We start from the raw sequence: 43,088 nt of genomic DNA, 5'->3' as shown, positions 1-43,088 counted from the left end.
GAATAAGAATTTCAAAGTCCCCCAAACTTGGGGGATTTAGGGGGCTAAATAATCATAAACTGATTACTAACTAATTAAAAATCATCATCAAAATCCCGATCTCGCATAGTTTTTGGATCAGGGGCAAAAGCTAACCAGAGAGGGAATTGTAGCAAAGCTAAACTGATTTGTTCCTCAGAATCATCAATCACAATTAAAGGCATTTGATTAGCTTTAACTAATCTATCTGCCTTCTGGGTTAAAGCGGAGGGGGATTCAAATAATACAACGCCTCTATCGGGGCCAAAATCAGGGCGACCAATACCTAAACAATCTTGTAAACCCCGTCGCCATTCACCTAAACGTTCTGGTGTATTGGCTAAAATCAGAGTTCGCACGCGATCGCCATATAATTGATGCAATATCGAAATTCCTGCCGACGCAACTAAAATATTTTGTAAGCGGCTACCCATTGTCCGCAAAGCACCCCTACCACCTTGGGTAAAAAACCAAGTTGAGATTCTTTCTCCATGAATAGGTTCAAAGGTGCGGCGTAACTGCCACGGTGATCCATAATAATCTGGTTCGTTGCGGTATTGGTCAAGCAAGCGGCGGATTTTTTTGGTAGTATCCTGAAACTGCTGCTGGCCAAGTTGGGGCATTTCTGACTGTTCTTTAACAGGGTTAGCTTCTTTTTGGACTGGTGTTTCCTTTTCCTTAGCTGGTTGTACCAGTTGTAACTGTTCTGCGGCTGATGCCAAATCTTGTAAACTGCCGGTGAGATAGTCTTTAAAACCCTGTATGCGAATTGCTAAATCTTGGGATGTACCAGCAAAAGTAGTCCGCATTTCGTTGCGAATTCTTTCTTGACGACGTTCTAGTTGTTCTACAGAAATTTGTAGGGTTTGCTTACGTTGTTCTAGCTGTGATAATGAATCTTGAACAATTTGGGAAAGTGCCGTTTGAGTCGTTGTAACTTGAGTTTGAAGAGTTTTATAGGTAATTTCCAACTCAGCAATTTCCGCTTTTAGTACTGCTTCCTGTTGCTGCAACTGAGTAATTTTTGCCTCTGCTGATGCTAATGATGGTGTTTCTGTAGGTTGTGACTCATCATCTGTAGAATCTGTTCTAGCATCAATAATTGTCACGATTTCTGGCGGTACTTCTGCCACTAATTCTAAATCTGCTGTTGGGGTTTGTGGTAGTTCATCAGGTGGTTGAACTTCTATTTGTTCCAACCACTCATCTATAGGTTCTGGAGTTTGAGATTCTTCAGGGTTCATAAACAACAATATAAATTTTCCATTCTCGAAAAAATATCTTTTACAAAAGATACAATTAACTAACTACAAAATCCTAATCAATACGTGGACAACGTTCTTCTAAACAAGATTTTAAGGTTTTGGGGTCAAATAAAATGGGCAAAAAGTGAATACTGTTAACCTCTTTAAAATAAAACAAAATGGGAACAGGATTCCAAAATATCCGCCAATTTTGCCATTCTTGGTAGGGAAAACGCCGAATTAATTTTTCTCCTCTATAAAGATCAAAAGCTGTAGCAGTAAATTGAAACCGTAATGTTACAGCTTGCAACATCAAAAATAAACCCAATACCGCTAATATACCTCCCACCCAGGGTTGTATTAACAGTATAGGAATAGCCCCAAGCACCAAGAACACAGGAATATTGTAACTTGGCTTCAGTTCTACTGTTGATATCGTATTAGGTGTCAATGAACTATTCAAAATCTTTTTCTCCTACTTCTATAAATTGCTAATTCTTAACTATTTCCTTTTCCCTCCTGCCTCCTGCCTGTAAAATCATAATCCTGGTGTAAATCCAGTACCTGTTCCCTGAAACATTAACCAAGAGAGAAAGAAGTTACTAATAAATATCACCAATAAGGCAGTGACAACGGCAGTTGTAGTTGATTGTCCCACACCTTTAGCACCTCCAGTAGTAGTTAACCCCCAACTACAACCAATAATGGCAATTAAGACCCCAAAACAACAGGCCTTAATCATGGCGCTGCAAATATCCCACATATCCAGGAAGTTCCGCGCTGAATCAAGAAATACTGTATCGGAAAGGTTATAAATATGGGTAGCTATTACCAATCCGCCAGACATTCCTGTGATTAAGGATAGCAAAGTTAAAATCGGCAGCATGATCAGGCAAGCCAAAAGTCGGGGAATAACTAGATAATCAATAGGATCTGTTTTTAACATTAACAGCGCGTCTATTTGTTCTGTAACTCTCATTGTGCCAATTTCGGCGGCAAAAGCTGAACCGACTCTTCCCGCTAAAATTACGGCTGTTAATACAGGAGTAAGTTCTCTTGTTAATGCTACGGCTAAAACTCCACCCACCAGGTTGCCCGCACCAAAGTTAATAAATTCCCTTGCTACCTGAATGGTGAATACTGCACCGACAAATATAGCTGTCAATAAGGCAATAAATAGGGAATCTGGCCCCACTAGTGCCAATTGTTCTACGGTGTTACGGCGGTGAATTTTGCCTTTGAGTAGATGAACTAGGACTTGTCCACCTAACAGTATTGCGGCTAGCAATCGCTGACTCCATGTTCCTAAACTGGATTTGATCATTCGATTTTAGATTTTGGATTTTGGATTTTGCAGATTCATACTATCAACAAATATTCTGACTGTAGGGGCGAACAGATTTTAGATTTTAGATTTTGGATTTTGCAGATTCATACTATCAACAAATATTCTGACTGTAGGGGCGAACGGCCGTTCGCCCCTAGTACTTACCAAAGCCTTGAGATTTAAGACTAGGTTTCTTACCTAATAACCAATCTAAATGTTTTGGTAACAAAGTGTCTAAATCATAATTCTGAATAATTGTTTTGCGGGCTTTGGTACGAATGGGCATCATATCGCCAGGATTATCTAAGGCTGTATCTACTTTTTGGGCTATTTCTTCGGGTGAAAAGAAATCTACTAAAAGTCCATTTTTTCCGTCTTTAATTACCTCTAATACTGGTGAAGTATTAGACGCTATTACCAAACACCCAGTAGACATGGCTTCTAACATTGACCAGGATAAAACAAAGGGACGGGTTAAATAAATGTGTGCTGAAGAAGCTTGTAATACTTGCAGATATTCATCATAAGGTATCCTTCCGGTAAAGTGTAATCTAGATAAATCTAAATCTAATTTTTCTAACATCAACTGTTTATAAGTTTTGCCGTCGGGGAGAGTTTTACCATAGGCGACTCTATCTTCTCCCACTACTACAACATGAGTATGTGGTCGTCGTTGTTGAATTAAAGCAACGGCTTCCATAAATTGGGGAAATCCCCGATAAGGTTCCATCCCTCTACCCACATAAGTTACTAATTCTTCTATGTGGGAAAGGTCAAGATTAATTCTGGATAAAACTAATTTAGCTCCTGGATTGGGTTGAAAAAAGTTAGTATTAATGCCATCATGGCAAACAGTAATTTTACTGCGATATTCTGGCGGAAATTGTTGTAGTTGCCAGTTAGTGGGTGCAAGTCCGCGATCGCAACTGTATAAATCAATCAAAATAGGGGCATTTTTAATCCGAATCCGACATTGATCATCTACAGTCAGGGGTTCACTGGGGTCAAAATCCACATCTGACCCACAAGCATGATAAAACCATTCAAAAAAACACAATATTTCGGCTTTGGGAAAAATTTCTTTAATAAATAATGTTGGACCCCAACCGGAATGACCATAAACTATATCTGGGACAAAACCCTGTGCTTTGAGTTGTTCTGCTATTCTATATACCGCTTGTCCTGTGAGAACTGCTTTTTCCAAATTGCGGACATAATGGTGAGTTTGGGGATTCGCGTCACGGGAAGGTTGATAAACAGCTTTAAATACACCGGGTATTGTTCCTTCCTGGCGATTTGTCCCAAATGCAACCTGATAATTGCTGTTTTGTCCTAAAGCGGTGGCCAGATGGCGAAATTGGGCGGGAAAATTGGGATGTAAAAATAGAATCTTTTGCGGATGGGTGGAATCACTCTTCATATTTTTTAATGTTTTGGCAGGAAACATTAACTTAGTTTACGACTAGTCTTGTGAAAATTAAGCTGGTGTTTTAGAGTATTGTTACTGCGATCAAACTGCATACCGAGAGACAAAGCCCTATGATATCAAGGTTTTAGGTATTTTGAACCTGAAAAATTCCCAATACACTTGGGGTAACTACTACCCGTATAATTTAATAAAAACTTAAGATTTTTGACAAAATGGATATTTAAAGGCGATCGCCAGTATTCTAGAAAGGTGGCAGATAAGTTCTGTTCTATATCTCCATAAACCTCTACTCTGGTCTAATAATGATTATATTTAGTAACTTTCTTCGTTCTCTTGTCTTGACCACCATCTTTAGTTTTTTTGTCCCTGTCTTCCTAGTTGGTGGGATGCTACTTGTTTTATCCCTGTTCAGTTACATTCCTGGACTACAAGGGATGATTAACGATGTCTCCATGCAAATTCTGCATTTTCTCGCCACTTTTGGTACTGGTAGTTGCCTCAATGGACTATTGACCATTGGTTTAACTTGTGGTTTTGTCGGAGCGCTGTTTGATATCTATGTTTATTACCGCTATCAAATTCTGCATACAGACTCTTGAAAGTTAGCAGCCAATCAAACTAGAGTTGATCAGTTAGACGATAGCGAGACAAATAATTAATTCTAATATGAGGAAAATTCACTCAGTGAGATTTGAGTAGTGTAAATCTGGTGTTGTATAGCTTCATGAATTTTCGTAAATTATAAAAGCTCATACTCCCATAACTTGATTGTGCTAATTGTCAAATACAAGTAAATATTTTCATTGTTGCTCAAATTTATTGGCTTTGTGCTAGATGATTCTATTTTTTAATGACTTTAATTCCCCAAATTCTTGTGTATTGATATCTTAGGACACAATGGTTTGGTATGAATGTACCTGAACAGTAGGATATATTTTTTCATAATTCCTTCTTGTTCCTTAACAATAGCAAATAGAATTACACATAAAATATAAAATCTTTGTTAACTTTCGGTAATTGTTTATGGGAAAATTCTCCTTCCTGAACAAATTCCCAATTAGATTTACAGTTAAACCCCGTTAGCTGCACCCTGAGCGTTCTATATTAGGAATATTCAGAATATTAAAAAGTTATTTGATTGCTCATGATTTGGCCTTTTAAGCCCAACTTTCGTAAACAAATTGCACGGATTGAAATTAGCGGTGCGATCGCTGGTTCAACTCGTAAACACGTCTTAGAGGCATTAAAAACCGTAGAAGAAAGCAAATTTCCGGCTTTACTGCTACGTATTGATAGTCCTGGGGGAACAGTGGGAGATTCCCAGGAAATCTATAGCGCCCTGAAAAGATTAGCCCAGAAAATCAAAATTGTCGCCAGTTTTGGCAATATTTCCGCCTCTGGAGGGGTTTATATAGGCATGGGTGCAGAGCATATTATGGCCAACCCAGGAACGATTACAGGCAGTATTGGTGTGATTTTAAGGGGAAATAACCTAGAACGACTGCTAGAAAAAATCGGTGTTTCCTTTAAAGTGATTAAATCAGGTCCCTACAAAGATATATTGGCTTTTGATAGAGAACTGACAGAACCGGAACAAACTATTCTGCAAGAATTGATTGATTATAGCTATCAGCAATTTGTGGAAACTGTAGCACAAGCTCGTTCAATCACCGTGGAGAAGGTGAAAAGTTTTGCTGATGGACGGATTTTTACTGGACAGCAAGCCTTAGAATTAGGTGTTGTAGACAGCTTAGGAACAGAAGAAGATGCACGACGTTGGACAGCGGAATTAGTAGGACTTGATCCGGATAAAACTGTTTGCTATACGCTAGAAGAACATAAACCGTTGTTAAGTCGTCTTCTACCAGGAAGTCGTCAAGCTAAATCAGGTATTGCTGGAGGGATGGATTGGCTAGAATTTGAACTGTCTACCAGTGGTTTACCTTTGTGGTTATATCGTCCATAGTCGGTGGTCGGTGGTCAGTGGTCAGTAGTAAAAACCAAAATTGACAACTGACAACTGACAACTAACAACTAACACATACAAAAGGAGGATTTTGGCAGTGGAATGGCAAATGCGAGCAATTCGTGGTGCAACAACCGTTGCAGAAAACAGTGTGGAAGCAATTCGAGATTCAGTTACAGAATTATTAGATGAATTGGAACAAAGAAATAAACTCCAACCGGACGATATGATTAGTGTGACTTTTTCTGTCACCAAGGATTTAGATGCTATTTTCCCAGCAGCGATCGCCCGCAGTCGTCCTTTATGGGACAGTGTTGCTATGTTAGATGTCCAACAAATGCACGTCGAAGGCAGTTTACCTCGCTGCATTCGTTTTTTAATTCACGCCTATTTACCAAGTTCTACTGCCGTTCACCATATTTATTTACGTCAAGCGGCTAAACTGCGACCAGATTGGAGTTTACCCCAAACTTTGCACACTTCACCCCACGTAGTGGAGACAAAAGTTTAAAATCAGCAGGTCAGTCATCAGGTGTACAAGTTAGTCCCAAATGATCTGTTACAGTGGTGATGCGGCTGCTCAACCTGCTGCTATTGGTGGGGATATTTTCACATGATTCAAGTGAAACTGTATAAATCCTGATTTATTTAGCGAGCTATCAAAAATCAAATAGGAGTGTTATATTGCTGTATTCATATCATTAATTTTACCGCTAATTTTACACCAAATTCCTCCTCAAAAACTATTTTTTTGTAATCTAAACTCCAGATTTCCAATTCACATTCATCATTGATAATGGATGGAAATATCAACATTTTTAACTCTTTAAAATGGGGCAAGTATTCAAATTGAACATGAGAAATTGCTCCGATTTGTCTTCTATCTAAAGCAACAGCTAATCTTAAAATGGCGCTGAGTTGATTTACCATTTGCCTATGTTCTTTGTGGAGTAAATTCCGATAGTTTTCATGCTTTTTCTTAGGAGGAGATTTGCGGTGATAGCGGGCGATATTGGCGATAATTTCGATTTCGGTTTCGTTATAACCGAGTAATTCACTATTTCTAATTAGGTAGTATGAATGTTTGTGGTGTGCGGAATGGCTGACATAGTGACCACAGTTATGTAAAATTGCCGCAGCCCAAAGCAATTGCTGTTGATCCGCGCTCCAATGATGTAGTATGCCTTTGGTTTGGTCAAAGATATTTAGAGCAAAAGCGGCAGCCCGTTTGCTATGTTCTACGTTAACCTGGTATTGTTGAGCAGTTTTTAATACAGTGCGTTGGCGAATGGAACTTTGAAACCTTAGTCGGTTATCTATGAAGCCATGGGTCAGCATCCAGTCTACTATTACGCCTTCTCGCAGCGATCGCTCACAAACTCTCACTGATTCTACCCCTAACAAAGCCATGGCTTCCTGTAGAATCACTGCCCCTGAAAGTATTACTTCTGACCTTTTTTCTGGCATTCCGGGAATCGTAGCCCGTTCTACATTGGTCATTTTGCGGAGGCGGTTCACCCAGGTTCGTAGGTCTTGGAAACTGAATTGATAGCCGTTGAGGGTGGAAGGAACAAGACCTAATTTTTCCCGTGCATGGATGGTAGCGATGGTTTCTATTGTGCCAGATGTGCCGATTAATTTGGGAGAATCGCCTTTGAGGTTGGCCAGAATTTCTTCTACAGAACGTTCTAGCATGGCTTTGGTGTATGCTTGTAAATACTTAAATTCGCTCTCGCTGATGGGGTCAGATTTAACTAATTCGCTGGTGAGGCGGACTGCGCCAACTTTTGTACTGGTAAGACTGCGGGGTTCGTGACTATCGCCTAAAATCAATTCCGTTGAACCACCGCCAATATCAATAATGATGTGGGGTTGGTTATTAAATTCCATCCCGGATAAGACACCCAGATAGATGCGGCGGGCTTCTTCTTGTCCAGAAATTAGGTCTACGGTTAAACCGACTTGGGTTTCGACTTGGTGAATAAAATCTTTACCATTGGGAGATTCCCGGACGGCACTGGTAGCAACAGCGAAAATACTATCTACACCCAAGCTATGGGCAAAGGTTTTGAATCTTCCTAAACAGGCGATCGCTTTATTTATTATTTCTGGTTTTAATTCGCCTGTGACTAAATTGCGATCGCCTAATCTAACCGTTTCTTTATCCCTAGCAATAATACTAAATGATGGTAAAGTAGCTTCAATTTTGACCACCACCATGTGTAAAGAATTTGTCCCAATATCAATGGCGGCAATCATCTGGTTTTCTGGAAGGTTAGCCGAGACTAAATTTATCATTTGCTTGTTGATGGTGAATATAAGAGGTGACAGAGTTGAATAGATTTTGGGGTAAGGTTTTTGAGGTCAATTTTGTATCTTATTCAATTGCATACCGCTATAGGAACTGTAAAACAAATAGCAAATAAGGATATTCTATAAATGTCAAGATATGTTAAGTAGGTGAACATCAGATAACTAAAATATATGAAGAAAAGTAAAATTGCTTAAAACTTCTTGACTTTTGACTTCTGTACGGGCAAACAGCCGTTCGTCCTTCCTGTCACCTAAATCCTAACTACTGTTATTAAATATGTTAGAGACACCAAAAACCAACCAAAAACCATTATGGCTTGTAATTATCCACCTACTACGCTGGCATAAACCAGAAGGTAGGTTAATTTTGATGATACCTGCATTATGGGCTGTATTTTTAGCTGCTGAGGGTAAACCACCTGTACCCCTGGTAGGAGTGATTATTTTGGGTAGTATCGCCACTAGTGCGGCAGGATGTGTAGTTAATGATTTATGGGACAGAGATATTGATCCCCAAGTAGAGAGAACCCGCGATCGCCCACTTGCATCTCGCGCCCTTTCCATACAAGTTGGTATATTTGTCGGTATAGTTGCTCTAGCCTGCGCCGCAGTGATCGCCTTCTATCTTAACCCTTTAAGCTTCTGGTTGTCTGTGGCCGCAGTTCCGGTAATTGCCCTCTATCCCGGTGCAAAACGGGTCTTTCCTGTTCCCCAATTGGTGCTTTCTATTGCTTGGGGTTTTGCGGTGTTAATTAGTTGGAGTGCAGTCACAGCTAATATTACCACGCCAACTTGGTTACTTTGGGGCGCGACCGTACTATGGACCTTAGGATTTGATACTATTTATGCCATGAGCGATCGCCAAGACGATCAACGCATCGGCATTAATTCTAGCGCTTTGTTCTTTGGTAAATATGCCCCTACAGCGATCGCAATTTTCTTTATTGGTACAATTATTCTCCTAGCTGGATTAGGTTTATTAGTTCACTTAAATACACCATTTTGGATTAGTTTGATCCTAGCTACCATTGGTTGGATTTGGCAAATTATCCGCTTACAACAGCCAAGAATACCTCATCCTGCCTACGGAGAAATGTTTCGCCAAAATGTCTGGATTGGTTTTTTAATTTTAGCAGGAATGATAATTGGTTATTTATAAATTGTCATTTATTTAACCAAATAAAAATTTTCTGCCAATGTGACTCAAGCTAGATTCAAAACTATCAGGACTATTGTTTTCCAGGTTGGGATATTAGTCTACAAGCTAGATACAAACCAACCCCATGAAACAAGCTATTTTTGTTAAAATTGCTACAATAATTTTACTTTCCCTTGGTAGTTTGAGTCTAGTTATTGGCGGTTTTTGGATCAGTAAAGCTGCTAGTAATAACAAGCAATTACAGCTAATTACCGACACATCAAAATATCAAGAAATCCGTAATCATCAATGGGGAAATATTCAGCAAATTCAACATTTTCCCACCCAAATTCCTCCAGATGCTGAAATTTTACAAATGGCTTATGCTGCTGGCGTGACTCCGGGAACAAGTTCTTTACAAATTCGCCTCAAACAACCACAAACAAAAATTCAAAACCTACTCACACAATATAAAAAAATCTCTCAACGTCAATATCGAGGTGGTAATACAAATATTCATAGTAATCAACCTAACGGTGTCCCTACAACATTTTTTTATACTAGCGATTCAGAAATAGAAACCTTTCCTAGAAGTTATGAAATATTAGTATTAAAAGCAGAAGATCAAAGTCAACCTGGCTATAAATGGAATCATGGTAATAGTTATGGCGTGGCCATTGATGTTGCATCTTCAGAAATTATCTATTGGGCGGAAAAATGGTAAGGGAAGGAGGCATTGCTGGGAAAGGGAACAGAATTTCAAATTAAGCTTAATTTTTCGGTTAATAGCAATTCACGAAAAACCTAATATGGATTTTGTATAATTGCTGTAAATTGCCTTTTTAAATCAGATAAATTCTATTCAATAATTGACTATTACTACTTCCCTCATTCCTAAAAAAATCAAATTCTTTTCTAAAATCAACCTGTTGCCTATTTCCGGAAATTGATTTTCTAGATGTTTTTGTAAGAAGTCGCTATCACCACCAGTAATGATTATTTTACTTTCAGGAAATAATAACAACCAATGATCAATAAAGTCTTTTATTCCTGCTAATAAAGTGTAAATTATGCCACTTTGAATTGCCCTTGATGTATTCATAGCAAAACGTGGTGGTAAAGAACTTATTAACCCAGTTTCTAATAATGGTAATTGTCCGGTTTTTTGTCCCAAACTGGCAAATTGTAACCCTAAACCTGGCAAAATTGCCCCACCAACTAAGGATTTTTGAGCATTTGCTCCGGTAAATGTTAATGCTGTACCGGCATCAATTACTAATGCGGGAAATCCCCAAGTTATCCCTGCACCCCATACAGCTAAAGCGCGATCAATTCCCAATGTGGGATACATTTCCTGTAATGGTACATCTGCTAAGGTAAGCAAACATAAATGGGGATAATTTTGCCAAAATGCGGTTTGACTAGGAACAACAGAGGCAAGAATCACGGGTATGGGGTGATCTGGTGCTATGGGAAGATCGCTAGGTAGAGAGATTGCTGTTAACCAATTATCCAAGGTGGGATATGCAGCTAATTGGTGTATAACAGATATAGGTAGATGAGATATATCCCCAGTTGTATATAGGTTTTTATCTATGAATAATCCCCAATGGAGACGGGAATTACCGATAATTAAGGCTAAAACAGGAAGTTGTTTATTTGTTGAAGAGAAATAATTGTTCACAGTTTTAATTTTCTTAACTGGGTTATAGGTTTTTTAAGAAAAATTAACATTCAACCCGTGCCACAATATAGAGAAAGGCATAAATACTCAATTTGTTAAGGAGAGGCGTGATGGTATTGCTCACTGAGAAACTAGAAAAACGTCTGACTATAAATACTGTAGAGATTAGTGAAGATACTACTGCAATTCGGTCTTTGGATTGGAACCGCGATCGCTTTGATATTGAGTTTGGCTTACAGAATGGCACTACATATAATTCTTTTATCATTCGTGGTGAGAAAATAGCTTTAGTTGATACCTCCCATGAAAAGTTTCGCCAACTTTATTTTGATACTCTCGCGGGTTTAATTAATCCCCAGGATATTGATTATTTAATTGTTAGTCACACTGAACCAGATCACAGCGGGTTAGTGAAAGATTTACTGCAACTTGCTCCTGATATTACTGTGGTTGCCTCAAAGGTGGCAATTCAGTTTTTGGAAGATATGGTACACCAGCCATTTAAACGCAAAATTGTCAAAAATGGCGATCGCCTAGATTTAGGAAATGGCCATGAATTTGAATTTGTCATTGCCCCTAATTTACACTGGCCTGATACTATTTTCAGCTTTGATCACAAAACCCAAATCCTCTATACCTGTGATGCTTTTGGGTTGCATTACTGCACCGATAGTACCTTTGATGATAATTTACCAGCCATTGAAGCTGATTTTCAATATTACTATGACTGTTTAATGGGTCCAAATGCCCGTTCTGTGCTGTCTGCACTCAAGCGCATGGCAGAGTTAAAAACTATTCGCATGATTGCTACTGGCCACGGTCCCCTACTCTACCATCATGTAGAAGAATTAGTAGGACGTTATCGCACTTGGAGTCAAGGCCAAACCAAGGCAGAAACACCAGTCGGTATATTTTATGTATCTGAGTATGGTCATAGCGATCGCCTCGCCCAAGCCATCGCTAATGGTATCACTAAAACCGGCGTAGCCGTGGAAATGGTAGACTTGGGCGCGAATGTGGATTTACAAGAACTACGGGAACTGGTAGGACGTTGCACTGGTTTAGTTGTGGGAATGCCTCCCGCATCAGGTAATATTAATATCCAAACTGCACTCAGTACAGTGTTAGGTTCTGCCAAAGAAAAACAAGCCATTGGTATTTTTGAAACTGGTGGAGGAGATGATGAACCTACCTATCCCCTATTAAATCAATTCCGTGCAGCGGGGTTAAATGTCGCTTTTCCCGTGATTGAAATTCGAGAAGCACCCACAGCCAACATCTATAAAAGGTGCGAAGAAGCCGGTACAGACTTAGGACAATGGGTAACAAGAGACAAAAGCATCAAAGCGATGAAATCTCTTGCGGCTGACTTAGATAAAGCCTTGGGCAGAATTAGCGGCGGTTTATATATCATCACCGCCAAAAAAGGCGACGTATCCAGCGCCATGTTAGCCTCCTGGGTAAGTCAAGCCAGTTTTAAACCCCTGGGATTTTCCATTGCTGTAGCTAAAGATCGGGCGATAGAATCTCTCATGCAAGTAGGCGATCGCTTTGTTCTCAATGTACTCGAAGAAGGCAACTATCAAAAACTGATGAAACACTTCTTAAAACGGTTTGCTCCTGGTGCTGATCGTTTTGAAGGAGTCAAAACCCAACCAGCAGAAAATGGCGCACCCATTTTAGGCGATGCTTTAGCATACATGGAATGTGAAGTTGTCAGCCGGATGGACTGCGGCGATCATTGGGCAGTATATAGCACAGTTTACGCCGGTAGAGTATCCAAACCTGAAGCCCTCACCGCAGTTCACCATCGCAAAGTCGGAAACCATTATTAAAATCAAACCTTCTTGTCCTCCTCGCTTGGGGGGAGGGGGACAAGAATTATTGAAAGCAAGGAGATTAAACCTATGTCAGAAACTAAACCCCGTGATGTTCAAATATTACCCATTGGTACAGATACCACAATATTGCGATCGCGCAGTTGGGCCAGATTAAGATTTGAAATTGAATATGCTTTAGCTAAAGGTACAACTGCAAATTCTTTTATTATTCAGGGTGATAAAATTGCCTTAATTGATCCTCCTGGAGAAACTTTCACCGAAATTTATCTCGAAGCTTTACAAAAAAGAATTGATATTAAAACCATTGATTATGTAATTCTTGGTCATATCAATCCTAACCGCGCCGCCACATTAAAAGCTTTACTAGAAATTGCTCCCCAAGTTACTTTTGTTTGTTCTAACCCAGGAGCAAAAAATTTAAAAGCCGCATTAGAAAAAGAAGATTTACAAATTTTGATTATGCGGGGGGAAGATACTCTAAATTTAGGAAAAGGTCATCATTTACAATTTATTCCTACACCTAACCCTCGTTATTCCGACGAACTTTGCACCTACGATCCGCAAACAGAAATTTTATTTTCTGATAAGTTATTTGGGGCGCATATTTGTGGTGATCAAGTATTTGATGAAGGTTGGGAAGTCTTTAATGAAGATCGGCGTTATTATTTCGATTGTCTCATGGCTCCCCATGCCAGACAAGTAGAAACAGCCTTAGATAAACTGGCAGATTTGCCCGTGAGGTTATATGCTACTGGTCATGGTCCATTGGTAAGATATGCTTTACAAGAACTTACCCATTCCTATCGAGAATGGATTCAAGAACAAACCAATGCTGATATAAATGTGGCATTGATTTATGCTTCTGCTTATGGCAATACTGCAACTGTAGCTAGTGCGATCGCTCGTGGTATAACTAAAGCTGGTGTGAGTGTTGAATCAATAAATTGTGAATTTGCAGATCCTGAAGAAATCAAAACCGCTATCGAAAAATCCGCAGGTTTTGTTATCGGTTCACCCACATTAGGCGGACACGCACCCACACCAGTGCAAACAGCTTTAGGAATTGTTTTATCCACAGCAACCAACAATAAATTAGCAGGTGTTTTCGGTTCTTTTGGTTGGAGTGGAGAAGCAGTTGATTTAATCGAAAATAAACTCAAAGATGCAGGTTATAGATTCGGTTTTGAACCCATCCGCGTCAAGTTCAAACCTAATGAAGTCACCCTCCAAACCTGCGAAGAAGCCGGAACAGATTTCGCTCAATCATTAAAACGCGCGGCGAAGAAATTAGTCGTTGCTAAACAACCTGCAAGTAATATTGAACAAGCTGTTGGTCGTATTGTTGGTTCTCTGTGTGTTGTCACAGCCACCCAGGGGGAAGTGAAAACAGGGATGTTAGCATCTTGGGTAACACAAGCCAGCTTTAACCCTCCTGGGTTAACCATTGCGGTGGCTAAGGATCGGGCGATGGAAAATTTAACCCACACAAGTAATAAATTTGTCGTCAATATCTTAGCTGAGGGACGGGAAATACGTAAGCATTTTATGAAGGTTTACAGACCTGGACAAGATAGATTTGAGGGTTTGGATATTTCAGAAGCCAATAATGGTGGTGTAATTATCAATGGTGCTTTATCTTACCTAGAATGTACGGTACAAAACCGGATGGAAGTAGGCGATCATTGGTTGGTTTATGCCACTGTGGATGATGGTAAAGTGTTAAATCAAGACGGTGTAACCGCTGTGCATCATCGCAAATCAGCGAGTTATTATTAAATAGTAGGGTGGGCAATGCCCACCTAAATGTACAGCAAACTTTAAACTTAATTACAATGTTAAGAACAAATAATCATTTGTTTTAAAGAGTGTTATATTAGTTACTAATCATTATGATTTGATAGGGGTTACTGGCATTGATTATTTTATGTACTCATAATGATGGTGGTGTAGGCAAAACTACCCTTGCAGTTCATGTTGCTGGTATTCTTATTAACAGATCAGAAAGTACGCTTTTAATAGATTGTGATGATCAGGCAGATTTTTGGCAATTTTATACAGATCGTATTCCAGAAAAATCAAAAGATGTAGAAAAATACGAGAACAGTACATTAATTTATAATGAAAGACGCGAATCAATTACAAAAGATTTACAACAAGGGCAATATGATCATTTGGAATAGAATAATTAAGGAGAGTGATTATGCCTATTGAAAATACAACAAATCATCAAAATAAAGATTTCTTGGTTGAAAATGCTATTAAACATGGAACTCAAAAAATCGAGGAAGAAAATGAAAAAGAACTGTATATAAATTTAAGATATACCAATTCAGAATTAGAAAAAATCAAGGAACTTACCTCTGTTCTGCGATTATCTAAGGAACTATTTATAGAAACTGCAATCAGTTATTTATACTTCCGATTTTCTGAGAATCAAGACAGCATAAAAAAAATAATCAGTGAAGAAACAGAAAAGTATAAATCTGAATTTCAAGAAATTTCTATTGCTGGAAATAAGTCAAGAAGAGAGATAGACAGACTTTACGGTAAAATTAAATTATCACCCGAAATATCTCATAAAGTTGAACAACTAAACATGAAAGATAACATTAATGAGTGTTTATTTACAGGTATAAATTTGCTTTATAAACAACTGATTGGAGATTTTAAAATAGTCAATCAACAAAAATAGAGATGGATTACTTAGAAATTGATGCGCTAATAAATGGAATTATTTATTCTACTGAGGTAGCAAAACAAGATTTAGGAAGGCGTTTTGCTGCTTATCTAGGATTAACTCCTGGAAAAATAGGAAGTGATGGAGGAATAGATGGTTATGCACAATTGAATAATGACATGATATATTTTCAATCTAAATTGTCCCAAAATATATTAGATGCCTCTTATGCAGCAGATTTTATTGGCAATATGATAATTCATGAAGCTAATATTGGCATCATGTTATCTGGTGTTGGTTATACAGATGGATTTTGTTCTCGCTTGAATAAAGCTGCTTAAAGTAAGATAATCAACTTAAAAATCAAGATTCATTTATTAGGTCTTGAAGATATTTTTGGTGAAACTGAAGTATTTTTAAAAGCTACTCATGATTTACCTCCATTGAGAAATCTTAGCAGTGGTAAATGGAATCAGTACAAATAACTATCGTTTGGGTTTTTTCCAGGCAATGAATATCGGAAAACCTGTAGAAATTATCCAACTTCCTGCCGTACTTTCTGGAGAAGATGTTTTACCAGGATTTGAATTACAAATGTAAATCCTGATGTTTCACCTGTCACCTATTTTTAAACCTATGGTTTTTGTACAGGTTTGATATTTTTCGCTTTATAAAAAGTTTCTAAACTATCAGTATCACCCACAAAACGCCAATGCCAAGGTTCATAACTCACACCTTGAAGATTATCTTTAGGAAAAGAAAGTTCAAAACTAAACCGAGCGGCATTAGCTTGTAACCACTCATAAGCTTTAGTATTATCAAAATTGGCTTGGAGATTAGTCGCTGGTACTTCACCATCACCAATATCCACAGCATAACCTGTATGATGTTCACTATGTCCAGGAGGTGCGCTTAAAGCTGCCCTTTCGGCTGGAGTTTGATTGCGCTGGGCCCCAACATCAAAAAATAATTGCTTTTGTTCTTCCATAGAACGAAACCCAGAAATAGCAACTAAATTTACTCCTGCACTTCTAGCTGCTGCTACCATAGCTTGAAACTTAACAGCAGCAGATTTTCGCATTCTGATTTTACCATCAGCCGTAATTGGTGTTAATTCTGACTCGGGTGCTTGTGCATATTCAAAATGTCCCAATACACTATTATTAGGTGGAGTATTACTAACTATAGGTTCGGGTGTAGAACTAAGGGGTTCAACAGGAGAATTAGCAGTTGGTTTAGGTGTGGTGACAGAGAAGAAAAAACCACTGGTAACAGCCAGGAGGATAAATCCTGTTAATCCACCTCCAATTAAAATTGGAGTTGGTATGTTTATCTTACTTCCTGTATCAGAAGTATCACGTACAGCCGTCGGAATATCATCAGCAGATGGAGGATATGAATTGTCCGGTTTTTGAGGAAATCCAGCTTTATTCAAGTTTATGCTCCTGTTTGTATTTAATAGTAAAAAATGCCCTGGGCTAGACAACGTAGTTTGGTTTTAATTTTTAATTTTTAATTATTCTGGGTGTAATCTTGGTCAATCTTTTAGAACTATATATCAAGTTAGTGGGGTTAATTCTACTCGGATTCATCTTAGGACGGAAATCACCGAGTTATGCTTCCACATATCTAGGTCAGTTTCTCTTTTGGATAGGAGTCCCTATAAGTATTATTGGGTTTTTAGTGCAAACAGACTTATCAGGACAGATTTGGATTGCACCGGTAATAGCGTATCTAGCCCTATTTATAGGAGCATTTTTAGCTTGGTTACGAATTCAAACCTTAGCATATTTCACCAATTCAGTCCCCCAACCTGCTACTCAAGGTAGCCTGATTTTAGCAGCGATGGTAGGTAATACAGGTAATTTGGGTTATCCCATAACTTTAGCAATGGTTGGTAAAGAATATTTTGCCTGGGCTTTATTCTACGATATGTTGGGTTCATTATTTGGGGCTTATGGTTTAGGCGTGATTTTAGCCGCCAGGTTTGGTAATAATATCCAAAATTACACCCAATTAGCCAAGGTAATTTTGATTAATCCAGCTTTATGGAGTTTTGGCTTTGGCTTGTGGTTGTATCAGCTTCGACTTCCCTCTGTAGTAGAATTTACTTTAGAGAAATTGGCTTGGGTGGGGGTAGCTTTATCCTTAATGTTAATAGGAATGAGACTTTCACAGCTAAAATCTTGGCATAAACTCCCAGAAGCATGGAGTAGTATCTTAATCAAAATGCTAGTAGTTCCACTGATTTTAGGGAGTATGCTGTCGCTGTTTGGTGTGACAGGTAATGCAGCACAGGTAATGGTTTTACAGATGGGTATGCCCCCAGCTTTAGCTACATTGGTAATAGCGGAAACCTTTAATTTAGATCGTGATTTGGCTGTGACTATTTTAGCGATGGGAATGATAGTCTTGTTATTTACTTTGCCTATTTGGTTATGGTTGTTTTAATTTGATTTCAGAGGATGTTGAAAAAGGTAGAGTTTTTCATAATTTTAGTAAACTAAATTTTGCTTTTCTGCCAACTCCCCAGGAGTAATATGTTCATAATGTTCAAAAGGTTGATGAATCCAAGGATTATTAGGAAGATAATCAGCATAATAATTAGGAACAACGACGGAACAAGCTTTATACCAAATTACAGCAGTGCGAATTTCCTCTATGGAGGATTGAGTATAGGATTGTAACCAAGGAATTGTTTTTTGAATAGTGATACCAGAGTCTACTAAATCATCTACTAGCAAAATCCGTGAACCTAAATTTTCGCTGGTCATGGTTAAATGATGGGAAACAATTAAATTATTTCTGTCTTGTTTACCCGCGCCACTGTAGGATGATGTAGATAGAATTGCTAAAGGTTGATTGTATATACGGGAAAGAATATCCCCTACTCGCAGTCCTCCCCTAGCTAAACAGACAATTTGATTAAATTGCCAGCCTGATTGATGGATATTTACGGCCAATGCTTCAATTTTGTGGTGATAATCTGACCAAGAAATGTAAAGGTCTGACATAAGATACAGAAAAGTATGTTAATTAATACTGAATACCAGTGAGTTTTTTATTTTAATATGAGCGTGATTTATGGTCAAAGATAATTCTGAGAATAACGATTTACACAAATCCCTAACAAACGAAAAATTAGATTTTAAAACTAAACTAGCTTATGGGGCCGGAGATTTAGGCCCGGCGATTACTGCGAATATTGCTGTATTTTACCTCCTGGTTTTCTTTACCAATGTGGCCGGAATTCCGGCGGGTTTAGCAGGTAGTATTTTGATGATTGGCAAAATTTGGGACGGTATCAATGATCCGATGGTGGGAATGTTGACCGATAAAACCCAATCCCGTCGCTGGGGTCGTCGTTTACCTTGGCTATTATATGGGGCGATTCCCTTTGGGTTGTTCTTTTTCTTGCAGTGGACTGTACCTCAATTCAGTGCAGATAAAAGTAGTAATATTTGGTTATTATTTTGGTATTATGTAGTTATTGGAATTGTGTCTCAGGTATTTTATACTGTTGTTAATTTGCCTTATACGGCGATGACTCCTGAATTAACTCAGGATTATGATGAACGGACTAGTTTGAATAGTTTTCGCTTTACATTTTCCATTGGTGGCAGTATTTTATCGTTAATTTTATCAAAAATTGTTTTTTCACAAATTGAGGATCGCCAACAACAATATTTAGTTTTAGCCGCAGTTTGTACGGTGATTTCGGTTTTATCTTTGTATTGGTGTGTTTATGGTGTGCGCGATCGCATTTTGGCTTTTGAAGCTAAACGGATTTCTTTACCACAGGAAGCAGAAATTCCCTTCCTAGAACAGCTAAAAATTGTCTTTAGTAATAAACCTTTTCTCTTTGTCATTGCGATATATCTTTTTTCTTGGTTAGGTGTGCAAATCACCGCCAGTATTATTCCCTATTTTGTGGTTAACTGTATGGGACTTAAAGAAGGAGATGTCCCTACAGTGATGATTGCAGTCCAGGGAACGGCTTTGTTAATGTTATTTGTGTGGAGTAATTTAAGTAAAAAAATTGGTAAAAAACTGGTTTATTTTCTCGGCATGAGTTCATGGATTATTGCTGCTGCTGGATTATTTTTCCTGCAACCAAATCAAGTTGCCCTCATGTATGTCATGGCTATTATGGCAGGTGTGGGAGTTTCCACCGCTTATCTAATTCCTTGGTCAATGATACCTGATGTGATTGAATTAGATGAATTGCAAACAGGACAACGCCGCGAAGGTGTTTTCTATGGTTTCATGGTGTTATTACAAAAATTTGGTTTAGCTTTTGGGCTATTTTTAGTCGGTAATACTTTACAAGCTTATGGTTTTAAAGAAGCTGTGGCTGGACAAAGTTCTTTACCCATACAACCTGAATCAGCGCTTTTAGCCATTCGCATCGCTGTTGGACCTATACCAACTGTTTGTTTAATTGCAGGTTTGGTTTTAGTTTACTTCTATCCTATTACTCGTGAGATTCATGCAGAAATGATGCTAAAACTGCAAGAACAACGAGAGAATAAATAAACATAACCGTTATTTTTTTCAACAATTCTCAGAATTGAGATTGCTTGCTAGGTGGAAATAAATCTTAACTGAAACTCTTGTTATATTGTAGGGGTAATTCATGAATTACCCCTACTTTTGTTCTCTTTTGCGTAAGTCCTATCTCAAAAATAGTTTATATTTCATTTCTGTAATAATTCCTTGTATCAAAAGATTAGGGTAGGCAAGATACTATAGATCGCATTAGAGGTAGTCACCGTATCCTCAAACAATGAAAATAAATCAGGTATCGTAGTTGTGCCTGGAAAACCAAATGATGATATTCTCATAGGTACACTTTCATCAATTTGGAAGTATTGAAAGAAGATGGAAAACCTATACCCAAACCTTCTACAATTGTTGGTAAAGTTGCAGTGAATATAGAAATATAATCATCTAATCATAGATATCACGGGAGATAATAAATTTGTTTTTGTGATACTATTATTTTGAAAAAAATCCTCCACAATTGCTTGAATTACAGGTACTGTTACAGCATTACCAAACTGTTTGTATGCTGCATTATCATTTGGATGAAGAATATAAGAATCTGGGAAACCTTGTAATCTTGCACATTCACGAGGGGTTATTCTTCTAGGTTGCCGATCTTGGACTATACCTAATTTGTTAGCATCTGATGATGTTAGTGTTATAGAAATACTCTCAGGATCGAGAAACTTAAAAACTTCAAAAGACATATTTCCACTCACAGGATTATATTTTCCATTTATTTCTTTAAGATATTTTTTCTTCATCAGTGAATAAATAATATTTTCGATATTCTCATGATCAAAAAACGTTTTAATTTGTTCTATAGTTAAACTTTTACCATCTTGATGATCACCAAATTCTTTATGTCTTCTATGGGATATTAAGGCAGCCATAAAGTCACGTTCATCTTTTGTACACTTGCCCTTAATACCTAAATCCCAAGAATGGAGAGAATTACCACCGCGAAAATCAATTAGACGAAAACCATGAAGTTTTTCAAATTGACCATCAACAGCATCAAATAGTTGTTTTTCAAATTCTTTTGACAGATAATAATTTCTAGAAACTTTCTCTTCTATAATATCTTTAACTTTAACAATTGAATAAGTATTCTCAAAAAGACTTACCTGATATAGCTGTTCTTTAAAAGTATGGGAATCAGTAGCACCTCTATCTGAATTAAGTGTAATTTTTGGTTTTTTTCCAAGTAATCCAATTATGTATATACGAACACGATTTTGTGGTACACCAAAGTTACTACTGTTAAGTAAAAGATAATGAATACCATAGCCAATTTTTTCTAATGAATTAATAATTGTTTTGAATGTTCTTCCCTGATCATGTGTTGTTAAACCACGCACATTTTCCAGTAGAAAAGCTTGTGGTTGATAATTTTTCAGGAGTCTTTCAATTTCCCAAAATAGCGTTCCTCTTGTATCTCCAAAACCTTTTTGTTTACCTGCATAAGAGAAAGATTGGCAGGGAAAGCCAGCCAGCATAAAATCAAATGCAGGTATTGTATCAATTTCTCGGATGTCTCCCGTAGGTTGATCATTAAAGTTTAGTTTATAAGTTTCAATAGCTTTTTTATCAATTTCTGAGCTAAATACACATTGAGATTCTATTCCTAACACATTACACGCTTGCTGAAAACCAAGCCTCATTCCACCAATACCTGCAAAAAGATCAATAAAATGAATCATGATAAACTCTCACACAAAAAATCAACTAAAACATCAAATTCACTATCAGAATAAGCTACTGTACAATCACTATACAGACAAATTTGAGAGATAGCCGCAGAACGTTCAAAATTTCCAGCCCCATCAATTACATAGGCTATTTTGTACCCAGCAGTTTTCATCAAAGCTTGCCTTTCAAATGCCTGTGCTGCTTTTCTTTCTATAGTGCTGTTGGTGGTTACTTGAAAACTAATTTCAATTCCTACCTTTTTACCTGCTTTTATTACAACTACATCAAAAGGCATTCCAGTTGTTTTAGCATAACCTGGTAAAATAATTGTGCTATTGCTGGTAATTTCAAATTCACTTCCTAATTTTTCTTTGAGGTATTCGACAATATAACGTTGTGCTAATTGTCCTAAAGAATTGGCATTTGCACCACCTGTTATGCGACTAACAACTATATACCTTTGTTTGATATGATGCTCTAATGCAAGTTTATCACCAAGTAAAGAACCAAGAATACATACATCTAAACCAGCATAGTCTGAAACTTCAGATGTACTGGCATAAAGCAAAATCATAGTCATATCTCGTTTAAGAGTGTCAAAAGGTTTATCATTTTGCAACCCCTCGCCATCAATATTAAGCTTTTTATTATCTAATAAGCCTTTGACTGGCATAGACTCAAACACATATTGATAATTTTTCCCTCTCCAGACATAATCCATAATTGGTTTACCTGTCTGATCTTTTTTAGTAAAAATATTTGTGAAACTTTTTCCTAGCTTTTTCATGGGTTCACCTCCATAGTCTGAAATAACAACCAAGTGCTTGAGGAATAAGTTTGCTGGAAACTCCGCTGCTTTCACAAGGTCGAATACCTGTGTAGGATTATTTTTGCTCAATTTTAAAATTGAAATGAAATCGTCTTGTGTTTCCAGTAATCTAGGAATAATACTTATTGTTGCATTTTTATCCTTTAAATTTGCAGGCCACCACATTACAGCGTAGGACTGTAAAGTAATGGTATCTCTAGCGTAATTTTGCATATAATATGGTTGAAGTAATTCTTATATTTTATACGATTTAATCTAGATAAATATGAATGAATCAGTTGATTTCATGATTATTTACAACTTTAGACAAAAAAATTATATTACATTGTAGAGACGCTACAGAAAACGCCTCTACATTATTTTTCAAACTCCTATTTCAACGCTGCTAACAAATCATTTTTCGCAGTTTCCAAAGCTTGCGGTAATTTACTTGCATCCCTTCCCCCAGCTTGCGCGAGATTGGGTTTTCCACCACCACCACCACCGCAAATTTTAGCTACATTTCCGACAAATTTTCCGGCTTGGATTCCTTTTTTATTCACTTCAGGACTAACAGCAGCAACAATACTCACTTTCCCTGCTTCGGGAATAGAACCTAAAACCACTGCACCGTTACCGATTTTTTGCAATAATCTTTCTGCTGCATCTTTTAATGATTCTGCGTCTACATCTTCCAGTTGAGCAACAATAATTTTATGTTCTCCTACGGCTTCCGCAGTTTGTAATAAACTGTCAGATTTAACTATTGCAAGTTGTGATTTTAGGGTTTGAATTGTTTTTTCACTGTTGCGGAGTTCGGTTTGTAAAGTTGTGATTCTGTCGGGTATTTCTTCCGGTTTGATTTTAAAGCGGAAACACAAATCTTTGGTTACTTGATCTCGCACATTCAAATAATCTAAAACGGATGCACCAGATACCGCTTCTATTCTTCTAACTCCTGAAGAAACTCCAGCTTCAGAAATGATTTTAAAAACGCCTATTTCCGCAGTATTATTAACGTGAGTTCCCCCACATAATTCCATTGAAACACCAGGGAAGTCAATTACTCGTACTTCTTCACCGTATTTTTCCCCAAACATTGCTACCGCACCTCTAGCTTTTGCTTCTGCTAAAGGTAATACTTCAATTTTGGCAGAATGTGCTTCACAAATCCAAGTATTTACTAATTCTTCAACTTGTTGAACTTCATCCGCAGTTAAAGCACGAGGACAGTTAAAATCAAACCGCAAGCTATCAAAAGAAACTAAAGATCCTGCTTGGGAAATTCCCTCATCAACTACTTTCTTTAATGCAGCTTGTAATAAATGAGTTGCTGTATGGTTAGCTTGAGAGCGACGACGACAAGAAGTATCAATTTGGGCGGTAATTTGATCAGCGACCCTAATTGTACCACGTTCAATTTTACCAAAGTGAACAAAGAAATCAGATTCTTTTTTCACATCTTCAATTCTAATTAAAATTCCATCACCGGAAATATAACCTTTATCTCCGATTTGTCCACCTGATTCTGCATAAAATGGGGTTTTATCCAAAACTATTTGTATCTCTGTTCCTGCTTCTGCTTCTTCTTGGGAAATACCATTAACTAACAATACTTCAATTTTTGCTGTTATTGCTAATTGAGTATATCCTAAAAATTCGGTAGAATGAATATGTTCTGCAAGTTGATCTAAAGAACCTTGTACGGTTAAATCAATGGTTTCGTGTGCAGCTTTAGCACGTTCTACCTGTTTCTGCATTTCTGCATTGAAACCATTAACATCAACAGTAATGTTATTTTCTTCGGCAACTTCTTGAGTTAATTCCAATGGGAAACCGTAGGTATCATATAAGGTAAATGCACTTTCACCACTAATGGAAGTTAAACCTTTTTGTTTTACTTCTTGGATGATATCAGCTAATAGTTTTTCACCTCTATCAAGAGTTTTCAAGAAGTTAGCTTCTTCTCTAGCTAATTCTGCTTTAATTGCTGTTTCCCTTTGTCGTAAATTAGGGTAAATTGATTCAGAAAGAGAAATTGCTGTTTCTGCAACTTGGTTAATAAAGTCCCCAGAAATTCCAATTAATTTTCCATGTCTGACAACACGACGAATTAAACGCCGTAAAACGTAACCTCTTCCCCCATTAGAAGCGCGAATTTCATCAGCGATCATGTGAACAACAGAACGGACATGATCACCAATTACCTTTAAGGAAATTTTGGTATTTTCATCACTTTGGTGATAATCAATGTTGGCAATTTTCGCCGCAGTTTCAATAATCGGGAAAATCAAATCTGTTTCATAATTATTAGGAACTTTTTGGAGAATTTGCGCCATTCTTTCCAAACCCATTCCCGTATCAATATTCTTATTTTGCAACGGCGTTAAATTTCCTGAAGCATCCCGATTATATTGCATGAATACTAAGTTATAAAACTCGATAAATCGGGAATCATCTTCTAAATCAATATGATCATCTCCTAATTCTGGATGAAAATCATAATAAATTTCTGAACAAGGTCCACAGGGGCCAGTAATTCCAGAAACCCAAAAATTATCATCTGCACCCATGCGTTTGATGCGTTTTTCTGTTACACCAATTCTATCGCGCCAAATTGCGAAAGCTTCGTCATCTTCTTCAAATACACTAACGACTAAATTTTGAGGAGAAATACCAAAAACTTGAGTTGATATTTCCCAACCCCAAGCGATCGCTTGTTCTTTAAAATAATCACCAAAGCTAAAATTACCCAACATCTCAAAAAATGTATGATGGCGTTTTGTCCGTCCTACATTTTCGATATCATTGGTACGGATACATTTCTGAGAAGTCGTAGCGCGTTTAAATTCTGGTGCGCGCTGTCCCAGGAATATCGGTTTAAATGGGAGCATCCCCGCGATAGTTAGCAGCACCGTGGGATCTTCTGGTACGAGGGAAGCACTCTTGAGCGGTTGGTGTCCCCTTTGGGTGTAGAAGTCGAGGAATAAAGCGCGAATATCGTTACCGCTAAGAAACTGGGGAGTTGATGACATGAGTGTTTAAGAAATCAAATTTAATTAATTTAGTCAGTTTTGCAAAAAGCATCATCCAAACCTCCGGGAGACCCCCACCAAAACTGTACTCAGTTTGGTGATGGGAGGAATGGAGGGTTAACTGTGAAACGTGCCTTGAGTAATTTTGTGCGTCAGCACAAACAACGAAAGGGAGAGTTCGCTCTTTGGGAAAAACTTTTTGGTTTACTGATTTTACCAAATAAAAGCCTGAAATCTTTACTAGGGAGTATTTTCAGACTTTTATTTCTCTAAATTTTTAAATTTGCTTTAATGTCGAATGTGGATCATAAGATAAATGCAACACAGTTTATTTATCAGTGCAAACAAAAAAACCCCCTTGGGGGGGACTGTAGGTTATTCGAGTAGAGTGAACAACTAAGTAATAAATACCTAGAGTAAATACAGTAATCCGAACAAAATAAGCCAAATTACGTCTACAAAGTGCCAGTAAATTTCCGCCGCTTCAATCCCGAATCTTTTTTCGCTGGAGTAGTGTCCGGGAGTAAGCGATCGCCACAAAACCGCTACAATTGCTAATACACCGATGGTCACGTGCAAGCCGTGAAAACCGGTTAAAACATAGAATGAACTGGCGAATAAATTGGTAGTCAGACCAAACTCTAAATGAGTGTATTCATAAACCTGACCTGCTAAGAAAATAGCCCCCATAACTGCGGTAATTGCTAACCAAATCCGCATTCCCTTCGTATCATTCTTTTTGATCGCAGTATCAGCATTGTGCATGACAAAACTACTAGCGACCAGAATAGAAGTATTGATTGTCGGTAACAACAGTTCTAAATCTGGTGTTCCTGCTGGTGGCCAGACAGGGATAGTAGAACGGTAAGTCAGGTATGCACCAAACAAACCCATAAAAATCATGCCCTCAGCCACCAAAAACATAAATAGACCGAATAAACGATGATCTGGATGTTCTTCGTGATGAGAAACTGCTGTGTGATGGTGATTTAATTCAGTTTTCGCCGTGTCAATAGTTTGACTTTGCATAAATTGGTAATTGGTAATGGCTAATTGGTAATTGGTAATGGGTTAAAGGTTTTTTAATTTCCTTTTCCCCCTTTACCTTTCACCCTTGTCTCCTAAACTGCTGATTCCGCTTGGGGAGTTAATACAGGTTTAGTTTCAGTCCGTTCTTTACTCATGCCGTAATCGTAGGGGCCTGTAGTTAAAACGGGAAGTTGTTCAAAATTCTCAATTGCTGGTGGGGAAGTAGTTGTCCATTCCAAAGTCAATCCTTGCCAAGGATTATTACCCGCTTTTTCCCCATATAACCAAGACCAAATGGCATTAATTAAAAACGGTAATGTAGAAATTGCCAAGATATAAGACCCGTAGGTGCAGATTTCATTCAAACTTGTGAACTTGGGATCATATTGGGCGATACGGCGATTCATCCCCATGAGTCCGAGTTTGTGCATGGGTAAGAAAGTCATATTTAGACCAACGATAGTGAGGGCAAAATGTACCTGACCCCAAAACTCGTTCATTTTCCGTCCCGTCATTTTGGGGAACCAGTGGTAAATAGCGGCAAAAATTCCTAACACACTGCCACCAAATAAAACATAGTGCAGGTGTGCCACCACAAAATAAGTATCGTGAACGTGAACATCAAAAGGAACTGAGGCCAACATTACGCCACTAATACCACCTATCACAAAAGTTGCTAAAAAGCCGATAGCAAATAACATGGGACTATTGAGGCGGATTTTACCCCCCCAGATAGTGGCTAACCAACCAAAGATTTTAATGCCCGTGGGGACAGCAATGATCATGGTGGTGATCATGAAAAACATCCGCAACCAACCGGGGACACCACTGGTAAACATATGATGCGCCCAGACGATTAAACCTAAAAAGCTGATAGCTAGGGATGAAAAAGCGATCGCTTTGTAGCCGAAAATAGGTTTACGGGCATGAACTGGGAGAATTTCTGAAATTGTGCCAAAGAACGGCAAAATCATGATGTAAACAGCCGGATGGGAATAGAACCAGAACATATGCTGGTACACCACCGGATCTCCGCCCCCAGTCGGGTTAAAAAATGTTGTTCCTGCCAACAAGTCAAAACCCAGCAAAATCAAAGCCGCCGCTAATACTGGTGTAGATACCAGCGCCAAGGCCGAAGTTGCCAACATTGACCAGCAAAACAAAGGCATTTCAAACAGCCCCATACTAGGAACACGCATCTTCAAAATGGTGACGAGAAAATTAATCCCCCCCAAAATTGAAGAAGTTCCCAATAGCAAGACACTCATAATCCAAATTCCCTCTCCCACCTGGCCTGTCATCAAACTCAAAGGTGGGTAGGAAGTCCAACCAGCATCGGGTGCATCACCTATCACCAAACTTGCAATCAGTAAGAGACCTGCGGGGGGGATCATCCAAAAAGCCACCGCATTGAGGCGGGGAAATGCCATATCTCTAGCCCCAATCATCAGGGGGATCAAGTAGTTAGCAAATCCAGCGCCGGCAGGAACAATCCACAAAAAAATCATGATTGTGGCATGGAGAGTAAACAAGCTGTTGTAGACTTCAGGAGTGACAAAATCTACATCAGGAGTGCGTAATTCTGTCCGCACCAAATCAGCCATGACACCGCCAATGCAGTAAAAAATAAACGAGGTGACTAGATATTGAATCCCAATCACCTTATGGTCTGTACTAAAACCAAAAAAGTCATACCAACGCCTTTCCCCATGTTCTTCCACAGGTTTGGGGCTATTATCCGTATTTTGTAACTGTACTTGTGTCATATTTTAAAGAAGGAGTCACTGAGTCAGGAGTATGGCTAAGGCCACGCTATGCTATTAGGAGTTCAGGAGGGAAGAAGAAGGAAATTTCTCCCCTGCTCCCCCCTGCCTCTTATTTTGTAACTGCTGCAACTTCTGTAATTAGTCAACTACTTAATTTGATGCAGAATTTCTGAGTTGATCCCCATCTCCTTGGTGTAGGGAGAGAGAAATTCATCGCTAGTTATGTCCAGGGGATTCATTGCTACCGCTTGATTTGGGGTATCTTTACTAGCAACTAGCTGTTCTTGCATCCATTGATCAAAAGCTTCCTGTGTCTCGACCACAACTTGGGTTTTCATTGCTCCATGATAGGGGCCACATAGTTCAGCACAAATTAATTCATAATCACCGGCTTTTCTAGGGGTGAAACGGAGATTTGTCTGTCTACCAGGAATGGCATCCTGTTTTATGCGAAATTCTGGGATCCAAAAGGCGTGGATGACATCATTAGCTGTCATATTGATTTCTACGGTTTTGCCAATGGGAAGATGAAGTTCACCAGTGGTCACGCCTGTTTCGGGATAGGTGAATAACCAAGCATATTGCAGCCCGGTGACATCAACAGTTAATTGTGGTGGAGAGGTTTTCTGTTGCTCTGAGAACTGTACAGGTGTTGCTGTGTTACCAGATCTATGGTCTAGGGTGGCAGCCATGGCTGTACCCGGCATAGTCATGGACTCTTCCATCATGGGAGAACCGTGACCACCATGGGGATCAAAGCCGCCAATGTTGGTATAGACATCAAAACTGTAAATGGAAATACCCAGAACGATAATTGCAGGGATCGCCGTCCAGAGTATTTCTAGAGGCACATTACCTTCAATTGGTAATCCATCTTCATTATCACCAGCCCGGCGACGATATTTGATAACAGAGTAAATTAAAACACATTCAACGATTAAAAATATGCCTGTGGAAACAGTCATCATCGCGTTGAATAGTTCATCTACCAAAGGTGCTTCATCGGAAGCCGCCGTAGGTAAAAGACCATGATTTTGACCATACCAGATACTAACGAGAGTGAGGACAATGCCAATGAGTAATGTCCAGATTGCACTTGGAATTTTCACGGCTTATTTTTTAATGAATTGACTACTTGATCTTAAAGTGACTTCAATTATGAGAGTGACTCTATTTACTAAGGTAGTGCAGCCTATCCGATATATTATCCGTTGGTCTGAAATCTTTATTAATTTTTTCGATTAAGATCACAATTTTGAGTACAAGAGAGATAAGTTGTACAACCTGCAAATAATAGATGACCTTTAGTAAAAAAATTTAAGGAAAATTTTAGAAAATCCCCTGAATTCCCATTGATTAATCATTTCCATCTGCAAAAAGCACAAAATCTTACAGCTAAAACTAGCTAAAGTGATCCAAAGTATAAGGGAAAGCTGATTTCGAGATTCTGACCGCGTGGTTAGGGTGAGTAGAGATTGGTATTAACTCAAAATAGAAAATTTTCAACTTCAAGCACAAGCACCTCAGAAGGTATTGTTAATGAACGAGTTTGTCCTAGAACAACAAAATGAAGAGGCTTCAATTGCAAAACAGCCCCAGGATATGATTCGTCACTTGGTGTGGAAAATATGCGTAGCCACCTTAATTTTGATGGCTATAGGCAGTGCCACCAGAGTGATGAATGCTGGTTTGGCTTGTCCTGACTGGCCTTTGTGCTATGGGGAATTAGTTCCAGCCAAGCAAATGAATCTCCAAGTGTTTTTGGAGTGGTTTCATCGCCTAGATGCAGCTTTAATTGGCTTGAGTGCGATCGCTCTAGGCAGTCTATCCTGGTGGCATCGTACCTCTTTACCCAAGTGGCTACCCTGGGCATCTACATTTGCCCTATTTTTAATTGTCTTCCAAGGCATTTTGGGAGGACTAACTGTAACTGAATTGTTGCGGTTTGATATTGTTACCGCCCATTTAGGAACAGCACTACTATTTTTCACCACTTTGTTAATTATCGGTACAGGTCTGACTCCCTATCAAGGAACGGGAACGGTGGGCAAGTTACCCCTAGTGGGTTTTACTGCTGCTGTTTTTGTCTATTTACAAAGTTTACTGGGTGCGTTAGTTGGTTCTCGCTGGGCTTTGCATCAATGTTTTGCCGGGGATCAGCTTTGTGATGTGATGTACAGCCATATTTTTGGTTTAGTACCACCAACTATCGCTACTTTGGCAGTCGTTTTTATGTCTTGGCGGACTCCCGCATTGCATCCTGTGTTGCGGAAACTGGCAAATATGGCTGGTGGCTTGTTGATTTTACAACTGTTATTGGGTGTGGCCACCTTCAGGTTACATCTACAAGTTGAACCTCTCACTGTTTCTCATCAAGCTATTGGTGCAACTTTACTCGGTACTTTGGTGGTATTTACGGTTTTATCCATCCGGGATTGGTTAACTCATCGGGAAGTACAGGCCGCGCTCACCACAGCAAGTCATGGCGCAAACTAGACCAAGGTTGACCGAAGAATTTTAGATTTTAGATTTTGGATTGGGAATTTTCGATACAAGCCCTTCAGAATCGGTGACTCCTGCCATAGCAGATCAGTTCTTGAAACATAAGGAAAAAGACCTAACATGATTGAGACTAATGTCTCTCGTCGTCACCACGACACATTTCTCCAAGTCGTTCAAAGTTATTACCAACTGACTAAACCCCGAATTATTCCCCTGCTGTTAATTACTACTGCTGGGAGTATGTGGATCGCCGCTAAGGGTGAGGTAGATCCCTGGTTGTTAATTATCACGATGATCGGTGGCACTTTAGCAGCGGCCAGCGCCCAAACCATTAACTGTATCTATGACCGAGATATAGATTACGATATGGAGCGCACCCGCCACCGTCCCATGCCTTCGGGTAAGGTACAACCCCGTGATGCTTTGATTTTTGCGATCGCTCTAGCTGTACTTTCTTTTACTCTCCTCACAGTTTTCGCCAATCTCCTGGCTGCCTTTTTAGCCTTCTCTGGCATCATTTTCTATGTCTTAGTCTATACTCACTGGCTTAAACGCCATAGCACTCAGAATATCGTTATTGGCGGTGCTGCGGGGGCGATTCCCGCTTTAGTGGGTTGGGCGGCGGTGACAGATACTTTAAGCTGGGCAGCTTGGCTAATTTTTGCGATCGTCTTTTTGTGGACACCACCCCATTTCTGGGCTTTGGCTTTAATGATTCGTGATGATTACGCTAAGGTGGGAATACCGATGTTACCTGTGGTAGCGGGTGATAAGGCAACTGTACGGCAAATTTGGTTTTATACGGTAATTACCGTAACTGCTACAATCTTATTGTTTTATCCCTTACACGCTAGTGGCATTGTCTATGCTGTTATTGCCTTAACGTTAGGTGGGGTATTTGTCCATAAGTCTTGGCGCTTGTTACAAAATCCCGAAGATAAAACCATAGCGCGGGAATTGTTTTTGTATTCCATTTCCTACATGATGCTATTGTGTTTGGGAATGGTAGTGGATAGTTTACCTGTGACTCATCATTTACTGAGTACAGCGTTTGATTACTTGCATTTGTCCTAGTCAAAATTCAGTGAAGTCGGGGATCTGGGTGCTATAGCATTGAGGAAATAAGATCCCCGACTTCTTTTATTTTTTGTGTCCATAAATTATAAATTGATGTCATACCATTTCTTTGTAAAGTTGCATATAATTTACCCCCCGGCTTCACCATCCTCCCCTTAGCTACGGTCTACACACAAGTAATCGAATTTAACCAAGCCCTCACCGAACTCACCCTTCTCAGAGACATTCTAGTGGAATTGGTGGTACCATTTGTATGTCAGATGCGATACAATAGAATGCAGAGGAAGTATATGCTGAATAGTATAAGCTTAAGTGTTATTACCAGCAAATTTCTATATATGTATATGAGAGTAAGTGGGAGAGTAAAATGGTCACCATTTTAATTATTGAAGATGAAAATCAAATTAGAGAGAATATCCGTGAAATATTGCATTTATTCGACTTTGATACGCTAGTTGCCGAAAATGGCTTGGTAGGTCTGGAGATAGCTAAAAATCAACATCCTGATTTGGTTCTTTGTGATTTGATGATGCCTGAATTAGATGGGTATGGTGTGTTATATCACCTGCGTCAAGATAGTTATACGGCAACAATTCCTTTAATTTTCTTAACTGCCAAATCAGAGTGGTCAGATTTACGCCGAGGGATGGAACTTGGTGCTGATGATTATCTCACTAAACCTTTCCAACCAGATGAACTACTACAAGCAATTACTACGAGACTGGAAAAACAATCTATAGCTGAAAAACAAACTGAAGAAAAACTGAAGAATTTAAGCACTTCTATTAGTCAATCCCTTCCCCATGAAATTAATACTCCTTTGAATCATATTATCAAATTATCCAAGTTATTGATTGAAGATGGGGGATTATTAGCTAATGAAGAAAATTTAGAAATGTTAAAATCAATTCATGACTCAGGATTAAGACTGCATCAATTAACTCTAAATTTTCTGATGTATGCAGACTTAGAATTATTAGCATCTGACCCTCAAAAAATTGCTGAACTTCGTAATAATGGATGTAAAAGTTATATCAAATCAATTATTGAAAATATAGCAGTAAAAATTTCAGAAAAGGTGAATAGATTAGCAGATTTAAGTATAGATATTCAAGAAGCAATAGTCAATATCTCTTCTGCTAAGTTGAGTAAAATAGTTGAAGAAATAATTGATAATGCTTTTAAGTTTTCTCAGCCAAATACCCCAGTGAAAATTAGAGGCTTTGTTAGTAATAATAAGTTTCATTTATTTATTATTGACTACGGCAGAGGTATGACCCAGGAAGAAATTACAAATCTTGGTGCTTATGTGCAGTTTGAACGTAAAATTCATGAACAACAGGGTTCAGGTTTAGGGCTATCAATTGCTAGGAAGTTGGTAGAACTCCATGGAGGAGAGTTTTCCATTGAAAGTATCCCTGAAAAACAAACAATTATTAGGATTGTTCTTGCTAAATCAAGATAGAAGCAGATGTTCAAACTTTCAAGAAATAAATTATCCAATCTTGTGGGATCGGCTAGAAGCCCATCCAAGTTGAAGATTAGGCCAGATGTCTAACCCACAAGAATTAATTGCAGGACTTACGCAAAATAGAACGAAAGTAGGGGTAATACCCTTCGGGAAGCAAGCTACATGAATTACCCCTACAAAATAATCAGGGTTGCAGTTACATCTTGCGTAAGTCCTAAATTGAATATTTTTTCATTTGCAAATCCCTAATGCTGGGAGAGAGAACCTTGTAAACCCAGATTACCCTGTAACCCACCAGTGTGGATTAATAACAAAGATTGTGATTTTAAAAAGCCTTTTGCAATTAAATCCATGACTCCATAAAACATTTTTCCCGTATAAATATAATCTAAAGGGATATCATATTGGGTCTGAAAATCCTGACAAAATAGTTTTAATTCTTTCGTTACTTTCCCATAACCTCCGAAATGATAATCACATACCAGTTGCCAAGGGGCGGGAGAATTAACTGGTGTCGGTAAGCCAGAATTAAGATAATTTGTTAATAAGTTATTGATATCTTGATTGAGAAAATCTCCATCTTTTAAAACAGGAAACCCAATCACTTTTTGTTCTTGATTTAATGAAAGTGCGATTCCTGCTAAGGTTGTTCCTGTACCGCAAGCTAAACAAATAGTATTAAATCCTTTCACTGTTTGTAATATTTCTATACAACCCCGCATACCATTTAAGTTAGAACCACCTTCAGGAATAATAAATACCTCTCCAAATTGCTGTTTTAACTGATTTTGTAATGCCTGTGTATGGCGTTTTTTATATGTGTGCCGATCAATATAGACTAATTCCATCCCCTGTTCTGTAGCAAATTGTAAAGTAGGATTTAAGGGTGTATTTTCTTCTCCACGAATTAAGCCAATGGTGCGGAAACCAAAAATATTTCCCCCGGCCGCAGTAGCATAAATATGGTTAGAATAAGCACCACCAAAGGTGAGAATTGTAGAAATATTTTTCTCTCTAGCTTCTAAAAGATTATATTTTAGCTTATACCATTTATTACCGTTAATTTTGGGGTGCATGATATCTAAGCGTAAAATATATAACTTAACACCTGCATTAGTCACAATTTCATTATCAATTTGTTGAATAACTGGCGGAAAAAAAATTGACGACATTTCCAAAACAAGTTAAGCTTTTCTAGAATAGTATAAACTATCAAAGTTATAAAAATATACACTGATTATGGGGCTTAGATAGCCGCAGTTTAAAGTTAGAAATTACGGAAAGTGTAGCTATGGAAGATGTGGAAATTGCGATCGCTATGTTGTTACAATCGAGAAGTTTGGCGTTGCTGATTTGATGTATGAAAATGATTTTTGATGATATCCAACGTCACTTTTTCTTTATTGTCCTTTACGGTTGAATACTTTTATGTCTAGTCAACGTCTAATTCAAAGTATATATACAGATGGTGCTTGCACAGGCAACCCTGGCCCTGGTGGTTGGGGTACGGTAGTTTATTTTAATGATGGTTCGGTGCATGAAATGGGTAATTCATCCCAGCACACCACTAATAATAAAATGGAAATGCAAGCAGCGATCGCCGCCTTGGAATTTTTTAAATCTTCTGGACAAAATCAACCTATTAGTCTGCATACCGATAGCGAATATTTGATTAATTGTGTAACCAAATGGGTGAAAGGTTGGAAAAAGAACGGCTGGAAAAAGTCAGATGGTAAACCTGTACAAAACCAAGACCTCTTAGAAACTTTAGATGAACTAAATAGCAAATTAGTCAAATGGGAATACGTTAAGGGACATTCTGGTAATATTGGTAACGAACGCTGTGATGCGATCGCTCGCTCCTTTGCCAATGGCAAAATCCCCAAGTTACAACAGTTAGTATCACAAATGCTTAATGAAACTTTACCAAAAAATAGCGAAATAAGCGTAGTAAAAGTATCTGATTATCCAATAAACTCTACAATAATTAATAAAAATACACTGCAAAGCAGTTCTGCTGCATCAAATATTACCACTATGGAACCATTTACCGGGCCAAATGCGGCTACAGGCAATGAACAACCTACTGAAATCAGGGTTTCACAACTTCGTCACTTGGTAGAAACCTTGCGTATAGCAGACGAAATTGCTGAAAAAGGCTATCTCATCACCAGTTCTGAATTAGCAGACCTCATGGGTGTCCATTCTAGCGCCGTTACCAGCCGGGGAGATGAATGGCGTTGGCGAAATTGGATAGTTTCACGGGTAAGACGTGAAGGTAATCAAATTCTTTGGGAACTTGAACGAGGGGACAAGCTAGAAAAAGAAGTAGAATGAGGCAAAAAGATCCCCGACTCCTATGAGCAATTTATCATTTATGGACACAATCAATAAAAGAAGTCGGGGATCTGGGCATGAACAAGTGCGATAGCGTTTGTCTATTGCTATAAATTGTTAAACCTCCCCTAAATCAAAATTTTTTACGTTCAAATTACAAACTCGCCAAAATCTCCAACTTCTCACGCCAATTTTCATTGTACCGCAGAGTTAAAATTTGATAACTAGCATTATATATGAGATTATCGCGCTGAATTTTATCTTGCTTTTGCTGTTCGGGGCTATCATGAACTGAACCATCACAAAAGAGAGCGATCGCCTCTTCTTTATACACAAAATCCGGTTTACAATTAGCTTCAGGAATTAATAATTGTGCAGCATCCGGTAATTTATACCCCCGTTCATATATTACTTGTAAAACTTCCCTTTCCAGATCAGAGTTGGGATCTGTTTGGGAAAGCAACTTTTGATATTTTTCACTGCGGTCTATATCTGATATTTCTACGGTACTTGTTTGTAGTTCATCTAATAAAGGTTTAATTAGATGACGATTAATTAAGGGATGGTCAAATTGATTTCTGTAGGAAAGTAAACATTCATAGCAAGCTTGTACACAACTATCCTTTGGTGTTTGAAAATGACAGATATCTAAAGCAGCATGGGCAACTTTGATAAAAGCATCCGTTTGTTTTAATAGTTGAGATAAAACCCCTGCACCACCTTCTGATGCTTCCCAAAATAGCAAGTATTTTCCTTCTCCTAATCTTTCCGAGTCCAGTTCATCTGGTTCTAATTTATAAACTGCTTGAATAGCTGTTTCTAGAGTATGTTGGAGTGTGGCAATAAACGCTTCTTTGTTGTCTTGACTCACATCTAAAGATTCAATTACAGGTTCAATTACCAGAATATTGCAAGTGTCACTTACCATTAAATTTACTTCAGTATGTAACGTTTCTAGAGGTAAATTTATTGGTAGTGAGTTGGGTTGTAAATTATTTTTTGCATCTCCCCAAATACCTGTTTTAGTATCTAATTTAAACCCTCTTTCTTCGGTGTTTTTCTTCAGTCCTCTGTTAATGCGCCAAATAGTTGCTGTAGCTCCATAGGTTAATTTGAATAGTGGTGTATTATCTGCTGCTAGAACTGTAGCAGATTCTTGTTTTTGATGTGCATAACGGAAATGGGTAGTAATGTTATAACCATATTTCAATCTTTCTTCTTCATCGCAGGTAATACGTTCTCTTCTGCGAGTAAATACTGTGTCCATTGACAATACACGATTTAATTTAGCTAGGTTTTGCAGACTATCAGGTTTAATTTTTGCCCCGCAGTTTTCACAGTTATCACGGGAATCATCTCGATGGAAATAACCACAATTAAAACAACAGCTTACTTGTTGATATTGACTTTCAATACCACCCACAGGTACTTTAGTTTTTGACACCATGAATTTACTACCTTCATAGTAAATAATGTTGTTGGGTGCAAATTCCCTTAAAGCGACAACACGGGGACGGGAAATAAAGTCACCTCCATCATTAGTGGGGATAAATGCTCTCACAGGTAAACGGGGGAAATTAAACCCTGGTAAAAATCCTTCAGCAGCAAAGTAGCGGTAGGGATAAAATTCAAATTCGCTATTACTTTTACCTTGGTTTTGTCCTACCAGTAAATCTATTTGTCGTTGCGCTTCTCGTGCTTGAGCTTCAGCATTTTTACGTTCTTCATCGGTAACATAACCAGCAGCAGAACGACTAATTATGATGTTAGCCTGATCTCTTTGTTTGACAGCACCATCATAAAGTTCACGCCACCGCTTGCATTTTTTATCAAAGGTATTTAGGGCATTTTCTAAGGTAAATTGTAGCCAATGCACAGAATACCAAGAAGCTTTTTGTAAATCACTTTGACAAAAAGTATCTGCAAGTATTGACTGAGTAGCTTGCAGACATTCAGCTAATTTAGCCGGACTAAGTATTAATTGTTGACGGATACTTTCTTTCAGGGGATAATCAGTAACATATAAATCAAGAATTTTGTTCATAGCGTCATCTAAATAGACTCCTGTATGTGCTAACCAAATTGAATAAACATGGGATTGAACTAAATCTTGATTAGCTAATTCTAACTTGGGTGGAGCAACAGCACCAGCTACCATTTGCTGTTGACGTTGGAAGAAATATTGATCATGTCCACTACCAATAGCTGCATAGGTAATAACTAATGCTTCCTGTCCACTACGTCCCGCGCGTCCACTGCGTTGGGCATAATTTGCAGGACTGGGGGGAACATTCCGCAAATGAACTACACTCAAATCTGAAATATCTATACCTAATTCCATTGTTGGGGAACAGAATAAACTCGCTAATTCTCCTTTTCTAAATCTTTCTTCCCGTTCTTGACGGTCTTTAGTTTTAACTTGTCCTGTATGTTCTCGTCCTTCCATTGTTTGAATAGTTTGGGCATTAGTTTGGTACAATTCTTGAAAGAATCTGTTAACAGGTATTTTTCCATCCTCTTGACCCCGTAACCGCTTAGACGAAAGAGGGTCGGGAGGAATTTCAGTTAATATTGTAAATTTCCATACTAGGGAACTAATTTGTAATTGAATACCATTTTTAGTAGTTAAAAAACCACCATCAGCTAAGGCTGCAACGAAGGTACTAATTAAACTGTTGTACTCTATTTCCGTTAATGATTCACTGCGTAATGACCAAGCTTTAGGAGAACGTAAAAACAGCCCCACTTTACTTCTACTGGTTAATTTTACCGGGGCTTTTTGTTGAGATTTTGGTTTATAATTACCATCAATAATTGCAAATTTGGCAAAATGCAATTGTTCATTTTCATCAAATACCCAAGGTTCTTTAATTGCTTGAGAAATATTCCGTAAAAAAGGAATTTCCTCACCATTAATTAACTTAGCATCAATAGCTAATTCCCGACGGAGATGATTTAATAAAGCTAGGGCAGCAGTCAATCTTTCTTGAGGAGTTGCTTGTAATAAAACTGGATGACGGTGTTTATTCCAAATAGCTTTATCTGTACAAATTTCCTCTAAACCATCATATTCAATTACCAAAAGTCCGCACTGTTCTAAATTAGGTTGAACAATACGCCATCCTCTGCGTAAGTCTTCATAAAGACGATATTCAATTAAGTCTTGAAAAGCTTTTTCATTTTTGCGTTTACCAGGATTAAATTCTGCTGGTTCTTGAGAATAATCTTTTTGAGATATTCCCATTTCTTTAATAACTTCACTCACTAATTCACCATGAGTAAGTTGTCCTTTATTTCGCAATGCACCTAATAAAGCAGCACGTAAAAAACTGGTTTGCACAAAATCGTTAAAATGTCCGGCTTGTAATGAGGCATCTTGGCGGTTATCGGTGAAACTAAGAATTTTGGCAGCTTGGGCTTTTTCCCCTGTGAAAACTTGTTTTAAACGGCTGACAGTGGATAAACAGAGGAGAGTTGTAGCGGTACTGCGTCCTTCACTACTCAAGCGGGAAAGTTTAGAAAATTCGTTTTTCTTTCCATCATGAACTACACCACAATTTAAGCACACGCGAAATGGTCTAGGAACAAACCAACAAGTTTTACCTTGTAATGCGGAAGTGGTAACTTTGCCGTTGGGGAGAATTTGTAATTTTTGGGGAATGAATTTAGCATAATCTTTTTTAGGAACTCGTCCTTTCTTTTTGGTTTCGGTAAACCAGGAGTCAGGAAGTCTTTCTTCATCTTTATAAGCATCCCAAAGTCCTGGTTCATCTAAGGTAATATAACCAGCTTGAATATCAGTATATTCGGGACTCATATCTAATGCTGTGGGAAGTTGGGGAAAAACTATTTGTTTGTCGTTATTGTAATTTACTACATAATAATCATGTCCACATTCCCGACAAAAGACGAGGGGATAAAGTAAACGTTCTTCTGTGGTGGTATATTGTCCTTCTAGGGTGAGGAAGCGTTTTTGGGGACTTTCAATGGTAGAGTAAACGCTACCACCTTGGGAGATAAATTGATGAAGTCGAAAAGCTAAACCTTTAACTTTACTTCCCCATAAAAACATCTGTTTGAGGATATGGAGACAAGTTTCTGGGGTAAGTTGAGTTTCATTAGCTAATGCTTCTGCACCTACTTCTAGGGTGATGGGTGTACGTCGGACAAGATGACCTTGTTTATCTTCTAAACCAAAGGTCATTTCTATCCAGTAACTTACAGGATGGTTTTGGAAATTCTCTAATGTTTGTTCTGTCTCTGGTGGTAAACCTTTTTCAATGCTTTCTCGTAGTTCTGTAATGGTAGGTTCAGAACGTTCGATGGAACGTTCTAGGGTTTCATCAATAACATTATCAGGTTTAATTTCGACACCAAATAATTTACTCGCTACATCTGCAACTACTTGACGACGTTGTGCGCGTGTTCCCTCTGTGGACATGGTAGCACTTGTACCAATACATAATAATTCGTAATTGTTATTATTTCCCGACTTTCCATTATTCCCAATTTTTCCGCAACGTTGGCGGAGTTTTCTAATTAAAATGGCTACATCTGCTCCTTGTCTACCTCTATAAGTATGCAGTTCATCTAATACTAAAAATTTTAATTCTGGGGATGCAACAAATTTTTCTTCTTGTGTGCGGGAAAGCATTAATTCCAGCATCACGTAGTTAGTTAATAATATGTGGGGCGGGTTATTTTGGATTTCCGTTTTTATGGTTGGAATCTCTTGTCCGGTGTATTTAGCAACGCGAATATGACTATTAGGAACGTTATTAAGAAATTTCTTTAATTCTTCTTCTTGGGAGTTGATCAGGGCATTCATCGGATATACTAATATTGCCCTCACTCCTTTAATTTTTGGATGTCGCAATAAGTCATCAAAAATGGGGACAAGATATGTCATGCTTTTACCTGAACCTGTACCCGTTGTTAATATGTAGGGTTCTTGTTTTTGGGCAGTTTCAAAAGCTTGTTTTTGGTGGTAGTGGAACTTAAAAGGTTGACCGTTTCTAGAAAAATATGCAATACAATCAGGATGGAGAATACCGTTATTAACTAATTCATTGACCGTTGCACCAGGACGATATTTAGGATTTAATTGTACTAGGGGATTTGTCCAAAGTTGTCCTTTTTCAAGTTCTTGATTGACAAATTCTCTAACTTTATGATCACGGATTTTTAAGAAGCTTTCTATATAACGGCGATAATCGCCTATAATTTGATTACGGAAGTTGAATATATCAAGAGAATCGGTAATTGATGATTGGTAATTGGTAATTGTAGAAGGTTGGGGTGTGCGTCCTAAGCGTTGATCAATATGTGCTATTAATTGGTTGGTAAAGGTTTCTGTGAGGGTGTCGGTATTAAAGATTTCTGCGATTTCTGGATAGTCCCACTCTGGGGGAATATGGGTGAAAATTAGGTTTAGTTGTTCGGGGGTGAGTTCAACAACATTTGTACAGTCAACCAATGCTAAGTTTTGTCCCAGGAGGGTACTAATTGATAGAATTGCTGCTTCTGTTTGTGGGATGAGTTCTTGAAGTTTAACTGGGATTTTCATAATTCGTATTTTTGGTAATTGGTAATTGAGTATAACGGAGAATTTTATCACAACTAATTAAAATATCATTGCAATAAAGTTTTAAGCTACGCGACATAAATAGCGTCCTTTTCTACAGCATCAATAATTTGAGGTTTCAACATTTTTTTAGTCACTAAATCAACAGATAAAGATAAGTTATCTTCTAAGAAAAATTTTAAGTCCATATATTTATCAAAGGTAACTTTCCCTTGAAATTCTACTAATAAATCAATATCGCTAGTAGTTTTTGCTTCATCTCTTGCATAAGAACCAAATAAAGCTAAGGAAGTTACACCATAACTTTTTATGGTGATTAAGTTTTTTTTGAGGAAGTTAATTAAATATTCTCTGTTCATAACTTGTAATTATTTCGTCAGAATCAGGATATCCAGGATGAAAGGATTCACAGGATGTTTTTTGATGATTAAATAATTGTATTAATAAATTGCCTAGTTGAATAATCTTTTTAACATAATTTAATCTTTTCATATTTGATTATTTCCAAATAACATCCTGTACATCCTATAATCCTGGTTATCCTGATTCTGACAAAATAATATTAACTTTTAGTTTTTAATGTGTTTAGATCCCGGACTTCTTTGAGAAGTCCGGGATCTGGGTATCCAGGACGTGGGTATCTTAGTCATCATCAAGTAGGAGTTTACGAAAGTTATCGCTATGAGGTAATTTGTCATCTGTTAAAAATTTTCGATATTCTGTTTCATTATCTATTTCCATTTTAATATAGTTCATTGCAGGTAGTTTTCCTGGTCTTAGTCCTGCATATTCTAAATAACTGGAAAATTCCCATTCTTCTATTTTATCAACTATTCGCGCTTTGATGGGGTTTAAATGAATATAACGGACAAGATTAACTAAATGTTCTGTTTCCGCAACATGAATATTTTGAAAACGTCCTTGAAATAATACTCCTGAACGATTAAACCTTTTATTAATTGCTTTTGTATAAGCTACGGAAAGTGATTTCATTGCGTCAGATAGGTTTTCATCTTTTAAATATAGTAGAAAATGATAATGATTGGGCATTAAACAATAAGCTAAAATATCTACATGATTGATAAGATGTAGTTTGATTAGTTTTAAGAAATATATATAGTTATCCCGTTCAAAAAAAATGTTTTGCCGGTTGTTTCCACGATTATAAATATGGTAAAAATTATCAGATTTTAATGGTGTTTTTCTTTGTGGCATTTTTACATCTCCTTGTGGTGTTTCAGATCCCGGACTTCTTTGAGAAGTCCGGGATCTTGTGGTGATCTTGTGGTGGGGTGTTTAGATCCCGGACTTCTTTGAGAAGTCCGGGATCTTGTGGTGAGGTGTTCAGATCCCCTTCTTTGAGAAGTCCGGGATCTTGTGGTGAGGTGTTCAGATCCCCTTCTTTGAGAAGTCCGGGATCTTGTGGTGAGGTGTTCAGATCCCGGACTTCTTTGAGAAGTCCGGGATCTTGTTGGGGATCTTGGGTGTGAAATAACCCGCTATCATTAGCCATGTCAAACATACGCATAAATGAAATACCCCAGGGGTTAATTCCTGTTTTCTCATTTTCTAAAACTGGCACATTTTGATATATCTTTTTAGTTA

36 protein-coding genes and 1 pseudogene are annotated in these 43,088 nt (G+C 38.1%); 18 read left to right on the top strand and 19 right to left on the bottom strand.

Annotation, left to right across the window (positions count from 1 at the left end):
• Positions 1 to 74: 74 nt before the first annotated feature.
• The 4 genes from CUN59_RS14405 to CUN59_RS14390 all read right to left on the bottom strand — a co-directional run bounded on the left by CUN59_RS14405 (position 75) and on the right by CUN59_RS14390 (position 4,009).
• On the bottom strand, positions 75 to 1,262 hold the full coding sequence (locus tag CUN59_RS14405; RefSeq protein ID WP_104388493.1) for a DUF3086 domain-containing protein: 1,188 nt from the start codon (positions 1,260 to 1,262) through the stop codon (positions 75 to 77).
• Between the two features lie 73 nt (positions 1,263 to 1,335).
• A complete protein-coding gene (locus CUN59_RS14400) occupies positions 1,336 to 1,725 on the bottom strand; it encodes a DUF3119 family protein (protein WP_104388492.1) in 390 nt (129 codons plus the stop codon).
• Between the two features lie 75 nt (positions 1,726 to 1,800).
• A complete protein-coding gene (locus tag CUN59_RS14395) occupies positions 1,801 to 2,586 on the bottom strand; it encodes an MlaE family lipid ABC transporter permease subunit (RefSeq protein WP_104388491.1) in 786 nt (261 codons plus the stop codon).
• Between the two features lie 157 nt (positions 2,587 to 2,743).
• Positions 2,744 to 4,009 carry a glycosyltransferase family 4 protein gene (locus CUN59_RS14390; protein ID WP_104388495.1) on the bottom strand — a complete coding sequence of 422 codons (1,266 nt, stop codon included), beginning with the start codon at positions 4,007 to 4,009 and terminating at the stop codon, positions 2,744 to 2,746.
• 311 nt (positions 4,010 to 4,320) lie between these two features.
• Here CUN59_RS14390 and CUN59_RS14385 point away from each other — a divergent pair, with 311 nt between their 5' ends.
• The 3 genes from CUN59_RS14385 (at position 4,321) to aroH (ending at position 6,495) form a co-directional block, all read left to right on the top strand.
• Positions 4,321 to 4,617 carry a hypothetical protein gene (locus tag CUN59_RS14385; RefSeq protein ID WP_104388490.1) on the top strand — a complete coding sequence of 99 codons (297 nt, stop codon included), beginning with the start codon at positions 4,321 to 4,323 and terminating at the stop codon, positions 4,615 to 4,617.
• Between the two features lie 545 nt (positions 4,618 to 5,162).
• Complete coding sequence (sppA, locus tag CUN59_RS14380) at positions 5,163 to 5,984, top strand: signal peptide peptidase SppA (protein WP_104388489.1); 822 nt, start codon at positions 5,163 to 5,165, stop codon at positions 5,982 to 5,984.
• Between the two features lie 97 nt (positions 5,985 to 6,081).
• On the top strand, positions 6,082 to 6,495 hold the full coding sequence (gene aroH / locus CUN59_RS14375; RefSeq protein WP_104388494.1) for a chorismate mutase: 414 nt from the start codon (positions 6,082 to 6,084) through the stop codon (positions 6,493 to 6,495).
• 182 nt (positions 6,496 to 6,677) lie between these two features.
• On the opposite strand, the gene CUN59_RS14370 is transcribed toward aroH, so the two are convergent.
• Complete coding sequence (locus tag CUN59_RS14370) at positions 6,678 to 8,282, bottom strand: Ppx/GppA phosphatase family protein (RefSeq protein ID WP_104388488.1); 1,605 nt, start codon at positions 8,280 to 8,282, stop codon at positions 6,678 to 6,680.
• 292 nt (positions 8,283 to 8,574) lie between these two features.
• On the opposite strand from CUN59_RS14370, the gene CUN59_RS14365 reads away from it, so the two are divergent.
• Together CUN59_RS14365 and CUN59_RS14360 are read left to right on the top strand one after the other, a co-directional pair.
• The gene (locus tag CUN59_RS14365) at positions 8,575 to 9,456 is read left to right on the top strand and encodes a 4-hydroxybenzoate solanesyltransferase (RefSeq protein WP_104388487.1); all 882 of its coding nucleotides are present in this window, start codon (positions 8,575 to 8,577) and stop codon (positions 9,454 to 9,456) included.
• A 124-nt stretch (positions 9,457 to 9,580) separates the two neighbouring features.
• The gene (locus CUN59_RS14360) at positions 9,581 to 10,159 is read left to right on the top strand and encodes a hypothetical protein (RefSeq protein WP_104388486.1); all 579 of its coding nucleotides are present in this window, start codon (positions 9,581 to 9,583) and stop codon (positions 10,157 to 10,159) included.
• Between the two features lie 138 nt (positions 10,160 to 10,297).
• On the opposite strand, the gene CUN59_RS14355 is transcribed toward CUN59_RS14360, so the two are convergent.
• Positions 10,298 to 11,119 (bottom strand): pantothenate kinase, encoded by an 822-nt coding sequence (locus CUN59_RS14355; protein ID WP_104388485.1) that lies wholly within the window; start codon positions 11,117 to 11,119, stop codon positions 10,298 to 10,300.
• A gap of 110 nt (positions 11,120 to 11,229) precedes the next feature.
• Here CUN59_RS14355 and CUN59_RS14350 point away from each other — a divergent pair, with 110 nt between their 5' ends.
• The 6 genes from CUN59_RS14350 (at position 11,230) to CUN59_RS22090 (ending at position 16,237) form a co-directional block, all read left to right on the top strand.
• Positions 11,230 to 12,954, top strand: coding sequence for a diflavin flavoprotein (locus CUN59_RS14350; RefSeq protein ID WP_104388484.1), 1,725 nt, complete (start codon positions 11,230 to 11,232; stop codon positions 12,952 to 12,954).
• Positions 12,955 to 13,026: 72 nt separating this feature from the next.
• Entirely contained in the window at positions 13,027 to 14,736 is a 1,710-nt protein-coding gene (locus CUN59_RS14345) for a diflavin flavoprotein (RefSeq protein WP_104388483.1), read from the top strand.
• 137 nt (positions 14,737 to 14,873) lie between these two features.
• Positions 14,874 to 15,140, top strand: a complete 267-nt coding sequence (locus CUN59_RS14340) for a ParA family protein (RefSeq protein WP_104388482.1) — start codon at positions 14,874 to 14,876, stop codon at positions 15,138 to 15,140.
• A 20-nt stretch (positions 15,141 to 15,160) separates the two neighbouring features.
• Positions 15,161 to 15,652 (top strand): hypothetical protein, encoded by a 492-nt coding sequence (locus tag CUN59_RS14335; protein WP_104388481.1) that lies wholly within the window; start codon positions 15,161 to 15,163, stop codon positions 15,650 to 15,652.
• Between the two features lie 2 nt (positions 15,653 to 15,654).
• Positions 15,655 to 15,978 carry a hypothetical protein gene (locus CUN59_RS14330; protein WP_243406948.1) on the top strand — a complete coding sequence of 108 codons (324 nt, stop codon included), beginning with the start codon at positions 15,655 to 15,657 and terminating at the stop codon, positions 15,976 to 15,978.
• A 118-nt stretch (positions 15,979 to 16,096) separates the two neighbouring features.
• The gene (locus CUN59_RS22090; protein ID WP_228036740.1) at positions 16,097 to 16,237 is read left to right on the top strand and encodes a hypothetical protein; all 141 of its coding nucleotides are present in this window, start codon (positions 16,097 to 16,099) and stop codon (positions 16,235 to 16,237) included.
• Between the two features lie 34 nt (positions 16,238 to 16,271).
• Here the strand turns inward: CUN59_RS22090 and CUN59_RS14325 are convergent, their stop codons facing one another.
• Entirely contained in the window at positions 16,272 to 17,072 is an 801-nt protein-coding gene (locus CUN59_RS14325; protein ID WP_104388480.1) for a M15 family metallopeptidase, read from the bottom strand.
• Between the two features lie 98 nt (positions 17,073 to 17,170).
• On the opposite strand from CUN59_RS14325, the gene CUN59_RS14320 reads away from it, so the two are divergent.
• Positions 17,171 to 18,088: an AEC family transporter gene (locus CUN59_RS14320; RefSeq protein ID WP_104388479.1), complete on the top strand. Its 918-nt coding sequence runs from the start codon at positions 17,171 to 17,173 to the stop codon at positions 18,086 to 18,088.
• A 44-nt stretch (positions 18,089 to 18,132) separates the two neighbouring features.
• On the opposite strand, the gene CUN59_RS14315 is transcribed toward CUN59_RS14320, so the two are convergent.
• Complete coding sequence (locus CUN59_RS14315; RefSeq protein WP_104388478.1) at positions 18,133 to 18,651, bottom strand: phosphoribosyltransferase; 519 nt, start codon at positions 18,649 to 18,651, stop codon at positions 18,133 to 18,135.
• Positions 18,652 to 18,721: 70 nt separating this feature from the next.
• Between CUN59_RS14315 and CUN59_RS14310 the strand changes: the two genes are divergently transcribed.
• Positions 18,722 to 20,173: an MFS transporter gene (locus CUN59_RS14310; RefSeq protein ID WP_104388477.1), complete on the top strand. Its 1,452-nt coding sequence runs from the start codon at positions 18,722 to 18,724 to the stop codon at positions 20,171 to 20,173.
• Between the two features lie 276 nt (positions 20,174 to 20,449).
• Complete coding sequence (locus CUN59_RS22485) at positions 20,450 to 20,512, top strand: type II toxin-antitoxin system HicA family toxin (RefSeq protein WP_368731934.1); 63 nt, start codon at positions 20,450 to 20,452, stop codon at positions 20,510 to 20,512.
• A gap of 71 nt (positions 20,513 to 20,583) precedes the next feature.
• Here CUN59_RS22485 and CUN59_RS14305 read toward each other — a convergent pair whose 3' ends face one another.
• From CUN59_RS14305 to CUN59_RS14275, 6 genes are all read right to left on the bottom strand, one after another.
• The gene (locus CUN59_RS14305) at positions 20,584 to 21,885 is read right to left on the bottom strand and encodes a DNA cytosine methyltransferase (protein ID WP_104388476.1); all 1,302 of its coding nucleotides are present in this window, start codon (positions 21,883 to 21,885) and stop codon (positions 20,584 to 20,586) included.
• A complete protein-coding gene (locus CUN59_RS14300) occupies positions 21,882 to 22,916 on the bottom strand; it encodes a restriction endonuclease (RefSeq protein ID WP_104388475.1) in 1,035 nt (344 codons plus the stop codon). The genes CUN59_RS14305 and CUN59_RS14300 overlap by 4 nt, the downstream gene beginning before the upstream one ends.
• A gap of 158 nt (positions 22,917 to 23,074) precedes the next feature.
• Positions 23,075 to 25,717, bottom strand: a complete 2,643-nt coding sequence (gene alaS, locus CUN59_RS14295) for an alanine--tRNA ligase (RefSeq protein WP_104388474.1) — start codon at positions 25,715 to 25,717, stop codon at positions 23,075 to 23,077.
• 411 nt (positions 25,718 to 26,128) lie between these two features.
• Positions 26,129 to 26,746: a cytochrome c oxidase subunit 3 gene (locus CUN59_RS14285; protein WP_104388472.1), complete on the bottom strand. Its 618-nt coding sequence runs from the start codon at positions 26,744 to 26,746 to the stop codon at positions 26,129 to 26,131.
• A gap of 92 nt (positions 26,747 to 26,838) precedes the next feature.
• The gene (gene ctaD / locus CUN59_RS14280) at positions 26,839 to 28,512 is read right to left on the bottom strand and encodes a cytochrome c oxidase subunit I (RefSeq protein WP_104388471.1); all 1,674 of its coding nucleotides are present in this window, start codon (positions 28,510 to 28,512) and stop codon (positions 26,839 to 26,841) included.
• A gap of 146 nt (positions 28,513 to 28,658) precedes the next feature.
• Complete coding sequence (locus CUN59_RS14275; protein WP_104388470.1) at positions 28,659 to 29,621, bottom strand: cytochrome c oxidase subunit II; 963 nt, start codon at positions 29,619 to 29,621, stop codon at positions 28,659 to 28,661.
• A gap of 430 nt (positions 29,622 to 30,051) precedes the next feature.
• On the opposite strand from CUN59_RS14275, the gene CUN59_RS14270 reads away from it, so the two are divergent.
• The 3 genes from CUN59_RS14270 to CUN59_RS14260 all read left to right on the top strand — a co-directional run bounded on the left by CUN59_RS14270 (position 30,052) and on the right by CUN59_RS14260 (position 33,556).
• A complete protein-coding gene (locus CUN59_RS14270) occupies positions 30,052 to 31,008 on the top strand; it encodes a COX15/CtaA family protein (RefSeq protein ID WP_104388469.1) in 957 nt (318 codons plus the stop codon).
• 126 nt (positions 31,009 to 31,134) lie between these two features.
• Positions 31,135 to 32,088 (top strand): heme o synthase, encoded by a 954-nt coding sequence (locus CUN59_RS14265; RefSeq protein WP_104388468.1) that lies wholly within the window; start codon positions 31,135 to 31,137, stop codon positions 32,086 to 32,088.
• A 370-nt stretch (positions 32,089 to 32,458) separates the two neighbouring features.
• Positions 32,459 to 33,556 (top strand): hybrid sensor histidine kinase/response regulator, encoded by a 1,098-nt coding sequence (locus CUN59_RS14260; protein ID WP_104388467.1) that lies wholly within the window; start codon positions 32,459 to 32,461, stop codon positions 33,554 to 33,556.
• 251 nt (positions 33,557 to 33,807) lie between these two features.
• Here the strand turns inward: CUN59_RS14260 and CUN59_RS14255 are convergent, their stop codons facing one another.
• Entirely contained in the window at positions 33,808 to 34,734 is a 927-nt protein-coding gene (locus tag CUN59_RS14255; protein ID WP_104388466.1) for a 1-aminocyclopropane-1-carboxylate deaminase/D-cysteine desulfhydrase, read from the bottom strand.
• 256 nt (positions 34,735 to 34,990) lie between these two features.
• On the opposite strand from CUN59_RS14255, the gene rnhA reads away from it, so the two are divergent.
• A complete protein-coding gene (rnhA, locus tag CUN59_RS14250; RefSeq protein WP_104388465.1) occupies positions 34,991 to 35,899 on the top strand; it encodes a ribonuclease HI in 909 nt (302 codons plus the stop codon).
• 154 nt (positions 35,900 to 36,053) lie between these two features.
• Here the strand turns inward: rnhA and CUN59_RS14245 are convergent, their stop codons facing one another.
• The 4 genes and pseudogenes from CUN59_RS14245 to CUN59_RS21755 all read right to left on the bottom strand — a co-directional run.
• On the bottom strand, positions 36,054 to 41,465 hold the full coding sequence (locus tag CUN59_RS14245) for a DEAD/DEAH box helicase (RefSeq protein ID WP_104388464.1): 5,412 nt from the start codon (positions 41,463 to 41,465) through the stop codon (positions 36,054 to 36,056).
• An 86-nt stretch (positions 41,466 to 41,551) separates the two neighbouring features.
• Positions 41,552 to 41,842: a nucleotidyltransferase family protein gene (locus CUN59_RS14235; RefSeq protein WP_104388463.1), complete on the bottom strand. Its 291-nt coding sequence runs from the start codon at positions 41,840 to 41,842 to the stop codon at positions 41,552 to 41,554.
• Positions 41,843 to 42,125: 283 nt separating this feature from the next.
• Positions 42,126 to 42,698 carry a transposase gene (locus CUN59_RS14230; RefSeq protein ID WP_104388462.1) on the bottom strand — a complete coding sequence of 191 codons (573 nt, stop codon included), beginning with the start codon at positions 42,696 to 42,698 and terminating at the stop codon, positions 42,126 to 42,128.
• A gap of 22 nt (positions 42,699 to 42,720) precedes the next feature.
• Positions 42,721 to 43,088: pseudogene (locus CUN59_RS21755) on the bottom strand (hypothetical protein); the annotation flags it as partial.

The organism is Cuspidothrix issatschenkoi CHARLIE-1 (assembly GCF_002934005.1).
In the GTDB taxonomy this organism is placed as follows: domain Bacteria; phylum Cyanobacteriota; class Cyanobacteriia; order Cyanobacteriales; family Nostocaceae; genus Cuspidothrix; species Cuspidothrix issatschenkoi.
The sequence above is the reverse complement of the archived record's forward strand: the minus strand, read 5'-3'. Positions and strand labels throughout refer to the sequence as shown.

Bases quoted from the DNA above. Each gene is read 5' to 3' on its own strand.
- CUN59_RS14405 (WP_104388493.1), bottom strand. From the start codon at position 1,262: ATGAACCCTGAAGAATCTCAAACTCCAGAACCTATAGATGAGTGGTTG.
- CUN59_RS14395 (WP_104388491.1), bottom strand. From the start codon at position 2,586: ATGATCAAATCCAGTTTAGGAACATGGAGTCAGCGATTGCTAGCCGCA.
- CUN59_RS14390 (WP_104388495.1), bottom strand. From the start codon at position 4,009: ATGAAGAGTGATTCCACCCATCCGCAAAAGATTCTATTTTTACATCCC.
- CUN59_RS14385 (WP_104388490.1), top strand. From the start codon at position 4,321: ATGATTATATTTAGTAACTTTCTTCGTTCTCTTGTCTTGACCACCATC.
- sppA (WP_104388489.1), top strand. From the start codon at position 5,163: ATGATTTGGCCTTTTAAGCCCAACTTTCGTAAACAAATTGCACGGATT.
- CUN59_RS14370 (WP_104388488.1), bottom strand. From the start codon at position 8,282: ATGATAAATTTAGTCTCGGCTAACCTTCCAGAAAACCAGATGATTGCC.
- CUN59_RS14365 (WP_104388487.1), top strand. From the start codon at position 8,575: ATGTTAGAGACACCAAAAACCAACCAAAAACCATTATGGCTTGTAATT.
- CUN59_RS14360 (WP_104388486.1), top strand. From the start codon at position 9,581: ATGAAACAAGCTATTTTTGTTAAAATTGCTACAATAATTTTACTTTCC.
- CUN59_RS14350 (WP_104388484.1), top strand. From the start codon at position 11,230: ATGGTATTGCTCACTGAGAAACTAGAAAAACGTCTGACTATAAATACT.
- CUN59_RS14345 (WP_104388483.1), top strand. From the start codon at position 13,027: ATGTCAGAAACTAAACCCCGTGATGTTCAAATATTACCCATTGGTACA.
- CUN59_RS14335 (WP_104388481.1), top strand. From the start codon at position 15,161: ATGCCTATTGAAAATACAACAAATCATCAAAATAAAGATTTCTTGGTT.
- CUN59_RS14330 (WP_243406948.1), top strand. From the start codon at position 15,655: ATGGATTACTTAGAAATTGATGCGCTAATAAATGGAATTATTTATTCT.
- CUN59_RS14315 (WP_104388478.1), bottom strand. From the start codon at position 18,651: ATGTCAGACCTTTACATTTCTTGGTCAGATTATCACCACAAAATTGAA.
- CUN59_RS14310 (WP_104388477.1), top strand. From the start codon at position 18,722: ATGGTCAAAGATAATTCTGAGAATAACGATTTACACAAATCCCTAACA.
- CUN59_RS14305 (WP_104388476.1), bottom strand. From the start codon at position 21,885: ATGATTCATTTTATTGATCTTTTTGCAGGTATTGGTGGAATGAGGCTT.
- CUN59_RS14300 (WP_104388475.1), bottom strand. From the start codon at position 22,916: ATGCAAAATTACGCTAGAGATACCATTACTTTACAGTCCTACGCTGTA.
- alaS (WP_104388474.1), bottom strand. From the start codon at position 25,717: ATGTCATCAACTCCCCAGTTTCTTAGCGGTAACGATATTCGCGCTTTA.
- CUN59_RS14285 (WP_104388472.1), bottom strand. From the start codon at position 26,746: ATGCAAAGTCAAACTATTGACACGGCGAAAACTGAATTAAATCACCAT.
- ctaD (WP_104388471.1), bottom strand. From the start codon at position 28,512: ATGACACAAGTACAGTTACAAAATACGGATAATAGCCCCAAACCTGTG.
- CUN59_RS14270 (WP_104388469.1), top strand. From the start codon at position 30,052: ATGAACGAGTTTGTCCTAGAACAACAAAATGAAGAGGCTTCAATTGCA.
- CUN59_RS14265 (WP_104388468.1), top strand. From the start codon at position 31,135: ATGATTGAGACTAATGTCTCTCGTCGTCACCACGACACATTTCTCCAA.
- CUN59_RS14260 (WP_104388467.1), top strand. From the start codon at position 32,459: ATGGTCACCATTTTAATTATTGAAGATGAAAATCAAATTAGAGAGAAT.
- CUN59_RS14255 (WP_104388466.1), bottom strand. From the start codon at position 34,734: ATGTCGTCAATTTTTTTTCCGCCAGTTATTCAACAAATTGATAATGAA.
- rnhA (WP_104388465.1), top strand. From the start codon at position 34,991: ATGTCTAGTCAACGTCTAATTCAAAGTATATATACAGATGGTGCTTGC.
- CUN59_RS14245 (WP_104388464.1), bottom strand. From the start codon at position 41,465: ATGAAAATCCCAGTTAAACTTCAAGAACTCATCCCACAAACAGAAGCA.
- CUN59_RS14235 (WP_104388463.1), bottom strand. From the start codon at position 41,842: ATGAACAGAGAATATTTAATTAACTTCCTCAAAAAAAACTTAATCACC.
- CUN59_RS14230 (WP_104388462.1), bottom strand. From the start codon at position 42,698: ATGCCACAAAGAAAAACACCATTAAAATCTGATAATTTTTACCATATT.